Annotated in this window: 53 protein-coding genes (1 of these 53 only partly in view); 32 read left to right on the top strand and 21 right to left on the bottom strand. The window is 66.0% G+C overall.

What is annotated here, in order from left to right; all coding sequences use genetic code 11:
* Positions 1–363: the beginning of a valine--tRNA ligase gene (locus tag HGR_RS13205; RefSeq protein WP_006298782.1), read on the bottom strand. It extends 2,640 nt beyond the left edge of the window; 363 of the gene's 3,003 nt are visible here — the first part of the coding sequence; it begins with the start codon at positions 361–363; its stop codon lies beyond the left edge, outside the window.
* A gap of 236 nt (positions 364–599) precedes the next feature.
* On the opposite strand from HGR_RS13205, the gene HGR_RS13200 reads away from it, so the two are divergent.
* The 7 genes from HGR_RS13200 (at position 600) to queF (ending at position 7,971) form a co-directional block, all read left to right on the top strand.
* The gene (locus HGR_RS13200; RefSeq protein ID WP_006298781.1) at positions 600–2,336 is read left to right on the top strand and encodes a SulP family inorganic anion transporter; all 1,737 of its coding nucleotides are present in this window, start codon (positions 600–602) and stop codon (positions 2,334–2,336) included.
* 65 nt (positions 2,337–2,401) lie between these two features.
* Positions 2,402–3,454 carry a glycosyltransferase family 2 protein gene (locus tag HGR_RS13195; RefSeq protein WP_006298780.1) on the top strand — a complete coding sequence of 351 codons (1,053 nt, stop codon included), beginning with the start codon at positions 2,402–2,404 and terminating at the stop codon, positions 3,452–3,454.
* On the top strand, positions 3,451–4,314 hold the full coding sequence (locus HGR_RS13190; RefSeq protein ID WP_006298779.1) for a ChbG/HpnK family deacetylase: 864 nt from the start codon (positions 3,451–3,453) through the stop codon (positions 4,312–4,314). Before HGR_RS13195 ends, HGR_RS13190 begins: the two co-directional genes overlap by 4 nt.
* Positions 4,311–5,843 (top strand): DUF6056 family protein, encoded by a 1,533-nt coding sequence (locus tag HGR_RS13185; protein WP_006298778.1) that lies wholly within the window; start codon positions 4,311–4,313, stop codon positions 5,841–5,843. Before HGR_RS13190 ends, HGR_RS13185 begins: the two co-directional genes overlap by 4 nt.
* On the top strand, positions 5,843–6,265 hold the full coding sequence (locus tag HGR_RS13180) for a GtrA family protein (RefSeq protein WP_006298777.1): 423 nt from the start codon (positions 5,843–5,845) through the stop codon (positions 6,263–6,265). Before HGR_RS13185 ends, HGR_RS13180 begins: the two co-directional genes overlap by 1 nt.
* Before the next feature lie 30 nt (positions 6,266–6,295).
* Positions 6,296–7,087, top strand: a complete 792-nt coding sequence (yaaA, locus tag HGR_RS13175) for a peroxide stress protein YaaA (RefSeq protein WP_006298776.1) — start codon at positions 6,296–6,298, stop codon at positions 7,085–7,087.
* An 11-nt stretch (positions 7,088–7,098) separates the two neighbouring features.
* Positions 7,099–7,971, top strand: a complete 873-nt coding sequence (queF, locus tag HGR_RS13170) for an NADPH-dependent 7-cyano-7-deazaguanine reductase QueF (protein ID WP_039853563.1) — start codon at positions 7,099–7,101, stop codon at positions 7,969–7,971.
* A 144-nt stretch (positions 7,972–8,115) separates the two neighbouring features.
* Here the strand turns inward: queF and HGR_RS13165 are convergent, their stop codons facing one another.
* The 3 genes from HGR_RS13165 to HGR_RS13155 form a co-directional block, all read right to left on the bottom strand.
* Positions 8,116–8,532 (bottom strand): transcriptional regulator, encoded by a 417-nt coding sequence (locus HGR_RS13165; protein WP_006298774.1) that lies wholly within the window; start codon positions 8,530–8,532, stop codon positions 8,116–8,118.
* A gap of 127 nt (positions 8,533–8,659) precedes the next feature.
* A complete protein-coding gene (locus HGR_RS13160) occupies positions 8,660–9,592 on the bottom strand; it encodes an aldose 1-epimerase (protein ID WP_006298773.1) in 933 nt (310 codons plus the stop codon).
* 133 nt (positions 9,593–9,725) lie between these two features.
* Positions 9,726–10,679 carry an SMP-30/gluconolactonase/LRE family protein gene (locus tag HGR_RS13155; RefSeq protein WP_039853546.1) on the bottom strand — a complete coding sequence of 318 codons (954 nt, stop codon included), beginning with the start codon at positions 10,677–10,679 and terminating at the stop codon, positions 9,726–9,728.
* Between the two features lie 133 nt (positions 10,680–10,812).
* Here HGR_RS13155 and HGR_RS13150 point away from each other — a divergent pair, with 133 nt between their 5' ends.
* Positions 10,813–11,607 (top strand): SDR family NAD(P)-dependent oxidoreductase, encoded by a 795-nt coding sequence (locus HGR_RS13150; protein WP_006298771.1) that lies wholly within the window; start codon positions 10,813–10,815, stop codon positions 11,605–11,607.
* 136 nt (positions 11,608–11,743) lie between these two features.
* Here HGR_RS13150 and HGR_RS13145 read toward each other — a convergent pair whose 3' ends face one another.
* Positions 11,744–12,706 (bottom strand): LysR substrate-binding domain-containing protein, encoded by a 963-nt coding sequence (locus tag HGR_RS13145; RefSeq protein ID WP_006298770.1) that lies wholly within the window; start codon positions 12,704–12,706, stop codon positions 11,744–11,746.
* Between the two features lie 114 nt (positions 12,707–12,820).
* Between HGR_RS13145 and HGR_RS13140 the strand changes: the two genes are divergently transcribed.
* The 14 genes from HGR_RS13140 (at position 12,821) to HGR_RS13075 (ending at position 29,684) form a co-directional block, all read left to right on the top strand.
* A complete protein-coding gene (locus HGR_RS13140; protein ID WP_006298769.1) occupies positions 12,821–14,272 on the top strand; it encodes an aldehyde dehydrogenase family protein in 1,452 nt (483 codons plus the stop codon).
* Positions 14,273–14,310: 38 nt separating this feature from the next.
* Entirely contained in the window at positions 14,311–15,276 is a 966-nt protein-coding gene (locus HGR_RS13135; protein WP_006298768.1) for an ABC transporter substrate-binding protein, read from the top strand.
* A 154-nt stretch (positions 15,277–15,430) separates the two neighbouring features.
* Positions 15,431–16,510, top strand: coding sequence for a multiple monosaccharide ABC transporter substrate-binding protein (gene chvE / locus HGR_RS13130; RefSeq protein WP_006298767.1), 1,080 nt, complete (start codon positions 15,431–15,433; stop codon positions 16,508–16,510).
* 33 nt (positions 16,511–16,543) lie between these two features.
* Positions 16,544–18,058, top strand: a complete 1,515-nt coding sequence (mmsA, locus tag HGR_RS13125; protein ID WP_006298766.1) for a multiple monosaccharide ABC transporter ATP-binding protein — start codon at positions 16,544–16,546, stop codon at positions 18,056–18,058.
* A gap of 2 nt (positions 18,059–18,060) precedes the next feature.
* A complete protein-coding gene (gene mmsB, locus HGR_RS13120) occupies positions 18,061–19,305 on the top strand; it encodes a multiple monosaccharide ABC transporter permease (RefSeq protein ID WP_006298765.1) in 1,245 nt (414 codons plus the stop codon).
* A gap of 13 nt (positions 19,306–19,318) precedes the next feature.
* Positions 19,319–20,860: a sugar ABC transporter ATP-binding protein gene (locus HGR_RS13115; RefSeq protein ID WP_039853545.1), complete on the top strand. Its 1,542-nt coding sequence runs from the start codon at positions 19,319–19,321 to the stop codon at positions 20,858–20,860.
* A complete protein-coding gene (locus tag HGR_RS13110) occupies positions 20,857–21,933 on the top strand; it encodes an ABC transporter permease (protein ID WP_006298763.1) in 1,077 nt (358 codons plus the stop codon). The genes HGR_RS13115 and HGR_RS13110 overlap by 4 nt, the downstream gene beginning before the upstream one ends.
* Before the next feature lie 128 nt (positions 21,934–22,061).
* Positions 22,062–23,021 carry a galactofuranose ABC transporter, permease protein YjfF gene (gene yjfF / locus HGR_RS13105; protein WP_050797469.1) on the top strand — a complete coding sequence of 320 codons (960 nt, stop codon included), beginning with the start codon at positions 22,062–22,064 and terminating at the stop codon, positions 23,019–23,021.
* 24 nt (positions 23,022–23,045) lie between these two features.
* Entirely contained in the window at positions 23,046–24,782 is a 1,737-nt protein-coding gene (locus HGR_RS13100) for an IlvD/Edd family dehydratase (RefSeq protein WP_006298761.1), read from the top strand.
* Between the two features lie 163 nt (positions 24,783–24,945).
* Positions 24,946–25,878 carry a dihydrodipicolinate synthase family protein gene (locus HGR_RS13095; protein ID WP_006298760.1) on the top strand — a complete coding sequence of 311 codons (933 nt, stop codon included), beginning with the start codon at positions 24,946–24,948 and terminating at the stop codon, positions 25,876–25,878.
* Positions 25,879–25,884: 6 nt separating this feature from the next.
* On the top strand, positions 25,885–27,009 hold the full coding sequence (locus HGR_RS13090; protein WP_006298759.1) for a 2-dehydro-3-deoxygalactonokinase: 1,125 nt from the start codon (positions 25,885–25,887) through the stop codon (positions 27,007–27,009).
* Entirely contained in the window at positions 27,006–27,659 is a 654-nt protein-coding gene (locus HGR_RS13085) for a 2-dehydro-3-deoxy-6-phosphogalactonate aldolase (protein ID WP_006298758.1), read from the top strand. The genes HGR_RS13090 and HGR_RS13085 overlap by 4 nt, the downstream gene beginning before the upstream one ends.
* Complete coding sequence (gene dgoD / locus HGR_RS13080) at positions 27,656–28,804, top strand: galactonate dehydratase (protein ID WP_006298757.1); 1,149 nt, start codon at positions 27,656–27,658, stop codon at positions 28,802–28,804. Before HGR_RS13085 ends, dgoD begins: the two co-directional genes overlap by 4 nt.
* Before the next feature lie 325 nt (positions 28,805–29,129).
* Positions 29,130–29,684: a hypothetical protein gene (locus HGR_RS13075; RefSeq protein ID WP_006298756.1), complete on the top strand. Its 555-nt coding sequence runs from the start codon at positions 29,130–29,132 to the stop codon at positions 29,682–29,684.
* 254 nt (positions 29,685–29,938) lie between these two features.
* On the opposite strand, the gene HGR_RS13070 is transcribed toward HGR_RS13075, so the two are convergent.
* The 11 genes from HGR_RS13070 to argH form a co-directional block, all read right to left on the bottom strand.
* Positions 29,939–31,519, bottom strand: a complete 1,581-nt coding sequence (locus HGR_RS13070) for a methyl-accepting chemotaxis protein (RefSeq protein ID WP_006298755.1) — start codon at positions 31,517–31,519, stop codon at positions 29,939–29,941.
* 156 nt (positions 31,520–31,675) lie between these two features.
* Positions 31,676–32,785 carry a DNA polymerase IV gene (dinB, locus tag HGR_RS13065; protein WP_138922530.1) on the bottom strand — a complete coding sequence of 370 codons (1,110 nt, stop codon included), beginning with the start codon at positions 32,783–32,785 and terminating at the stop codon, positions 31,676–31,678.
* Positions 32,786–32,905: 120 nt separating this feature from the next.
* On the bottom strand, positions 32,906–34,060 hold the full coding sequence (locus HGR_RS13060) for an alpha-hydroxy acid oxidase (protein WP_006298753.1): 1,155 nt from the start codon (positions 34,058–34,060) through the stop codon (positions 32,906–32,908).
* A gap of 172 nt (positions 34,061–34,232) precedes the next feature.
* Entirely contained in the window at positions 34,233–34,682 is a 450-nt protein-coding gene (locus HGR_RS13055) for a VOC family protein (protein ID WP_006298752.1), read from the bottom strand.
* A gap of 30 nt (positions 34,683–34,712) precedes the next feature.
* Entirely contained in the window at positions 34,713–34,976 is a 264-nt protein-coding gene (locus HGR_RS13050; RefSeq protein WP_006298751.1) for a Txe/YoeB family addiction module toxin, read from the bottom strand.
* Positions 34,973–35,215, bottom strand: a complete 243-nt coding sequence (locus HGR_RS13045) for a type II toxin-antitoxin system Phd/YefM family antitoxin (RefSeq protein ID WP_006298750.1) — start codon at positions 35,213–35,215, stop codon at positions 34,973–34,975. Before HGR_RS13045 ends, HGR_RS13050 begins: the two co-directional genes overlap by 4 nt.
* A 73-nt stretch (positions 35,216–35,288) precedes the next feature.
* On the bottom strand, positions 35,289–35,813 hold the full coding sequence (locus HGR_RS13040) for a hemerythrin domain-containing protein (protein WP_081463543.1): 525 nt from the start codon (positions 35,811–35,813) through the stop codon (positions 35,289–35,291).
* A 128-nt stretch (positions 35,814–35,941) separates the two neighbouring features.
* Positions 35,942–37,618, bottom strand: coding sequence for an ABC transporter permease (locus tag HGR_RS13035; RefSeq protein ID WP_006298748.1), 1,677 nt, complete (start codon positions 37,616–37,618; stop codon positions 35,942–35,944).
* Between the two features lie 4 nt (positions 37,619–37,622).
* Positions 37,623–38,618 carry an ABC transporter substrate-binding protein gene (locus tag HGR_RS13030; protein WP_006298747.1) on the bottom strand — a complete coding sequence of 332 codons (996 nt, stop codon included), beginning with the start codon at positions 38,616–38,618 and terminating at the stop codon, positions 37,623–37,625.
* Positions 38,619–38,671: 53 nt separating this feature from the next.
* Entirely contained in the window at positions 38,672–39,799 is a 1,128-nt protein-coding gene (locus tag HGR_RS13025) for an ABC transporter ATP-binding protein (protein ID WP_006298746.1), read from the bottom strand.
* Between the two features lie 159 nt (positions 39,800–39,958).
* The gene (gene argH, locus HGR_RS13020) at positions 39,959–41,416 is read right to left on the bottom strand and encodes an argininosuccinate lyase (RefSeq protein WP_006298744.1); all 1,458 of its coding nucleotides are present in this window, start codon (positions 41,414–41,416) and stop codon (positions 39,959–39,961) included.
* A 47-nt stretch (positions 41,417–41,463) separates the two neighbouring features.
* Between argH and HGR_RS13015 the strand changes: the two genes are divergently transcribed.
* A complete protein-coding gene (locus HGR_RS13015; protein WP_006298742.1) occupies positions 41,464–42,210 on the top strand; it encodes a TerC family protein in 747 nt (248 codons plus the stop codon).
* Between the two features lie 50 nt (positions 42,211–42,260).
* Here the strand turns inward: HGR_RS13015 and HGR_RS13010 are convergent, their stop codons facing one another.
* Genes HGR_RS13010 through HGR_RS13000 form a run of 3 tightly spaced genes read right to left on the bottom strand, consistent with a single transcriptional unit; the run spans position 42,261 to position 46,276 of the window.
* Entirely contained in the window at positions 42,261–43,034 is a 774-nt protein-coding gene (locus HGR_RS13010; protein ID WP_237701419.1) for an outer membrane lipoprotein carrier protein LolA, read from the bottom strand.
* A gap of 2 nt (positions 43,035–43,036) precedes the next feature.
* On the bottom strand, positions 43,037–45,538 hold the full coding sequence (locus HGR_RS13005; protein WP_006298739.1) for a DNA translocase FtsK: 2,502 nt from the start codon (positions 45,536–45,538) through the stop codon (positions 43,037–43,039).
* A gap of 57 nt (positions 45,539–45,595) precedes the next feature.
* Positions 45,596–46,276 carry a Crp/Fnr family transcriptional regulator gene (locus HGR_RS13000; protein WP_006298738.1) on the bottom strand — a complete coding sequence of 227 codons (681 nt, stop codon included), beginning with the start codon at positions 46,274–46,276 and terminating at the stop codon, positions 45,596–45,598.
* A gap of 245 nt (positions 46,277–46,521) precedes the next feature.
* On the opposite strand from HGR_RS13000, the gene trxB reads away from it, so the two are divergent.
* The 5 genes from trxB to HGR_RS12975 all read left to right on the top strand — a co-directional run bounded on the left by trxB (position 46,522) and on the right by HGR_RS12975 (position 50,277).
* Positions 46,522–47,481: a thioredoxin-disulfide reductase gene (gene trxB, locus HGR_RS12995; RefSeq protein ID WP_006298737.1), complete on the top strand. Its 960-nt coding sequence runs from the start codon at positions 46,522–46,524 to the stop codon at positions 47,479–47,481.
* Between the two features lie 469 nt (positions 47,482–47,950).
* Positions 47,951–48,184 (top strand): 50S ribosomal protein L28, encoded by a 234-nt coding sequence (gene rpmB, locus HGR_RS12990; protein ID WP_006298736.1) that lies wholly within the window; start codon positions 47,951–47,953, stop codon positions 48,182–48,184.
* Between the two features lie 15 nt (positions 48,185–48,199).
* Positions 48,200–48,370, top strand: coding sequence for a 50S ribosomal protein L33 (rpmG, locus tag HGR_RS12985; RefSeq protein ID WP_006298735.1), 171 nt, complete (start codon positions 48,200–48,202; stop codon positions 48,368–48,370).
* Between the two features lie 232 nt (positions 48,371–48,602).
* The gene (locus HGR_RS12980) at positions 48,603–48,941 is read left to right on the top strand and encodes a hypothetical protein (protein ID WP_006298734.1); all 339 of its coding nucleotides are present in this window, start codon (positions 48,603–48,605) and stop codon (positions 48,939–48,941) included.
* Positions 48,942–48,954: 13 nt separating this feature from the next.
* Positions 48,955–50,277, top strand: coding sequence for a DUF2325 domain-containing protein (locus HGR_RS12975; protein WP_006298733.1), 1,323 nt, complete (start codon positions 48,955–48,957; stop codon positions 50,275–50,277).
* A gap of 9 nt (positions 50,278–50,286) precedes the next feature.
* On the opposite strand, the gene murB is transcribed toward HGR_RS12975, so the two are convergent.
* Positions 50,287–51,363 carry a UDP-N-acetylmuramate dehydrogenase gene (murB, locus tag HGR_RS12970; RefSeq protein ID WP_006298732.1) on the bottom strand — a complete coding sequence of 359 codons (1,077 nt, stop codon included), beginning with the start codon at positions 51,361–51,363 and terminating at the stop codon, positions 50,287–50,289.
* Positions 51,364–51,421: 58 nt separating this feature from the next.
* On the opposite strand from murB, the gene HGR_RS12965 reads away from it, so the two are divergent.
* Together HGR_RS12965 and HGR_RS12960 are read left to right on the top strand one after the other, a co-directional pair.
* Positions 51,422–51,907: a YajQ family cyclic di-GMP-binding protein gene (locus HGR_RS12965; RefSeq protein WP_006298731.1), complete on the top strand. Its 486-nt coding sequence runs from the start codon at positions 51,422–51,424 to the stop codon at positions 51,905–51,907.
* Between the two features lie 51 nt (positions 51,908–51,958).
* A complete protein-coding gene (locus tag HGR_RS12960) occupies positions 51,959–52,918 on the top strand; it encodes an HD-GYP domain-containing protein (RefSeq protein ID WP_006298730.1) in 960 nt (319 codons plus the stop codon).
* 75 nt (positions 52,919–52,993) lie between these two features.
* On the opposite strand, the gene plsY is transcribed toward HGR_RS12960, so the two are convergent.
* The gene (gene plsY, locus HGR_RS12955) at positions 52,994–53,635 is read right to left on the bottom strand and encodes a glycerol-3-phosphate 1-O-acyltransferase PlsY (protein WP_039853549.1); all 642 of its coding nucleotides are present in this window, start codon (positions 53,633–53,635) and stop codon (positions 52,994–52,996) included.
* Between the two features lie 101 nt (positions 53,636–53,736).
* Here plsY and HGR_RS12950 point away from each other — a divergent pair, with 101 nt between their 5' ends.
* Entirely contained in the window at positions 53,737–54,393 is a 657-nt protein-coding gene (locus HGR_RS12950; RefSeq protein ID WP_006298728.1) for a YitT family protein, read from the top strand.
* Positions 54,394–54,469: 76 nt separating this feature from the next.
* The gene (locus tag HGR_RS12945; protein ID WP_006298727.1) at positions 54,470–55,882 is read left to right on the top strand and encodes a coniferyl aldehyde dehydrogenase; all 1,413 of its coding nucleotides are present in this window, start codon (positions 54,470–54,472) and stop codon (positions 55,880–55,882) included.
* The last annotated feature ends 164 nt before the right edge of the window (positions 55,883–56,046 follow it).

Below are 56,046 nucleotides of genomic sequence, written 5' to 3'. Positions count from 1 at the left end.
GTCATGGCGGCTGACCTTCTGCTCCTGCAGCTGGCGTTCCACCACGATCTGGGTGGCGATGCCCGCATGGTCCGTGCCCGGCACCCACAGGGTGTTATGGCCGCGCATGCGGTGGTAGCGCGTCAACGAGTCCATGATGGTCTGGTTGAAGGCATGGCCCATGTGCAGCGTGCCCGTGACGTTGGGCGGCGGCAGTTGGATGGCGAAGGAAGGGGCGTTGACCTGGGGCTGGCCCGTGCCACGGACACCCGCCTTGCCGTAGCCGCGCTTTTCCCACTCGGGGCCCCAATGCGCTTCCAGCGCGGCGGGTTCAAAGGACTTGGACAGACTGGCAAGGCCGGGTTGCTGGAGGGCTTCGGTCATGGTGAAGACGCCGTGAGACGGACAAACGTGGCAAGAAGGGGAAAGACGCGGCGAGGCCAAGCGGAAGTCCGCGCTGGAACGGACGCTTTCGGCGCTGAAGGTGCGACCGCGTAATCCAGGGATTTTAGGACAAGCCCCCCAGCCCTCCCGCCGACCCAGCAGGGCCAGGACTGGCGCCGCGAATCCGGGCGCTGCCTGTGTCGGTGCGAATTCGGGAATTTGAAATAATCCCGGCCATGCTCTCCCCCTCCGCGCACTGGCGCGCGCGCCTGCCGGTACTCCTCCCCTTTCTGAATTGGCCGCGCCTCACGGGCGCGCTCCTGCGCGGCGAAGCGCTGGCCGGGTTGACCGTGGGGCTGATGTTGATTCCGCAAAGCGTGGCCTACGCCACGCTGGCGGGCATGCCGCCCGTGACGGGCATCTACGCCGCCATCCTGCCGGCCATCGTCGCCGTGCTGTTCAGTTCCTCGACTCGCCTGGCCGTCGGCCCCACGGCGCTCACCGGCCTGCTGGTCGGCGCTGGGCTGGCGGGCGCCGTGCCCGGCCTGCAGCCAGGATCGGCGCCATGGGTGCAGTTGGCCATCTGGCTGGCGCTGCTGTCGGGCCTGCTGCAGCTGCTGCTGGGCTTCATGCGCTTCGGCTGGCTGCTCAACGTGGTCAACGCGCCGGTGCTGACGGCGTTCACCCAGGCCGCGGCCCTGCTCATCATCGGTTCGCAGGTGCGCGCCTTGCTGGGCCTGGGCGCCGCGGCCGAGGGATCGGCGAGTTGGTTCGACCTTCTCACCGGCGGACCGCAGGCCCTGTTGGGCGCGATCGACGGGCGAGCACTGGCCTTTGGTGCGAGCACCCTGGCCTGGCTGCTGCTGGCCCGGCGCTGGCGCCCCGGCTTTCCGGCGGTGCTGGTGGCCGTGCTGGCCACGGCCGGACTGTCCTACCTCTCCCATTACGAGGCCTTGGGTGGTGCCGTGGTGGGCGCCCTGCCCGCAGGCCTGCCCTCGCTCGTCCTGCCAGGCTGGCCGGGCTGGGAGTTGCTGGGTGCGCTGTTGCTGCCTACCCTGGTGATTACCCTGATCAGCTTCCTGGAAACCGCGTCCAGTGCCAAGGTGGACCACGAGCGCGGCGGCACGCGCTGGGACCAGGACCAGGACCTCATCGGCCAAGGCCTGGGCAAGATCGCCGCCGGCTTCTCGGGCGCCTTCCCGGTCAGCAGCTCTTTCTCGCGCTCCGCGCTCAATCTCTACGCTGGCGCGCGCACCGGCTGGGCCACCGTGTTCAGCGCGGTGGTCGTGCTGCTGGCCTTGCTGTTCTTTGTCCCGGTGTTGCACCACGTGCCGCTGGCCGTCCTGGCGGCCATCGTCGTGACCGCGGTGCTCGGGCTGATCAAGCCCCGCGAGTTCGCGCGCCTGTGGCGCGTGGCCCGGGCAGAGGCGGTGATCGCCGCGCTCACCTTCGTCGTGACCCTGCTGGCCGCGCCCCAGCTTTACTGGGGCGTGTTGACGGGCGTCGTGCTCTCGCTGGGCCACTTCCTCTACACGCGGCTGCACCCGCGCATCATCGAAGTGGGGCTGCACCCCGACGGCAGCCTGCGTGATCGCCATCTCTGGCATCTGCCGCCGCTGGCCCCCCACACCAGCGGCTTGCGCATGGACGCCGCCCTGGATTTCGCCAGCGCGGCGGAATTCGAGCGGGCCATCGTCGAGCACCTGAACACACACCCTGACACCCGCCACCTGGTCGTGTTCGCGCAGTCCATCAACCGCCTGGACGCGACGGGTGCGGAGACTTTCCTGAAGATCGCTCAGCATTTGCATGAACAGCGGGTGGTGCTGCACATCAGCGGCATGAAACTGCCCGTGGAGCAAACCCTGGCGCGCGCGGGCTGGCGGGCGAAAACGCCCGCGCACCGGCTCTACCGCACGGACGCGGAAGCGCTGGCGGCCTTGGCCTTGCTGCGCGAGGAAGCCGCGCCCTGAGCAGCCATGCGGGTAAGCGGCCTTCGGCTACACTCCCGCCCCAATTCCAATAACCAGGTTCGCGCATGGCGCAGGCCCCCCAAACCTCTCTCGCTTTCCCGGTCGCTCGCCCGGAGCGCAGCGTCCTGTCTTGCGTGGTTCCCGCTTACAACGAGGCGGGCCACCTGGCCGCGTTCATCGACGACTTGGCCCAGGCCCTGAAGCCCCTGTGCGAGTCGTATGAAATCATCGTCGTGAACGATGGCAGCACGGACGCCACGGAGAGCGTCATGGCGTCCCTGCTGCCCCGGCCTGGCCTGCGCTACCTCTCGCTGGCGCGCAACTTCGGCAAGGAAGTGGCCCTGACGGCGGGCATCGAACATGCCCGAGGCGACGCGGTGATCCTGATCGATGCGGACTACCAGCACCCGCTGAGCATGCTGCCCGAGATGGTGCGTCTGTGGCGCGAGGGCTATGACATGGTGTATGGCGTGATGGCCAGCCGGGAGAAGGAAAGCCTGCTGCGCCGCTGGGGCGTGGGCGCCTTCTACGGCCTGATGGAACTCAGCTCCTCCATTCACATGCCGCGCCATGCGGGCGACTTTCGCCTGCTGGACCGTCAGGTGGCTGACGCGTTGCGCCAGCTGCCCGAACGCAACCGCTTCATGAAGGGGCTGTACGCCTGGGTGGGCTACCGCAGCATCGGGCTGCCCTTCACGCCCGCGGAGCGCGCCTCGGGCCACTCCAGCTTCAACCTGCACCGGCTGGCGCAATTGGCGGTCAACGGCGTCATGGCCTTCACGACCCTGCCGCTGCGCATTTGGAGCGGCATCGGCGCGGTGATCTCGCTGGTAGCGTTCTGTTATGGCCTCTACATCGTCTTGGAGCACCTGATCTGGGGCAGCGATGTACGCGGCTGGCCAACGCTGGCGGCGGGGCTGATGTTCTTCTCGGGCATCCAGCTGATCTCCATCGGCATCGTCGGTCAGTACCTGAGCCAGGTGTACGACGAGGTCAAGCGACGCCCCTTGTACCTGCTGGCGCGGGACGTGGATGGCGGCGTGGCCCCTCATGCAGGCCCACATTCGGGCCCAGATGCAAGCCGCCAAGCTGAAGCGAAAGAAAGCCGGGGCCCATGATCCCCATCGCCGTCTGCGCCGATGACTATGCGCAGAACACCGCCATCAGCGCGGGCATTCTGGATTTGCTGGACAAAAAAGCGCTGAGCGCGGCCAGCTGTTTCAGCACGGCGCCGTCCTGGCGCGAGCAGGCTGCGCCTGCCCTGCGTGAACGCTTGGAACAGCGCGTTGACACGCCCCTGCGGGCGGATGTGGGTTTGCATTTCAACCTGACCGAAGGCTTCGGCGGTGCCGCGGCGGCGTCCTTGAATGGACTGATCCTGCGCAGCCTGTCGGGTGACTTGAAGCGCCCGAGCCTGCAGACGATGATCCAAACCGCCTTGCAACGGCAGCTCGACGCTTTTGAGCAAGGCTTGGGCCGCGCGCCGGATTTCATCGACGGGCACCAGCATGTGCACCAGCTTCGCGGCGTGCGCGAAGTGATGTTGAAAGTGCTGGCACGGCGCTATGCCCCAGAGGGCACGGCGGGCCTGCGCGGCCCCAGACCTTGGATACGCAACACCACCCGCGCCAATGGCCGTTGGCACGGCAAGGCCCAGGTGCTGGAACTGCTGGGCGGGCGGGCCCTGTCCAAGGAGCTGTCGCGCCTGGGCTGGCCCAGCAACCATGGCTTTGCCGGCGTCTATGGCTTTGACCAGCCCGACTACGGCGCCTGTTTCGCGCAGTGGCTGAAAGCCGCGCAGCCAGGCATGCTCATCATGTGCCACCCGGCCAGCGCAACGCCGGCCAAGCATGCAGATCCAGACCCAATCGCCGCCCAGCGGCCGGTGGAATATCGTTATTTCAACTCGTCGGCCTATCCTGAAGCGCTGCGCGCGGCGGGTGTGCAGCTGCAAAGACTGACGGCCTTGCTGCCATGAGCCCCCTGCCCCCGCCTGCTCGACTGATCGACGACCGCAAGACCTGGGTGCCCCTGTTGATGGCGCTGCTGGCCTGCTTCGCGCTGATGCTGCCGCTGCAGCTGTTCACGCCCATGCACTCGGACGACTACGCCTACACGCACAAGGGCATCACTTGGGCCGCGACGTGGAAGCACTACACGAGTTGGAGCGGTCGGCTGGTGGCGGATTTTCTGTCCAGCGCCGTGCTGATCGCACGCAGCCACGCCTTGGCGGCCACCGTCAACACCTTGGCCTTCGTTGCACTGATCGGCTTGCTGTGGTGGCTGCCACGCTTTGAACTGTCCAGGAGCACCTCGTTCGCTTCAGCGCGCGCACGACGCGCGCGGCCCTGGAAGTCGGTTCACAGCTTCGCCCTGCTGTTCTTGCTCTATTGGCTGGGCAACCCTGCGTTGGGCGAAATCAACTTCTGGCTTGTCGGGTCGGCCAACTATGTGTGGACGAATGTGCTGCACTTGCTGTTCCTCGGCCTGTTCATGCGCGAGGCACTGGAAGCGCCGACTAACCCGCACACCCGCCCAGGCTGGTCCGCGCGCTCCGTCCTGACCTTGATGCTCGCGCCGATCGCGGGCTGCACCAACGAAAACACCAGCCTGACTAGCCTGCTGTTGATGGGTCTGGTGGGGCTGTATGTCCTCTTCGTGCGTGACGGCGGGCGCTGGCGGGTCTGGCACGGCAAGCTGCTGGCCCTGGGCCTCGCCTTCGCGCTGGGCGTTGCGGCCCTGCTGTTGGCCCCGGGCAATGCGGTCCGTCAGAAAATCTACATTCTGTGGAACAAGCTGGGTTGGGACGAGCGCTTCCTGCTGCACTTCACGGAGCGCGTGCCCCTGGCCCTGCACCATCTGGGCCTGGTGCTGCTGGCCGCCTTGGTGCTGCTGCTGATCGCGCAACGACTCAGGACGGCAGCGGCGCGACCGCAAGTGGTCATGGGCGGGCTCTTCATACTGGCCGCGGTCGTTTCACTGGCCATCATGGTCGCCTCGCCTGTGCTGCCGCAGCGCTCGCTCGCGGGCACGCTGGTGTACCTGCTGCTGGCCATCAGCGCCCTCCTGCTCGCTTGGGAACGGCGGGAGGATGATGACAGTGCGCGGCGCGTTCGCCCGGGCCTGAATGCCTGCACGGCCGCCTTGGCCTTGGTCTTTGCGCTGTCTTACGGGCTGATGCTGCGCGCCTATCACCAGGTGGCCGAGCAGAATGCCGTGCGCCAGCAGATCATCCACGAAGGCATGGCGCGGGGCGACGTTTACATCTTCATTCCCAAATACCATTGGCTGCCCTTGTTGCGCGATGAGTCCGAGCCCTTCTCCGAGTTCTTCAACGACGAGATGATGAGCTGGTTCGAGGGCACCTGGTCCCCCATCCGGCAATTTGACGTGTCCGGTCCGTACCGCACGATCGAGCAAGCGCGGGCCATGCTCACCCCCGAGGAGCAAGCCGAGCAACAGGCCATGGAAGTCTGGGGCCGGGAGATCCGGAAAAGGCCGCGTTGATGGGACGCTTGCGCCGCTTCGCGCGGCTTGCCCAGCAGCTGTCTTTGTTCGTCGCCGTGGGCACGGGCGCGGCGCTCACCCACTGGGGCGTGACGGTGCTGCTGGTCTCGCAGTTCGCCTGGGCACCCGCCCTGGCCAATGGGGCAGGGTGGTTGGTCGCATTCATGGTGTCTTTCGCGGGCCATCACTTCCTGACCTTCCGCGCCTCCCAAGCCCCTTGGAGCGTGGCGGCGCGCCGCCTCTTCCTGATCTCGGCCAGCAATTTTGTCCTCAACGAAATCGTCTACGTCGCGCTGCTGCACAGCACCGAACTGCCTTACGACGGTTTGCTGGCGGGCATCCTGATCGCGCAGGCCGTGCTGACCTTCATCGCCAGCCGCTACTGGGCGTTCCGATCCTCGTCCCACCTGGACACGCCCTGAAACGTCCTGCGCCATCCGCATAATCCGCCCATGCTGTTTCTGCTTTCTCCCGCCAAATCCCTGGACTTCGACAGCCCCGTCGGCAAAGACCTGCCTCACAGCCAGCCTCTGTTCACGCAGCAGGCCGCCGCGCTGATCCAAGTGCTGCGCGGCTACTCACCCCAGCAGATCGCCGGTCTGATGGACCTGAGCGACGCGCTGTCGCAGCTCAACGTGGCCCGTTACGCGGCCTGGACACCGAAGTTCACCGCCAAGAACTCGCGCCAGGCCGTGCTGGCCTTCAACGGCGACGTGTACGAAGGGCTGGACGCGAAGACGCTGCCGCCCGAAACCCTGGATTGGATGCAAGAGCATGTCTGCATCCTCAGCGGTCTCTATGGCGTGCTGCGTCCGCTGGACTGGATGCAACCTTACCGCCTCGAAATGGGCACGGCCCTGCCCACGGAAAAAGACGGCAAAGCCTACAAGAACCTCTACCAGTTCTGGGGCAGCACGATGGCCGACTACCTGAACCAGCGCCTGGAAGGCCAAAAGAACCCCATCGTCGTCAACTTGGCCTCGCAGGAGTACTTCAAGTCCGTGGACCGCAAGGTGCTGCAGGCCCGCGTGATCGAGTGCGTGTTCGAGGACTACAAGGGCGGCATCTACAAGGTGATCAGCTTCAACGCCAAGCGCGCGCGCGGCTTGATGGCCCGTTATGCGGCCAGCAAGCGCGTCACCACGCCCAAGCAGCTGGAAAAGTTCAAGGTGGATGGTTATGGTTTCGACGCCGCGGCGTCCGAGCCGGACCGCCTGGTGTTCCGCCGCAGAGTCCAGGACTGAGCCCCATGGCCATGAACCCGCCCGCCCCCACGCCCGAAGATTCCCAGCTGGGCAAGGCTTCGGCCTACAAGGACCAGTACGACCCCAGCCTGCTCTTCCCGCTGCCGCGTGCGGCCAAGCGCGAGGAAATCGGCATCCCCCAGGTCAAGAAAGGCAGCGTCCTTCCCTTCCTGGGCGCCGACCTCTGGACGGCCTACGAGCTGAGCTGGCTCAACGCGCGCGGCAAGCCGCAAGTGGCCATTGCCCACGTCACCGTGCCCTGTGAGACACCCAACATCGTGGAGAGCAAGTCCTTCAAGCTCTACCTCAACAGTTTCAACAACACCAAGTTCGCCGACGCCGACGAGGTGAAGGTGCGGCTGCGCATGGACCTGAGCGAAGCCGTCTGGCGCGGCTCGGGCAAGTCCGGCTTCGTGGGGCTGCGCCTGCTCACGCCCGAGCAGTTCGACCAGGAGCCCATCCACGAACTCGATGGCCTGAGCCTCGACCGCCTCGACGTGGAATGCACCCAGTACCAGCCCGCACCCGAGCTGTTGAGCGCCGCCTTCGACGAACAACCAGTCACCGAGACCCTGACCAGCGGCCTGCTCAAGAGCAACTGCCTGGTGACCGGGCAGCCGGACTGGGGCAGCGTGCAAATCAGCTACAGCGGCCCGCAGATCGACCAGGCCGGCCTGCTGCAGTACCTGGTGAGCTTTCGCCAGCACAACGAGTTCCACGAGCAGTGCGTGGAACGCATCTACATGGACCTGATGCGCCGCTGCAAACCCACCAAGCTGACGGTCTACGCGCGCTACACGCGCCGCGGCGGACTGGACATCAACCCCTGGCGCAGCAGCCACCCCCAGACCCAGCCAGCGAACGTGCGCACGGCGCGTCAGTGAACGCGGGCTCGCATCGGGCTCTCACGCGAGGGACCGGCACGGGGGCGCGGCCGCGTGGCTCGGGCCTGTTCACATGAATTACCCTAGAGCTAATTGCCCGAGTGCGAACTACCCAAGTGCGAATTACCCAAGTGCTAACGGGCCCTAGCGCTTTCCATGTTCCCCGCCGCTTTTGCCAGACAAGGCGGCAAAGGCGCGGATGATGTCGCCCACCAGCTTGCGTTGCGGCGGCGGCAGGTTCAGAAAGGCCTCGAAGGTTTCGCGCTCCGTGTAACCCACGCCCTCTTCCCAGCGCCGTTCCCGGGCTTGCAAGCGCGCTTGTGATTGAACGCCGAAACGCAGGACGCTGGGCTCGACCCGCAACAGTTCGGCGAGCACCACCAGTTTGTCCTGGGCCGGAATCGCCTCGCCCTTCAACCAGCGCGACACGGCCTGAAAGGTCACTGAGCGTCCCCAGTAGCGGCTGTTGAACAAGTTCAACAGCACGCTGGGCCGGGGGTCCAGCCCCGCCGCCTCCATGGCCTCGCGCAGGCGCCGGGCGAAATCGAGCTTGTTGTCCATGCCCTGAAACTAAATTTCGATGGCATGGGAAATGCACTAGCTGTTGAATTGAAAATTCAATTAGAAGTTTGATCCGCGTTGTGGCGTCCCGGTTGAACCCGGTGGGGGCGGCGTCTCGATGCGGTGCTCAGCCCCGGGCCAGCGCGGCAAAACGCCAGCTCACGCGCATCACCAGGGTCTCGCCCGAGCTCAACACGCGCAGACCCGGACGCCCCGGCAGGTGGAAGGCGTCGATGGGCTGGGTGATGGGCTCGAAACAAAAAGCCGGTCCTTGCGGCGGGCGATAGATCAGGCAGTAATGGTTTGCCGAGCCACCGTCGGCATCGAAGTCGGGCATCTGGGCCGTCAAGGCGAGGCCGTGCTCCGGCCACTCGATCCTGGCCTGACCGCCCCAGCCCGTGTAGCCGTTGTCGATCAACGTCCCATGGGCCGAAATGCCTTGATTCAAATCCCAGCCCTCGGGGAACTGCGCCGTGTGCCCCACGGGCAAGGGGTCCTGCCCGCTGAGCCAAACACCCTGCACGGGCGCCGTGATGCGCGTCTTGGGCGTGCGCGGGAACCACGGGTGCAAGCCGATGCCGTAGGGCAAGGGCGCTGCGCCCCGGTGGCGCAAGCGCACCTCCTGGTCCAGACCGCCGTCCACCAGGCGGAAGGTCTGCACGGCCTCGTAGTCGTAGGGGTTGCCCTGGAAGCCGCGTGAATGCAGGGTCATCTCCAGGGTGTCGGGCGCGGGTTGGCTCAGGGCCCAAGGCTGGAGCCAGCCGTCGCCATGGATCGGGTAAGGCTCGCCCGCGCGGTTGGGCTGCATGGGGTGGAAACGGCCTGCGTGTTCAAAGCCGCCGCCACTGATGCGATTGGACCAAGGCACCATGGCAAAGGAGGCCAGCTGGTACAGATCCGGGGTGCGGACGTCCCAGGGCCGCCAGAGGTCGAGTCGGCCCTGCGGGGCCGAGGGCTGGTCGATCTGCCACGCGGCGACGCTGCCGCCGAGGCTGGGGACCAAGCCGAGATGCTGCCCGGCGTGACGCAGCCAGACGATGGGATGGGCGGTGTTACTCATGCAGGCACTTTCATCAAGAAATGGGAAGAAGGAAGGAGGTCAGGTCTGGTCTGGTCGAGTGAGGACCAGTCAGGTCAATGAGAAACATCTTGGCGGCGTGCGCCTTGAACGAACGCGCCCGCCGCGCGCGCAACTACCCGCCGTAGAGGTGCGCGGGCAGCCCCGGACTGTCCACCTCCACCGCGAACAGTCCGCCCGCCAGGGGTTCGGCCGCCAGCTGCGCCGCTCCCATGCCGACCCGGGCCGTGGAGATGAAGAGGGTGCGCAGGTCCGGGCCGCCGAAGGCGCAGTTGGTGACTTGGCCCGTGGGCAAGGTGACGCGGGCCAGTTCTTCGGTGGTCTGCGGGTCATGGCAACTCACGCGGGCGCCGCCCCAGTGCGCGATCCAGAGACGGCCCAGCGCGTCCGTGGTCATGCCGTCGGGCAGGCCCTCCCCCTCGTCGAATTGCTTCCACAGGACTTTGTTGGACAGCGTGCCCGTGACGGGGTCGCTGTCGTAGCGGTAAACGCGGCCTTGCACCGTGTCATTGAAGTACAGGTGACGGCGGCGGCCGACATCGCCCCCGGCCCAGGTCGGCCCATTGGTCACGGCGAAGCCGTCTTCGTGGCGCGTGCAGCGGCCGTCCGGGTCCAGACGGTAGAGCGCGCCGCTGGGCGCCTCGCAGGCAAAGTCCATGGACCCGGCCCAGAAACGGCCTTGGGCGTCACATTTGCCATCGTTGAAGCGGTTGCCCGTGCGTTCGGGTTCGGGCTGGTGCAGGTAGCGCGGCTCACCACCGCTGGCGGGATCGAACAAGGCATAGCCCCTGCGCAAGGTCACCACCAGGCCGGGGGCGCGGGCGCGCTCGGCCAGGGCGGAGATTTCCTCGGCGAAGGTCCAGCGGGTTTGCGTCCCGCTGCGGGGGTCCCAGCGGTGCAGTTGGCGCGACAAGATGTCCACCCAGTACAGCACCTGCTCCCGCACCGACCAGAGCAGCCCTTCGCCGAGTTCGGCGCCCGCCGCCTGAACGCAACGCAGCTCGCCGATCACGGGGGCCACGGACTCAGGCCGCCAGGGCGCGGCAGTGGGAATTTCCTGGGCAGGCATGCAGGTCTCCATCTTTGTTTTATCGCCCGTTCCGGCAGGGCTCCGGTACAAGCCTCTTGACACAGGCCATCTTATCAACGCACATTAATATACGTAATCTATTTTTTTACTATTTATTGATACTTTTATTGATATGTCATCCAGCATCACGACCCCATCGACCTCCCAGTTTTCGCGGTTCCCCAGCCTGAAAGACCGCGCCGTCTTCATCACGGGCGGCGGCAGCGGCATCGGCGCGGCCATCGTGAGCGCCTTCGCCGAACAAGGCGCGCGCGTGGCCTTCGTGGACGTGGCCCGTGACGCCAGCGAGAAGCTGGCCCAGCAAGTGGCCGATGCCGGCCACGCCCGCCCCTGGTGGCGGGTCTGCGACGTGCGCGATGTGAAGGCGCTGCAATCGGCCATCCAAGACGCCGCGAAGGAATTGGGGGATTTCTCGGCGCTCGTCAACAACGTGGCCAACGACGACCGCCACACGCTCGAGTCCGTCACGCCGGAGTACTACGACGAGCGCATGGCCATCAACGAACGCCCGGCCTTCTTCGCCATCCAGGCGGTGGTGCCGGGCATGCGGCGGCTGGGCGCGGGCTCGGTGATCAACCTGGGCTCCACGGGCTGGCAAGGCAAGGGCGGTGCCTACCCCTGCTACGCCATCGCCAAGTCCTCGGTGAACGGCCTGACGCGCGGTCTGGCCAAGCCCTTGGGGCGCGACCGCATCCGCATCAACACCGTCTCGCCCGGCTGGGTCATGACCGAGCGCCAGATCAAGCTCTGGCTGGACGCGGAGGGCGAGCAGGAAATCCAGCGCAACCAGTGCCTGCCCGACAAACTGCAGCCGCACGACATCGCGCGCATGGTGCTGTTCCTGGCCTCGGACGACGCGGCCATGTGCACGGCCCAGGAATTCAAAGTGGACGCGGGCTGGGTCTGATTCGGATCAACCCCCTGAGGCGCTGCGCGCCTTCCCCCTTCTCTCGAATTGCTGCGCAATTCGGGAAAGGGGACACCGCCAGCGCGGCGGGGCGGCCCTTGCGCGGCGGGGCGGCCCTTGCGCGGCGGTTCTGGCCCTAGTCACCGGCGTCCAGACGGCGCCCGTACTGCGCCTGACTGGTCTGCTTGATGGCCTTCATCATCACCTTGGCGGCGGGCGAGAGCAGGCGGTCGGTGCGGGTGATGATGCCGAAGTCGTCCATGTGGCAGGGCAGGTCGATGGGCAGCACCGACATGATCCCGTGCGCTGCGTAGTACTGCGCCACGTCGACCGCCAGCACGGCCACCATGTCGCTCTGCTGCAGCATGCGGGTGATGAAAAGCAGCGACGAGGTCTCGACGATGTTGAGCGGCGGCGCCAGCCCGTCCTGCTGGAACATCAGATCAAAACGGTGCCGCAACACGCTGCCCGTGGGCGGAAGGATCCAGCCCGCCGACACCACGTCGCGCAAGGTCAGCCCACTCATGCCCAACAGGGCATGGCCCGGCCGCGCCACGGCGCAGACCTGCTCACCCGTGAGGGGCTCGTAACGCAGATGCGCCTTGTCGTGCTCGGCGAACAAGCGGCCCACCAGGATGTCCAGCCGGCCCTGCTCCAGGCGCTCCAGCAGCACCGGGCTGGTCTCGATGTCCAGCGACACCCGCAGGCTGGGATGCTCCTGCTTGACCAGGGCCACCGCGGAGGGCAATACGCGCAGGCCCGGCGAAGTGATGGCGCCAACCCCCACTTGGCCGAAATGCCCGGTCTTGAGCGCGCTCAGTTCGTCGTGCGCCTGGTTCAGACTCGCCAGGGCCATGCGGGCGTGCCGGATCATGGTTTCCCCGTACCAGGTGGGCCGCATGCCGCGCGGCAGGCGCTCGAACAGCGGCACCTCCAGCACGTCCTCCAGATCCTTGAGCAGCTTGGACGCCGCGGGCTGGGTCATGCTGAGCACCTGCGCGGCCCGGTGGATATTGCCCTCCTCAGCCAAGGCCACGAGCAACAGCAGTTGGCGGGTCTTGAGGCGAGCGCGGATGAACCAATGGTTGTAGGTGCTCATCTGGTTTTCCAGAATGCAGATAGTGATATCTATTTTGCACAAAAAACTATTGGATTGATATTAAAAACATCCATAGACTTCGCTTTCACATTCAGTAGACGGCCCGACCCCCACATGAAACGCGGTGACTCCCAGCCCACACCCCGACACTACATCAACGGGCGCTGGGTCAGTGGCAGCACCACGGGCACGAGCATCAACCCCTCGGACACGCGGGAGGTGGTGGCCGAATACGCACGGGCCGACCGCAACCAGGCCGAAGAAGCCATCCGGGCCGCCGCCGACGCCCTGCCATCCTGGAGCCTGAGCACCCCCCAACGCCGCGCCGATGCCCTGGACCAGATCGGCAGCGAAATCTTGGCGCGCAAGGACGAACTGGGCACCCTGTTGGCGCGCGAGGAAGGCAAAACCCTGCCCGAAGCGGTGGGCGAGGTCGCCCGGGCCGGACAAATCTTCAAGTTCTTCGCGGGCGAGGCGCTGCGCGTGCCGGGGGACACCATCGCCTCGGTGCGACCCGGCGTGCAGGTGGACGTGACCCGCGAACCCGTGGGCGTGGTCGGCCTGATCACGCCTTGGAACTTTCCCTTCGCCATTCCCGCCTGGAAGATCGCGCCGGCCTTGGCCTACGGCAACACCGTGGTGTTCAAGCCGGCCGAGCTGGTGCCTGCCTGTGGCTGGGCCTTGACCGACATCGTGAGCCGCTGCGGACTGCCCGCGGGGGTCTTCAACCTGGTGATGGGCAGCGGCCGCGAAGTCGGCCAGACCCTGGTGGACCACCCCCTGGTCAACGCGCTGAGCTTCACCGGCTCGGTGCCGACGGGCGAGCGCATCCTGCAGGCGGCCAGCGCGCGGCGCGCCAAGGCTCAGCTGGAAATGGGCGGCAAGAACCCGCTGGTGGTGTTGGCCGACGCCGATCTGGAGCAGGCCGTGGACTGCGCGCTGCAAGGCGCGTATTTCTCCACGGGCCAACGCTGCACCGCGTCCAGTCGCTTGATCGTGGAGGCCAAGGTGCACGACGCCTTCGTGGCCCGGCTGCGCCAGCGCCTGGTGGACCTCAAGGTCGGCCACGCGCTGGAGCGCGGCATCGAAATGGGCCCCGTGGTCGACAAGAACCAGCTCGACCAGGATCTGGCCTACATCGAGATCGCGCGCAACGAGGGCGCGGAACACGTCTGGGGCGGTGAACGCCTGCAGCGCGCGACGCCCGGCCATTACATGAGCCCCGCCCTCTTCCTGGCGCGGCCCGAGCACCGCATTGCGCGCGAGGAAGTGTTTGGCCCCGTGGCCTGCGTGCTGCGCGCGGACGACTACGACCACGCCCTGGCCCTGGCCAACGACACCCCCTTCGGGCTGTGCGCGGGCCTGTGCACCACCTCGCTCAAGCACGCCATGCACTTCAAGCGGCACGCGGACGTGGGCATGACGATGGTCAACTTGCCCACCGCGGGCGTGGATTTCCACGTGCCCTTTGGTGGCCGCAAGGCCTCCAGCCACGGGGCACGCGAGCAGGGTCGCTACGCTGTCGAGTTTTTCACCACGGTCAAAACCGGCTACATGCTGGCTTGATCTTTTTTTCTCACTTCAACAACCAGGAGACAAAAACCATGAGATTCAACCGCCGCATCCTCACCCTCGCCTTGGCCTGCGCGCCACTGGCCGCCCTGCCCACGGGCGCCTGGGCACAGCAGAAACCGCTCGTCATGGGCTTCAGCCAGGTGGGCGCCGAGAGCGAATGGCGCACGGCCAACTCCGAGTCCATCAAATCGGCCGCGAAGGAAGCGGGGATCGAACTCAAGTTCTCCGACGCCCAGCAGAAGCAGGAAAACCAGATCAAGGCCATCCGCTCCTTCATCGCGCAGAAGGTGGACGTCATCGCCTTTTCGCCCGTGGTCGAGTCGGGCTGGGAGCCGGTGCTGCGTGAAGCCAAGGCCGCCAAGATCCCGGTGATCCTGACCGACCGCGCGGTCAACGTGAAGGACACCTCGCTGTACGTGACCTTCATCGGCTCCGACTTCGTGGAAGAAGGCCGCAAGGCGGGCCGCTGGCTGGTCGAGAAGATGAAGAACGAAAAGGGCGAGGTCAACATCGTCGAACTGCAAGGCACCGTGGGCTCGGCGCCCGCGATCGACCGCAAGAAGGGCTTCGAGGAAATCATCAAGGCCGATCCGAAGTTCAAGATCATCCGTTCGCAAACCGGTGACTTCACGCGCGCCAAGGGCAAGGAAGTCATGGAAGCCTTCCTGAAGGCCGAGGGCAAGAAGATCAACGTGCTCTACGCGCACAACGACGACATGGCCATCGGCGCGATCCAGGCCATCGAAGAAGCGGGCCTGAAGCCGGCCAAGGACATCACCATCATCTCCATCGACGCCGTGAAGGGCGCCTTCGAGGCCATGATCGCCGGCAAGCTCAACGTGAGCGTGGAATGCAGCCCGTTGCTGGGCCCGCAGCTGATGGCCGCGGCCAAGGACGTCAAGGCGGGCAAGCCCATCCAGAAGCGCATCGTGACCGAGGAAGGCATCTTCCCGATGGAAATCGCCGCCCGCGAATTTCCCAAGCGCAAGTACTGATCGGCAAGTACTGATCGAGCGATCGGCTGATCGCTCACGGACTTGACCGGCGGCCGTCGGCACCCGCCAGCGGCTGTCCATATCGACAGACAGAGGCCGACTCGCGTCATCCGACGCGACGCGGCCACGAACGAACAACAAGCAGGAGACCCCCATGAAACGAAACACTCTTCAGGCCCTGGTGGCCACACTGGCCTTGGGCACCTTGGGCGCCCTCGGCCTCGCGCACACCGCGTCCGCGCAGGACAAGGGCAGCATAGGCATCTCGATGCCGACCAAGTCCTCGTCGCGCTGGATCGCCGACGGCGACAACATGGTCAAGGTGCTGAAGGCACGCGGCTACCGCACGGAACTGCAGTACGCCGAGGACGATATCCCGAACCAGCTGGCCCAGATCGAGAACATGATCACCAAGGGTGTGAAGGTGCTGGTGATCGCCTCCATCGACGGCACCACGCTGTCGCGCGTGCTGCAAAACGCCGCCGACAAGGGCATCAAGGTCATCGCCTACGACCGTCTGATCAAAGGCTCGAAGAACGTGGACTACTACGCCACCTTCGACAACTTCCAAGTCGGCGTGCTGCAAGCCACCTCCATCGTGGACAAGCTGGGCCTGAAGCAGGGCAAGGGTCCGTTCAACATCGAACTCTTCGGCGGCTCGCCGGACGACAACAACGCCTACTTCTTCTACGACGGCGCCATGAGCGTGCTGCAGCCCTACATCGACAGCGGCAAGCTGGTGGTGCGCAGCAAGCAGACCGGCATGAACAAGGTGGGCACGCTGCGCTGGGACGGCGCGGTGGCGCAGGCCCGCATGGACAACCTGCTCTCCGCCTTCTATGGCAAGGACAAGGTCCACGCCGTGCTGTCACCCTACGACGGTCTGTCCATCGGCATCCTGTCCTCGCTCAAGGGCGTGGGCTACTGCACGGCGCAGCAACCCTGCCCGGTGGTCAGCGGCCAGGACGCGGAGATTCCGTCGGTCAAGTCCATCCTGCGGGGCGAGCAGCATTCCACCGTGTTCAAGGACACGCGTGAGCTGGCCAAGGTCGCCGCAAACATGGTGGATGCGGTGCTGTCGGGCAAGAGCCCCGAGATCAACGACACCAAGACCTACAACAACGGCGTGAAGGTGGTCCCGTCCTACCTGCTCAAGCCGGTGGCGGTGGATGCCTCCAACTGGAAGCAGGTGCTGGTCGGCAGCGGTTACTACACCGAAGCCCAGCTCAAGTAAGCCCGCCCACCTGATCGACGGAGCGTTTGCCTCATGCTGCTCGAGATGCGGGACATCCGCAAGACCTTCACGGGCGTGGTCGCCCTGGACCGGGTGAACCTGCGGGTCCAGGCCGGCGAGATCCATGCCATCGTTGGCGAAAACGGCGCTGGCAAGTCCACGCTGATGAAGGTGCTCTCGGGCATCTACCCTCACGGCAGCTACGACGGGGCGATCCGCTTCGACGGTCAGGAGCGCCACTTTGAAGGCATCCGCGACAGCGAACGCCTGGGGATCATCATCATCCACCAGGAGCTGGCGCTGGTGCCCCTGCTCTCCATCGCCGAGAACATCTTCCTCGGCAAGGAGACGGCGCGTCACGGTGTGATCGACTGGATGGCCGCGCACGGCAAGACGCAGGCGCTGCTGAAGAAGGTGGGCCTGCGCGAGTCCTCGGACGCGCTGGTCGGTCAGCTGGGCATCGGCAAGCAGCAGCTGGTCGAAATCGCCAAGGCGCTGTCGCGCGAGGTGAAGCTGCTGATCCTGGACGAACCGACCGCCAGCCTGAACGAGGAAGACAGCCAAGCCCTGCTCGACCTGCTGCTGGAACTCAAGGCGCAGGGCATCACCTGCATCTTGATTTCGCACAAGCTCAACGAAATCGCCCGCGTGGCCGACGCCATCACCGTGCTGCGCGACGGCAGCACCGTGGAGACGCTGGACTGCCGCGCTGGCCCGGTCAGCGAAGACCGCGTGATCCAAGCCATGGTCGGCCGCAAGATGGAAGACCGCTACCCACGCCGCCAGCCCCGCATCGGCGAAACGGCTTTCGAAGTGCGTGACTGGCACGTGCACCATCCTGAACGGGGCGACGCCTTCATCAAGGGCGTCAACCTGCAGGTGAAGCGCGGCGAGATCGTGGGCATCGCCGGGCTGATGGGCGCCGGTCGCACCGAATTGGCCATGAGCATTTTCGGCCGCTCCTGGGGCCAGCGCATCAGCGGCCAGGTCCTGCTCAATGGCCAGCCCATCGACGTGAGCACGGTGGGCAAGGCCATCCGTCACGGCCTGGCCTACCTCACCGAGGACCGCAAGGGCTACGGCCTGGTGCTCGATGAAGACATTTGCTTCAACGTCCCGCTGGCTCGCCTCGAAGGTGTCTCCCGCGCGGCGGTGATCGACGACGCCCGCGAGCATCAGATCGCGCAGGACTACCGCGAACGGCTGCGCATCCGCTGCGCGGGCGTGGACCAGAAGACGGTCCACCTCTCGGGTGGCAACCAACAGAAGGTAGTGCTGAGCAAGTGGCTCTTCACCAACCCCGAGGTGCTCATCCTCGACGAGCCCACGCGCGGCATCGACGTGGGCGCCAAGTACGAAATCTATACCCTCATCGCGCAACTGGCCCAGGAGGGCAAGTGCGTGATCGTGATCTCCTCGGAGCTTCCCGAGCTGCTGGGCATCTCGGACCGGATCTACGTGATGGACGAAGGGCGCTTCGTCGCCGAGATGCCCACGGCCGAAGCCTCCCAGGAAAAGATCATGCGAGCCATTGTGAAAACCGCCTGACCATGTCCCAGTCTTCCGCCACCCTCCCGCCCTCCCCGAGCCAGACTCAGGCCCAGCCCCTGCCCGCGCACACGCACACGCCTGCGGGCCGCTCCACGCTGCATCACTTGAAGCAAAATTTCCGCGAGTACGGCATGCTGATCATGCTGATCGCGATCATGGCTTTCTTCCAGGTCGTGACCGAGGGCACGCTGATGCAGCCCTTGAACCTCACCAACCTGCTGCTGCAAAACAGCTACATCGTCATCATGGCGCTGGGCATGCTGCTGGTCATCGTGGCGGGCCACATCGACCTTTCGGTCGGCTCGGTCTGCGGCTTCATCGGCGCGCTGGCGGCCGTGCTGATGGTGCAATTCGATTGGCACTTCCTGCCCGCGACCCTGGTCTGCCTGCTGTGCGGCGGCCTGATCGGCGCCCTCCAGGGCTGGTTCGTGGCTTACTCGCGCATTCCCTCCTTCATCGTCACGCTGGCGGGCATGCTGGTCTTCAAGGGCCTGGCCCTGGCGCTGCTGGCGGGCCAATCGGTGGGGCCGTTCCCCGATGCCTTCCAGATGCTCAGCTCGGGCTTCATCCCCGACCTCTTCAACGCGGAAACGCTGCGCCTGACGTCCCTGCTGCTGGGCGTGGCCGCCGCCGCCGCCTTGACCCTGGCCGTGCTGCGCTCGCGCGCCAAGCGCCTGCGCCATGGCATGCAGGTCGAGCCCGCGGCCTTGTTCAGCCTCAAGACGGCCGTGTTCGCCGCCCTGCTGATTTACTTCAGCTACCTGCTGGCGTCCTACAAGGGCCTGCCCAATGTGCTGGTCGTGATGGCCGTGCTGATCGTGCTGTTCGACTTCGTCACCAGCCGCACCACCGTGGGCCGACGCCTCTACGCGATGGGCGGCAACGAGAAGGCGGCCAAGCTTTCCGGCATCAAGACCGAGCGCCTGGCCTTCTACGCCTTCGTCAACATGGGTGTGCTGGCCGCCCTGGCCGGCCTGGTGTTCGCCGCGCGCCTGAACACGGCCACGCCCAAGGCAGGCCTGGGCTTCGAGCTGGACGTGATCGCCGCCTGCTTCATCGGCGGGGCCTCGGCCTCGGGCGGGGTGGGCAAGGTGCTGGGCGCGGTGATCGGCGCCTTCGTCATGGGCGTGATGAACAACGGCATGTCCATCCTGGGCATCGGCATCGACTACCAGCAGGTCATCAAGGGCGTGGTGTTGCTGGCGGCGGTGCTGGTCGATGTCTACGGCAAGAACAAGGCCTGAAGTCTGGAACACCATGAGCAGCCCATCCCTAACGCCCGTGCTGCAGCTCACGGGCATCCACAAGCAGTTCGCGGGCATCCCGGTGCTGCGCGACGTACAACTGCGCCTTTACCCTGGTGAGATCCACGCCCTGATGGGCCAGAACGGCGCGGGCAAATCCACGCTGATCAAGGTGCTCACCGGCGCGATCCCGCCCAGCGGCGGGCAGATGCGGCTGGCGGGATCTGAGTCAGCCGGCGAACCGATCTCCGCTTGGCCCGAATCGCCCCTGGCCGCGCAACGCCTGGGCATCAGCACCGTCTACCAGGAGGTCAACCTCTGCCCCAACCTCTCGGTGGCGGAGAACATCTACGCCGGTCGCTACCCGCGCAAGGGCTTGCTCCAAGGCCGGCGCATCGACTGGGCGGCGGTGAACCAACGCGCCCGCGAACTCGTCGCGCGCGTCGGCCTGGACATCGACGTGACGCGCCTGCTGTCGGACTACCCGGTGGCGGTGCAGCAGCTGGTGTCCATCGCCCGCGCGCTGAGCATCGAGTCGCGCGTGCTGATCCTGGACGAGCCCACGTCCAGCCTGGACGACGACGAAGTGCGCAAGCTCTTCGACGTGCTGCGCCGCTTGCGTGACGAGGGCCTGTCCATCGTGTTCGTCACGCACTTCCTGAACCAGGTGTACGCCATTTCGGACCGCATCACCGTGCTGCGCAACGGCAGCTGGGTGGGCGAGTGGCCGGTGGCGGACCTGCCCGCGCCCGCCCTGATCGCGGCCATGCTGGGCCGTGAACTGGCGGCGTCCTCCACCCAGCGGCAGGCGGAACCCGCCTTCGACGCGAACCAGCCCGCCTTGCTGGAGGTGGAAGGCTTGGGCCAGGGCGGCCAGCTGCAGCCCATGGACCTGCGCCTGCGCGCGGGCGAGGTGGTCGGGCTGGCTGGGCTGCTGGGCGCCGGCCGCACCGAGCTGGCCCGTCTGCTGTTCGGGCTGGAGTTGCCGGACCGGGGCGTGTTGCGCGTCGATGGGCAAGTGATGGCCTTCTCGAACCCCATGGACGCGATCCGCCAGGGCTTGGCCCTGTGCCCCGAGGAACGCAAGACCGATGGCATCGTGGCCGACTTGTCGGTGCGCGAGAACATCGCGCTGGCCTTGCAGGCCCGCCAGGGCATGGGCCGTTTTCTCTCGCGGGCCGAACAAAGCGCGCTGGCGCAGCGCTACGTCGAGCTGCTGGGCATCAAGACCGCGAGCGTGGAAACGCCCATCGGTCTGCTGTCGGGCGGCAATCAACAGAAGGCCATCCTGGCCCGCTGGCTCGCCACCGAACCCCGTCTGCTGATCCTCGATGAACCCACGCGCGGCATCGACGTGGCCGCCAAGCGAGAGATCATGGACCAGATCCTGCGCCTGGCGCAGGCGGGCATGGCCGTGCTCTTCATCTCGTCCGAAATGAGCGAGGTGGTGCGTGTCGCGCACCGCATCGTGGTGCTGCGCGACCGCCACAAGGTCGGTGAACTGCCCGCGGGAAGCAGCGAGGACGCCGTCTACGAAATGATTGCCGCAGGATGAACCGCCCTCTCCAAAGCGCCTCGGGCGCCCCTACTCAAATCGCCTCGGTCTGGACCGCCGCGCTGCGGCACCGCTTGGCCTGGCCTGTGCTGACCCTGTTGCTGCTGCTCGCGGTGAACACAGCGTTCAACGACAGCTTCCTTCACATCGAGTGGCGCGACGGTCATCTGTACGGCAGCCTGATCGATATCCTCAACCGCGCCGCGCCCCTGGTGCTTGTCTCCCTGGGCATGACCATGGTGATCGCCACCCGCGGCATCGACATCTCGGTCGGCGCCGTGGTGGCCATCGCCGCCGCCGTGGCGGCCTGGATGATCGGCGGCTCGGTCGCGGGCGATGAAAGCCGCTTCCCCCTGCCCCTGGCCCTGCTGGGCGCGGTGGGCGTGGCCGCCCTGTGCGGCCTGTGGAACGGCGTGCTGGTGGCGCGCATCGGCATGCAGCCCATCATCGCCACACTGATCCTGATGGTGGCGGGCCGCGGCATCGCGCAGCTGATCACCGACGGGCAGATCATCACCATTTACTACAAGCCCTATTTCTTCCTGGGTGGCGGGTATCTGGCGGGCCTGCCCTTCTCGCTCTTCGTGGTGGCGGCGATCTTCGTGCTGCTCTACCTGGCCGTCACGCGCACGGCGCTGGGCCTGTTCATTCAGGCCGTGGGCATCAATCCGTCCGCGGCGCGCGTGGCGGGCGTGCGCTCGGGGCGCCTGGTTCTGGGAGCCTACGTGTTCTGCGGCGTGTGCGCGGGCATCGCCGGGCTGCTGATCAGCTCCAACGTCAAAAGCGCCGATGGCAACAACGCCGGGCAATTGCTGGAGCTGGACGCCATCCTGGCCGTGACCCTGGGCGGCACCTCGCTGCTGGGCGGGCGCTTCAGCCTGGTGGGCAGCGTGATCGGCGCGCTGATCATCCAGACGCTGACCTACGCGATCTACTCCCTGGGGGTGCCGCCCGAGATCAATCTGGTGGTCAAGGCCGGTGTCGTGTTCGTCGTGATGCTCCTGCAGTCGCCGGAGTTCCGCGCCGAACTGGGCGTGCTCGTGCGCCGTGGCGTGTCCAAGGAGGCCTGGTGATGCGCGCCACGTCTACGTCCACGGCTTCGTCCACCACCTCGTCGCTCTCTTCGCCGTCGCCGCTGCGGGCGGGCTCCGCCGAGGCGGCCCCGCCGGTGGACCGTCCCTCCTCTTCCCTGTTCTCGGGCATGAACGCCAAATACCTGCCGCTCGCGGCCACCATGACCTTGTTCGTGCTCATGGCCTCCTTGGGGTCGATGCTCTACCCCGGCTTCTTCTCCGTCCAGGTGTTCTTGAACCTGCTGATCGACAACGCCTTCTTGATCATCGTCGCGATTGGCATGACCTTCGTGATCCTGTCCGGCGGCATCGACCTGTCGGTGGGCTCCGTGGTGGCGCTGAGCACCATGGTGCTGGCGACCCTGGTCGAGCACCATGGCTGGAGCCCGCTGGCGGCGATTCCCTTGGTGCTGCTGATGGGCGCGGCCTTTGGTGCGTTCATGGGCTTCCTGATCCAACGCTACCGGCTGCAACCCTTCGTGGTGACGCTAGCGGGCATGTTCCTGGCCCGGGGCCTGTGCTACTTGATCAGCATTGACTCGATCACCATCACCCACGAAGGCTATTCCGAGCTGGCCCAGTGGCGTCTGCAACTGGGTGAAACGGCGTCCATCTCGCTGGGCGCGCTGATCGCCGTTGGCCTGCTGCTGGTCGCCATCTTCGTGGCCCACTGGACGCCCTTCGGCCGCGCGGTCTACGCCGTGGGCGGCAATGAGCAGTCCGCGGTGCTGATGGGCTTGCCGGTGCGCCGCACCCTGGTGGGGGCCTACCTGCTCTCGGGCTTCTGCTCGGCGCTGGGCGGCGTGGTCTTCACCTTCTACATGCTCTCCGGCTACGGCCTGCACGCCACCGGCATGGAGCTGGACGCGATCGCGGCCGTCGTCATCGGCGGCACCCTGCTGACCGGCGGCGTGGGCTACGTGGCGGGCACGCTGTTCGGCGTGCTGACGCTGGGCATCATCCAGACGCTGATTTCCTTCGACGGCACGCTCAGTTCCTGGTGGACCCGCATCGTCGTCGGTGTGCTGCTGCTCATCTTCTGCCTGCTGCAACGCGTGTTGGCGCGCCGGCCGGCCTCATCTGTCTGAATCACCTCCTCCTCTCTTTCCATCATGACCACCCCCACGAAAAAGAAACTCCGTTCCACCGAATGGTTCGGCACCGCCGACAAGAACGGCTTCATGTACCGCAGCTGGATGAAGAACCAGGGCATCCCGGACCATGAGTTCGATGGCCGCCCCGTCATCGGCATCTGCAACACCTGGTCCGAGTTGACGCCCTGCAACGCGCATTTCCGCAAGATCGCGGAGCACGTCAAGCGCGGCATCTACGAGGCCGGCGGCTTTCCGGTGGAGTTCCCGGTGTTCTCCAACGGCGAATCGAATCTGCGCCCCACGGCCATGCTCACGCGCAACCTGGCCAGCATGGACGTGGAAGAAGCCATCCGCGGCAACCCCATCGACGCGGTGGTGCTGCTGGTGGGATGCGACAAGACCACGCCCGCGCTGCTGATGGGCGCGGCCAGCTGCGACGTGCCCGCCATCGTGGTGACCGGTGGCCCCATGCTCAACGGCAAGCTCGACGGCAAGGACATCGGCTCGGGCACCGCCGTGTGGCGCTTGCATGAATCGTTGAAGGCGGGCGAGATCAACGAACACCAGTTCTTCGCGGCCGAGGCCGGCATGTCGCGCTCCGCGGGCACCTGCAACACCATGGGCACGGCCTCCACCATGGCCTGCATGGCCGAGGCGCTGGGCACCTCGCTGCCGCACAACGCGGCGATTCCCGCCGTGGACGCACGCCGCTACGTGCTGGCCCACATGTCGGGCCGCCGCATCGTGGAGATGGTGCACGAGGACCTGCGCCTGTCCAAGATCCTCACGCGCGAGGCCTTCGAGAACGCCATCCGCACCAACGCCGCCATCGGCGGCTCGACGAATGCCGTGATCCACCTCAAGGCCATCGCGGGTCGCATCGGCGTGCAACTGGAGCTGGAGGACTGGACGCGCATCGGCCGCGGCACGCCCACCTTGGTGGACCTGCAGCCCTCGGGGCGTTTCCTGATGGAAGAGTTCTATTACGCCGGTGGCCTGCCCGCCGTGCTGCGCCGCCTGGGCGAGAACCAGCTGCTGCCGCACCCGAACGCGCTCACCGTCAATGGCAAGAGCCTCTGGGACAACGTGCGCGAGGCCCCCCAGTACAACGACGAAGTGATCCGCCCGATCAACAAGCCCCTGATCGCCGACGGGGGCATCTGCATCCTGCGCGGCAACCTCGCGCCGCGCGGCGCGGTGCTCAAGCCCTCCGCCGCCTCGCCCGAACTACTCAAGCACCGCGGCCGCGCCGTGGTGTTTGAGAACCTCGAGCACTACAAGGAACGCATCGTCGACGAAAACCTGGACATCGACGCCAGCTGCGTGATGGTGATGAAGAACTGCGGCCCGCGCGGTTACCCCGGCATGGCCGAAGTGGGCAATATGGGCTTGCCCCCGAAGCTGCTGCGCCAAGGCGTGAAGGACATGGTGCGCATCTCCGACGCCCGCATGAGCGGCACGGCTTACGGCACGGTGGTGCTGCACGTGGCGCCCGAAGCCGCCGCGGGCGGCCCGCTGGCCGCCGTGCGCGACGGTGACTTCATCGAACTCGATTGCGAGCAGGGCCGCTTGCACCTGGACATCAGCGAGGCCGAACTGGCCCAGCGCATGCAGGCGCTGAAGAACGCCGACATGGGCGGACGCGGCGGCTACCAGCGCCTGTACGTGGACCACGTGTTGCAGGCCGACGAAGGCTGCGACTTCGACTTCCTGGTCGGCTGCCGCGGCTCTGCGGTGCCGCGCCACTCTCATTGATATGCCCCCCTGTGCCGCTTCGCGTCATCCCCCCCGGGGGGGACGCTCCCAGTGGCCCGGCAAAGCCGGCTCCACGGGAGCCCTGGATGGCATTCGGCGCTCCGGGTGGACCGGAACATGCGACGCCAAGTTCGCGCTCTACTTTTGATTCACTGATCTGACCATGACCTCTTCCGCTCGCGCCCCGCGCTACCAAGGCATCTTTCCCGTGGTGCCCACGACCTTCCATGAGAACGGTGAACTCGACCTCGAAAGCCAGAAGCGCTGTCTCGATTTCATGATCGACGCGGGCGTGGATGGCCTGTGCATCCTGGCCAATTTCTCGGAACAGTTCTCGCTGTCGGATGCCGAGCGCGAGATTTTGACCCGCACATCGCTCGAACACGTGGCCGGGCGCGTGCCCGTGATCGTCACCACCACCCACTACGGCACCGGCGTCTGCGCGGCCCGCAGCCGCGCCGCGCAGGACCTGGGCGCGGCCATGGTGATGATCATGCCGCCCTACCACGGCGCCACCTTCCGCGTGCCCGAGGCGCAGATCCACGAGTTCTACGCCCGGGTCTCCGACGCCATCGACATTCCCATCATGGTGCAGGACGCGCCCGCCAGCGGCACGGTGCTGTCGGCCCCCTTCCTCGCGCGCATGGCGCAAGAGATCGAGCACCTGGCCTACTTCAAGATCGAGGTGCCGGGCGCCGCCAACAAGCTGCGCGAGCTGATCCGCCTGGGCGGCGCGGCCATCGAAGGCCCCTGGGACGGCGAGGAAGCCATCACCCTGCTGGCCGACCTGGACGCGGGCGCCACCGGTGCCATGACCGGCGGTGGCTTTCCCGACGGCATCCGCCCCATCATCGTCGCCCACCGCGAAGGCAAGGCCGACTTGGCTTTCGAGCTGTACCAGCGCTGGCTGCCCCTGATCAATCACGAGAACCGCCAAGGCGGCATCCTCACCGCCAAGGCCTTGATGAAGGCCGGCGGCGTGATCGCCTGCGAGGCGGGCCGCCACCCCTTCCCGCCCATGCACCCCGAGGTGCGTCGCGGCCTGCTGGACATCGCGCGCCGGCTCGACCCCCTCGTGCTGCGCTGGGCGCGCTGAGCGGTCATGTCACACCACGACACCTCACGCACCGCTGGCCTGATCGGGCTGGACTGGGGCACCACATCCCTGCGCGCCTACCGCATGGACGCCGCGGGCCGGGTGCTGGAAACGCGCCAGCGCCCCTGGGGCATCATGCGCCTGCCCCAAGTCAGCGAGGGCCTTGCCTCACCCGGGGCAGGTTTCGAGCTGGCCTTCACCGAGACCTGCGGTGACTGGCTCGACGCCGCGCCCAACTTGCCCGTGATCGCCTGCGGCATGGTGGGCAGCGCGCAAGGCTGGAAGGAAGCCGCCTACCTGGACGTGCCGCTGCCGCTGACGCAGATCGGCACACGCTTGACCGTCATCGAACGCCAAGGTCCGACCTGGCGCACCCCGGTGCACGTGGTGCCCGGCTTGATCCAACGCCAGGGCCTGCCCAATGTGATGCGCGGCGAGGAAACCCAGGTGCTGGGCGCGGTGGCGGGACTGGGCGAGACGTGGACGGAGGGCGAACTGCTCGTGGGCCTGCCCGGCACGCACTCGAAATGGGTGAGCGTGAACCTCGGATCAGCACCGGGCCATGCAGGCCAAGGAGGCCTAGAAGACCCAGCAGCGCAAGGAAACGAAGGAAACCAAGGAGGCAACGGGGCGAGCGTGAGCCGCTTCGAGACCTTCATGACCGGCGAGGTCTATGCGGCCTTGCGCGAACACACGATCCTGGGCCGCACCATGAGCGCGGCCCCCACGCCGCCGGACTGGGCAGCCTTTGAACGCGGGCTGCACGTGGCCGACGAGCCCGAGGGCGCGGCCGGTCCGCTGTCCACGATGTTCAGCACCCGCACCCTGGGCCTGACCGGCGCGCTGCCCCCAACCGCCCAGGGAGATTACCTGTCGGGCTTGCTGATCGGTCACGAGGTCGCCGCGCTGGCGGGGCTGCTGCGCGCGCGGGCAGCACGGTCACCCCAATCCGCAAGGCCGCGCATCCTGCTCTGCGGCGAACCCGATTTGTGCCATCGCTACACCCTGGCCCTGCAAAGGCACGGCCTGCCCGAACCAGCTCGGGCCGAACACGCCACCGAACGCGGCCTCTGGCGGCTGGCCCTCGCGGCCGGCTTGGTGCAGGCCGCCCCTGCGCACACCACACCATGAGTCATCCTGATATTTCCAACATCCTGGCCCAGTGCGGCCTCGTCGCCATCCTGCGCGGGCTGCGGCCCGACGAGGCCGTGGACATCGGTCGCGGTCTCTACAAAGCGGGCTTTCGCCTCATTGAAGTGCCGCTGAATTCGCCCGATCCGCTGGAGAGCATCCGCCAGCTGCGCAATGGCCTGCCCCACGACTGCTGGGTCGGCGCGGGCACGGTGATCGACCCCGCCGACTGCGCGCGCATCCGCCAGGCTGGCGGCGAGTTCATCGTCATGCCCCACAGCGACCCCGCCGTGATCCGGGCCGCGAAGACGGCTGGGCTCGCCTGCTGCCCCGGCGTGGCCACGCTGACCGAGGCCTATGCGGCCTTGGCCGCGGGGGCAGACGCGCTCAAGCTCTTTCCCGCCGAGCAGCTCGGCCCCAAGGCCTTGCAGGCCTGGCGCAGCGTGCTGCGCCCACCCGTGGCCCTGCTGCCCGTGGGCGGCATCACGCCCTCGCACCTGGCGCCTTACGTGCAGGCGGGTGCCAGCGGCTTCGGCCTGGGCTCGGCCTTGTACAAACCCGGCTTCGATGCGGCGGAAGTCGCCCGGCGCGCGCGCGACTTCGTCGCGGCTTGGCGCGAAGCACGCAGCGACCAAGGAGCACGGGCATGAAGATCACCAAGCTCAGCACCTTCATCGTTCCGCCGCGCTGGTGCTTCCTGAAGATCGAGACCGACGCCGGCATCGTCGGCTGGGGCGAACCCGTGGTCGAGGGCCGCGCCCATTCCGTGGCCGCCGTGGTGGAGGAACTCTCTGACTACCTCATCGGCAAGGACCCGCGCAACATCGAGGACCACTGGACGGTGCTCTACCGTGGCGGTTTCTACCGGGGCGGCGCCCTGCACATGAGCGCGCTGGCCGGCATCGACCAGGCGCTGTGGGACATCAAGGGCAAGCACCTGGGCGTGCCGGTGTCGCAGCTGCTGGGCGGCAATGTGCGCGACAAGATCCGCGTCTATTCCTGGATCGGCGGCGACCGCCCGGCCGACACCGCTGCGGCGGCCCAGCGCGCCGTTGAGCGCGGCTTCACGGCCGTCAAGATGAACGGCACGGAGGAACTGCAGTACATCGACAGCCACGACAAGGTCGACAAATGCCTGGAGAACGTGGCCGCCGTTCGCGAGGCGGTGGGGCCGCTGGTGGGTATCGGCGTGGACTTCCACGGGCGCGTGCACAAGCCCATGGCCAAGGTGCTCATCAAGGAGCTGGCGCCTTACAAGCTGATGTTCATCGAAGAGCCCGTGCTCAGCGAACATTACGAAGCGCTGAAGGAACTGGCGCCCCTGAGCGCCACACCCATCGCCCTGGGCGAGCGCCTGTACTCACGCTGGGACTTCAAGCGCATCCTGTCCGAAGGCTATGTGGACATCATCCAGCCCGACCCCTCGCACGCGGGCGGCATCACCGAGACGCGCAAGATCGCGATGATGGCCGAGGCCTACGACGTGGCCCTGGCCCTGCACTGCCCGCTGGGGCCGATCGCGCTGGCCACCTGCCTGCAACTCGACGCCGGCTGCTACAACGCCTTCATCCAGGAACAGAGCCTGGGCATCCACTACAACGCCAGCAACGACCTGCTGGACTACGTCGTCAACCGCGAAGCCTTCGCCTACGAGAACGGCATGGTCACCATCCCGCAAGGCCCGGGCCTCGGCATCGAGATCAACGAGGACTACGTGAAGGAACGCGCGGCCGTCGGCCACCGCTGGCGCAACCCGGTCTGGCGGCACGCGGACGGCAGTTTTGCGGAGTGGTGAGGTGGGGCGCGGTCCCCGGGCGCTAGTACATGCGATCAAAGTTGAAAGCAATCCTGACAGAAGGCCCGACTAGATCTCAGAGGCTGCTCAGCAGCGGTTGCTGTACTTCAACCGCCTGACCGAACCACGCGGGTGCCGCATAGCCTTTGCATGGCCAACCCAGCGAATGAAGAAGCGCCCCCAGTAGACGTACACCTGCTTGGTGCTAAGGCAAACTACTACCGGCAACTCGCCAGTCAGACCTCCATGGTGGTGGCCTGACTTAAACCAACCGGCCTCCACGAAAGCCTGGGCGGTTCAGCCGTTCACCTTCACGTTATGCCCCATGAATGAAAAATCACAACGCTTCGACCTAGAGTCCGAAAGCGCTCTGAAGCAGCTTGCAGGAGCGGAGATTCATACCCTTTTGAGCGAGAGCTGCGATATCGCCATTGGTGAGTCGCTACTTGAGGTGATGTCGGTCTCCATCCCTATTTTTGGGGGCAGGAGTTTCATAGTTATTGAAAGCGACTGGGCCGATACGCCCAAGGATTGGTTGGACTATCACCTCCTATCTGTTCGGGTGGCAAAGGCGCCGCGTGGCATCTACTACAACCACAACGCTCCGAAGGGCGGCGTCAACTACAGGAGTGATCATCTGAGCATTCGCCTCGGTGCAGTCGCACGGGTATCAAGCATTCAGATTCTTGAGGCCTTCGAACAAGGTGCTTCCGAGTCCGTCGTCTATGACGCAGGCCTTATAGTGACACGATCAGACGGCCTAAGGTTTGCAATCGTGCGTGCTCAGTCCATTCGTGGTTCGCTGAACGTTGCTCATGCGCCCCGGGATATCGAGCAGCTCACCCAAGGCTTAGCGGTCAGGTGGACGTATGCGGCATAAATATTCACTCAAGCGGACAGATCAATCGACCTCCTTCCAACTCCAACACACGAGCGTGTTGATCCAAAGGCGGTATTCAGCCCGAAACTGTCATCCTTTTGGCAAAGAGTCTGGCGATCACGGTCGCCGCCAGACTTGGCTACCCATGTAGCGCGCGGTTTCAGCTCGAAACAGGCCATTGCCCCTCATACCGCACCTTGAGCCGTCAACCAGCGCGCGCGCTGGCGTCAAGGCCCGGATGCTGCAGATGCCGCCTACAGGCGGAACACCTGCACCGCGTGCGCCAGCGTGTCGGCGCCGGACTTCAGGCCCGCCGAGGCGGTGGCGGATTCTTCCGCCAGCGCGGCGTTCTGCTGCGTGAGTTCGTCCAGGCGGTTGATGGCGTCGTTGACCTGGGCCACGCCCAGGGTCTGCTCGTGCGCGGCGGTGCTGATTTGGTTGATCAGCGCGCCCACCTCGCGCACGGCGGCGACCACGTCCGCGATGGTCTGGTTGGCGTGCTGCATGCGCTGCGCGCCGTTGCCGATCTGGGCCGAGGACTGGGCGATCAAGTCGCGGATTTGCTTGGCCGCGGCACCGCTGCGCTGGGCCAGCGCGCGCACCTCGCTGGCCACGACGGCGAAGCCCTTGCCCGCGTCGCCCGCGCGCGCGGCTTCGACGGCGGCGTTGAGCGCCAGCAGATTGGTTTGAAAGGCGATGCCCTCGATGGTGTTGACGATGTCGCCCATCTTGCTGGCCGAGCGCTGGATTTCGCTCATCAGCTCGCTCAACTCCTGCACGGACGCGCCGCCCTGGGTCGCGACCCGGGTGCTGCGCTCGCTGTGGCCCAGCACCTCGGAGGCTATCTGCGCGGTGTTCTTGATGGTGCCGGAGATTTCCTCCATCGACGACGCCGTCTGCTCCAGGCTGCTGGCCTGGGATTCGGCGCGCAAGGCCAGGTTCTTGCTGCCATCGGCAATCTCGCTCGCGGCATGGTTGAAGCTGGCGGCCTGCCGGTTCACGTCCCCGATCACGGCGCGCAGGTTGATCTGCACCTGGCGCAGATTGCCCAAGGTGCGCGCCATGTCGCTGTAGGGGCTCGGGTCCAGCTCGGTCTTGAGGTTGCAGGCAGCCAGGTCGCGGGTGAAGCGCTCCACTTGCCGCATCGGATGCACGAGGAATTTCTGGAACCAGGCCAGCATGATGCCGGTGCCCAGCAACAGACTCGACAACTGCACCCCGCCCGTGAGACCCACCCCCCAGCCCAGCCAGGCACCCAGCCCCCAGGGCAGCATGCCCAGAACGATCACCATCAGCAAGGCCGCAGCCAAGCGCAGGGACAGACTGCGTTCGAACCAGTCCACCGTCAAGCCGCTGACCAAACCCTTGAACCCGTGCCAGCGGACATGGCCGTGCTCCAGATGGAAGCTGGGCCGCCCCGCCTGGGTCTCTTCGTTGAGGCGTTGGTAGAGCGCGGCCGTGGCCTCGATCTCGGCGCGGGAGGGTTTGGTGCGCACCGAGAGGTACCCGATGGGCTTGCCGTCTTCCATGATGGGCGTGACGTTGGCGCGCACCCAGTAGTAGCGCCCATCCTTGCGGCGGTTCTTGACCAGGCCCGTCCAGGGACGGCCGCGCCCGATGGTGCGCCACAGGTCGCGGAAGCCCTCTGCAGGCATGTCCGGGTGACGCACGATGTTGTGGTTCTCGCCGATCAACTCCTCGGCGGAGTAACCGCTGGTCTCGAAGAAGGCGGCGTTGCCATGCACGATGTGGCCGCGCGTGTCGGTCATGGACACGAGCATCACGTGGGCCGGATAGTCGTATTCCTGATCGATGACGGGCAGATTGACGCGCACGTGGACTCCTTGTTGTTGCTGAAACGGTGACTGCTTATCGCTCACGCATTCTCGCTTGGGCGATGCGCAATTTTCTTCTCAGGAATCGATGCTAATGAGGAAATGCCTTGCCGTAAAACCACTTCAGGTCTTGGCGCACGCGGGCTTTGATCCACGTCAAACTTTGCGCAAGCCCCCCACACGCACGCCAAGCAAGCGAAAGCGGCGCTGCAGGTCCACGCGTTTGAGGCACAGCCCTGCGGCGTGGCGGATGGCCTGCGCGTCGGCGGTGTGAAAGTCCAGCGTCTGGTCGCGCGTGACGCTCTTGAAGTCCGCGTAGCGCAGCTTGACGCCGATGGTGCGCCCCTCGTAGCCCTTGCGCTGCAGGTCGGCGGCCACGCGCTCGCACAGGCTGGTGAAGATGGCGGCCAGCTCGGCCTTGTCGCGCACGGCGTGCAGGTCGCGCTCGAACGTGGTTTCGCGGCTCACGGAGACCGGCTCGCTTTCGGTCACCACCGGGCGTTCATCACGCCCCCAGGCGGCTTCATGCAGCCAGGCGCCATAGCTGCGGCCAAAGCGTTCGACCAGTTCACCCTTGGAGCGCGCCGCGAGTTCACCGATGGTGCTGATGCTCAGGGCCTGCAGCTTCTCGTCCGTCTTGGGACCGATGCCGTTGATCTTGCGGCAAGGCAACGGCCAGATTTTTTCTTGCAGGTCGCTTACCTGCACGATGGAGATGCCCTTGGGCTTGTTGAACTCGCTCGCCATCTTGGCCAGCAGCTTGTTGGGCGCGACGCCGATGGAGCAGGTCAGGCCGGTCGCCTCGAAAATGCTTTTCTGGATGAGACGGGCCAAGGTACGCCCGCTCTCGCGCTGGCCTCCCGGCACTTCGGTGAAGTCGATGTACACCTCGTCCACGCCACGGTCTTCCATCACGGGGGCGATCTCCAGGATCACTTCCTTGAAGCGGCGCGAGTAGCGGCGGTACTCGTCGAAGTCCACCGGCAGCAAGATGGCCTGCGGGCAGAGCTTGGCGGCCTTCATCAGGCCCATGGCCGAGCCCACGCCGAATTGACGCGCGGGGTAGGTGGCGGTGGTGATGACGCCGCGCCCCGTGTAGTCCTTCAACAGCGGGAAGGCTTCGATGGGAATTTCTGCCAGCGGCAAGCCCTCGTGCTGTTTCAGCAGCGCGTCGTCGGTGCGCCGGCGCGAACCGCCGATGACCACGGGCAGGCCCTGGAGCTGCGGGTAACGCAACAACTCCACCGAGGCGTAGAAGGCGTCCATGTCCAGGTGGGCGATGCGCCTGGACGTCGCGGGTGCGGACGTGGATCGCGCCGGGAGCGGCGCGTCGTCCTCCTCATCGAACAGACTGGGCTCGGGCACCTGCACCGTCGCGCTCAGGCCTCAGGCCACAGGATAGGTCCCCGGCACCAGGATGCTGCGGTCCACGCCTTGCAGATGGCGGTGGCCGCAGAAGGCCATGGTCGTGTCCAGTTCCTTGTGCAGCATCTGCAAGGCCTTGGTGACACCGGCCTCGCCCATCGCGCCCAGGCCGTAGACCATGGCGCGGCCAATCATGGTGCCCTTGGCGCCCAGAGCCCAGGCGCGCAGCACGTCCTGGCCGGAGCGGATGCCGCCGTCCATCCACACTTCGATCTTCGAGCCGACCTCGCTCACGATGGCCGGCAGCGCGGCGATGGAAGACGGCGCACCGTCGAGCTGGCGCCCGCCATGGTTGCTGACCACGATGGCGTCGGCCCCGCTGGCCACGGCCAATCGGGCGTCTTCCGCGTCCATGATGCCTTTGAGGATGAGCTTGCCGCCCCACTGTTCCTTGACCCAGGCGACATCGGCCCAGGACAAGCGCGGGTCGAACTGCTCATTGGTCCAGACCGCCAGCGACTTCATGTCGCTCACGGCTTGCACATGGCCCACGAGGTTGCGGAAGGTGTGGCGGCGCGTACCGGCCATGCCCAGGCACCAGCGCGGCTTGGTCGCCAGGTTGAGGATGTTTTTCAGCGTGGGGCGCGGCGGCGCGGTCAAGCCGTTCTTCAAGTCCTTGTGGCGCTGGCCGATGACTTGCAGGTCCAACGTGAGCACCAGGGCCGAGCACTTGGCGTCCTTCGCGCGCTGGATCATGCGCTTCATCGCCTCGCGGTCGCGCATCATGTAGAGCTGGAACCAGAAGGGCGCGCTGGTGTGCTCGGCGATGTCCTCGATGGAGCAGATGCTCATGGTCGAGAGCGTGAAGGGGATGCCGAACTTCTCGGCCGCGCGCGCGGCGTGGATCTCACCGTCGGCGTGCTGCATGCCCGTCAGCCCGACCGGGGCGATGGCCACGGGCATCTTGGCGTCGATGCCGATCATCTTCACCGCCGTGCTGCGGCCTTCCATGTTCACCGCCACGCGCTGGCGGAACTTGATGGACTGGAAATCCGCTTCGTTGGCGCGGTAGGTGCTCTCGGTCCAGGAACCGCTGTCCGCGTAGTCGTAGAACATGCGCGGCACGCGCTTCTCGGCCAGGCGGCGGAGGTCTTCGAGGTTCGTGATGACAGGCATGGAAATTTCGAGGTGATCGACGAAGCGGGCATTATGTCCGCAGCGCCCAGACTGGATGGCTCCCGGGCCAAGAGGCAAAGGCCTCCCGCGTACGGGACAGGGCCAGCGTCAGCGTCAGCGTCAGCGTGGCAAGGTGCGCGCCACGATCACCCCACGCTGCACCGGCCTGCGCTCAGTTCGCGCGTGGCACGGTGCCCGTCACATCCAGCCGCGCGGTCTGGCCCCGGCAGACCGCGGCCAGCTTGTTGCCGTCCGGGTCGCGCACATAGGCCGCGTAGAAATCGTCGTTGTACTGAGGCCGCAGACCCGGCGCGCCCTCGGACAGGCCCCCGTGGGCCAAGGCCGCTGCATGGAAGGCATCCACCTGAGACCAGGAAGCCGCCTTGAACGCGACCATGGTGCCATTGCCCGCGCTGGGCGGCTGGCCGTTGTAGGGCTGGCACAGCCACAGCGCCACTTCCTGCTGGCCCTGGTCTTCGTAAGTGCCCCAGCCCACCCAGCCGTCCCAGTCTTCCTCGCCCGGTGTTGCGCAGCGCTTCAAGCCCAAGGGGCCGAGCACGGCGTCATAAAAACGGGCGGAGCGTTTCAGGTCCGATGCGCCGAGGCAGACGTAGGTGAACATGGTCGAGATCTCCAGACTTGAACGCCCGGCTCATTCGTAGTGGGTCCACATCCTGAGCACGCGCACGGCGCGCTCCTTGGGGAGCACTTCGTACACCAGGCGATGCTGGATGTTGATGCGTCGGGAGTACGCCCCCGCCAAGTCGCCCACCAGCTTTTCGTATGGTGGCGGATTCTGAAACGGGTCCTGGGCGAGTAGAGCCAGCAGCTCCTGGGCTTTGGGTTTCAAGCCCGCCGCGGCGAGCTTCTTGGCGTCTTTCTGTGCGTGCCTGGCAAAAACAACTTGCCAACTCACCAGTTCAATTCCTTGGCGCTCTTGTCCAGGGGCTCGGCCATGCCTTGCTTGATCGATTCGCGCATGCCGGGCACAGCCAGCAGATACAGCGTCTCCTGTATGGCTTGCCAATCTTCCGCCGACACCAACACCGCGCCTTGGCGCTTGCCCGCGATGTGGATGGGTTGGTGCGACTCGGCTGCTTGATCAATCAGACGGTACAGATTGGCGCGCGCCTCGCTGGCGGTGAAAGTGGTCATGGGGAATCTCCGATGCGATCAGATGGTACGTATTTGCGTACGCAACGTCAATGGAATTCCCCTGCACGTCAACTCAAGCGCAGGACTCGCCCGGTGCGTGGTGGGTGCAGGCCAGCGTCGCCTCATCGCTGCCCTTCGGCGGCCCCGCGTGAAAGGCCTCCTCGCTGGTGTCGTAGCCCTTCTCCTGCAGAAAGGCCACCAGGCCCGCGTCCATCGAATTGGCGTGACCGGGGAACCATTCAACCAAGGCTTCGATCATGCTGCCGATGTACTCGGTCTCTCCGGCGAGGGCACGGCGTTCCACTTCCTTCATCACGTCCAGCACGTTCTTGTGCTGGCTGAAGTGGCAGTAGTCGGGGGCGATGCCACACGCGAGCATCCAGCGCTCTTCTTGACCGAAATGCTCGACGGTGTGCGCGACCAGTTGCTGGTAGACGATCAGCTTGTCCGCGGGCGCGGCCGCGGAGGTGGCATTGACCAAGTCCACGAATTCCTGGTGCGTGTGGTCGGTGCGGGCGTCGCCCGTCAAGAGTTCGTCAGACCATGCGAGTCCGGACGGCGCGGCGGTTGAAGCCTGGGGGGAAGCGGAAGTGTTCATGGCATGAAACTGTGAATGTCATGGCGCCGCGCGTTGGCGCGACGCTAGGCGCCATTGTGCCTCCACCGCCAAGACTGCCGCAGGGAGCGGGAATCGCCCTGAAACGAGGGCCAGGACGCGGCAGAACCTCAGGCCACCGCCGCGTCGCGCCGCGCCCGCCCGTGCAGCCCATGGGCCAGCACCACCAGCGCGCAGGTGGCAGCGATGGCGATGAGGCTCATGGCCATGCCCTGGCCGACCGAGCCTTGGTCGAACTGGCGCCAGATGAAGAGCGAGACCGTCTGCATGCCAGTCGGCGTGAGCAGCAGCGAGGCCACGAGTTCGCGCGAAGCGATGGCGAACACCAGCAACATGGCCGCGGTCATGCTGGGCGCCAGCAGCGGCAGCACGATGCGACGCAGGGTCGCGCCGAAGCCCGCGCCATGGACAAAGGCACTGGCCTCCAAATTGCGGCCAATCTGCCGCAGCGCGGCATGGGCATATCGCACCGGATAGGGCAACAGCAGGCAGGCGTAAGCCAGCAGCAGGATGGGCCAACTGCCATAGGGCGTGACCGGTAGCCAGGGCTGGTTCCACGCCAGGATCAGGCCCACCGCGACCACGATGCCGGGCATGGCGTTGGGCAGGACGCTGAGCGCATCCAAGGCAACTGAAGCGCGCGAAGGCACACGCAGCACGGTGTAGGCCAGCAAGGCACCGAACAGACCCGTGAGCAGCGAGGCACCGGCGGCCAGCGCAAAGCTGGTGCTCAAGGCAGCGAGCGCGGCCGAGCCCTGCGCGAAGAGCGCGTGGAAATGTCGCAACGAAAGATTGTCCCAGGCCAGCCCACCCGAGAGCGTGGCCGTGAAGGCCGTGGCTCCAATGGCGAACAGCGGTGCCATGGTGGCCAGCGCGGCGACCAGACCAAAAAGCAGCAGCACCGGCGCCTGCCACCGGCCCAGCGGACGGGGCCCACGCGCCACCGGCTTGCCCGTCTGGGTTTCGTAATCGCGCCCCGCCGTGAGCCATCGCTGTGCGATGTAAGCCAAGAGAGCCAGGGCCATCAGCATGACCGACAACACAGCGGCACCGGGCAGATCGATCGGCCAACTGCTGAAACGCTGCTCGATGCCCGTGACCAGCACGAAGAAACCGACATTCGAAGCCAGCACGGCGGGCGTGCCGTATTCCTCGATGGCGGCGGCGAACACCAACAGCAAACTGGCGGCGAGCGCAGGCAAGGCCAGTGGCAAGGTGACGCGGACGAAGGCCCGCCACGCGCTGGCGCCGAAGATCTGCGCCACATCCCCCAGGCGCGACCCGCTGGCGGCGACGGCGCGCGACACCGCGAAATACACGGCCGGAAACAGGTTGAGCGCCATCACCAGCACCACGCCAGTGAAAGAAAAGAGCACATCACCCTGGTGACGACCACTGAGCTGCTGCAGAAAGCCTGCTGGTTGCAGCAACAGAATCCAGCCCATGGCGGCGATGTAGGGCGGGATCATGAAAGGCACGAGGAACAGCAAGTCCCACAGCCGCGCCAACGGTAGATCGAACAACCCGCGCAGCACACCCAGCGGCACGCCCAGCAAGGCGCTGGCCACCACCACCGCCAGGCCCAGTCGCAGCGTGTTGCCGATCAGCGTGACGATGGCGGGATCGCTCAGAGTGAGGCCGAGGTGGGCCAAGGGCCGGCCGAAGGAACCCAGCGCCAGGTCGGGAAAGACCGCCTGTAGGACGATCGCCAGCAAGGGCACCGCGACCAGGACAGTCAATCCACAGAGCGTGACGCCCAGCAGCGTGCGGTGGGGCAGCGTGGACACGAGGTCAGCGTCGCGCGAACAGCTCGGTGAAACGCTCCAGCAGGGCCTGGCGGCCGGCACGCTCCTGGGCGTCAGCCGGCGGCAAGGCCTTGAAACTGTCCAGGCCCGGGCGCTGCGCGGCCACGTCGCTGCGCGCAGGTATCAGGTAGACCCGAGCAACGGCGGTCTGGCCAGCGTCGGACAGCACGTAGTCGATGAACTTGCGCGCGTCGGCCTGAGCCTTGGACGACTTGAGGATCATCATCGGTCGCGCCGCCACCACGGTGCCGCTGGACGGAAAGATGATGTCCACCTTCTCGCCCTTGGCTTGTGCACCGTAAGTGACGTAATCCACCGCGCCGAACACGGCCGCCTTGGCGCCCTGCAGCACGGGATTGAGCGCCTGCGCGTTGGCGCCCGAAATATTCATGCCCTTGGCCTTGAGTTCGCCGAAGAGCTTCCAGGCATCGGCGCCATGCGCGGCCTGAAGCCCCGACAGCAATTCCAGCGCGGTGCCCGACTGCGCGGGGTTGGGCATGTTGACCTTGCCGCGGAAGGCTTCGCCGGCCAGATCACTCCAGTCCTGCGGACGCGGCGTGCCGCTGCCGGGGTTCCAGGCGATGGCCAGCGCCGAGAGGCCCTGGGCCACGTAGCTCGGGCCCTTGTAAAGCGCCGGCACCTTGGCGGCATTCGGACTCTGGTAAGTCAACAGCCACCCGCGCTGGTGCAGGTCGAGCGCGCTGTCCCAGGACGCGGAAATCACCACGTCGGCGCGCGGGTTGGCTGCCTCGGCTTCCAAACGCGCCATGACCTTGCCGGTGTCGGCCTGAAACACGTCGACCTTGACGCCAGTGGCGCGTTCATAACCTTCGGCCAGGTTGCGGATGAGTTCGTCGGGGCCGGCGGAGTAGACCGTCAGGGCCTGGGCACCGGTGGTGACCAGGGCCAGTGCGCCGATGGCGGCTGCGACGGCGCGACGGATGAAACGGGCATTCCAATTGCCGATGCTCAGATCAGTCATAGTTTGTGCGAATGAGTGAAGTGGAGTGGAGTGGAGAAAAAGCAGATGACGATTCAGCCCCGTGCTGGGGCCGCATCGAACCAGCGCAGTTGGCGCGGCGCGATGTGCAGCCCCACGGTGCTGTCCGCCTGCAAACGCTCGCGCAGCAAGGTGTGCAGCGACACGCCTCCCGGCAGGCGCAGTTCGGTCGCGAAACCGCCACTGCGGTAGTGCTGGGCGGTCACGGTGGCGTGCAAGGCGGCACCGTCCAGCGCCCCGGGAGTGACGGCATGGCCAGGAATCAAGACCTGGCCCTGACGCGGGCGGTGCGCCGCGTCGTCGCTGTCGGCTCCGTCTTCCGCCATGCCGGGCACCAGTGCCAGCAGCTCGTGCGCCAGCAAGGCGCCATCGGCCAGATGCACACCCGCGGCGACGCGACGCGCCGGCAGGAGCGCACCCAGTTTGAGGAACTGGGCCACGGTGGAACTGGCCGGCGCGCTCCACAAGGTCGCTGGGGTGGCCAGTTGCAGCAATCGGCCTTGCGCCATCACCGCCACTTCGTCAGCCACCGTGCAGGCCTCTTCGTGGTCGTGCGTCACGTAAACCGCCGTGGCGCCGACCTCGCGCAGCAGGCGCGTGATGTCGAGGCACAGACTGTCACGCAGGTCCCGGTCGAGGTTGGACAGGGGTTCGTCAAACAGGAGCAAACGGGGCCGAGCGACGATGGCGCGCGCCAGGGCCACGCGCTGCTGCTGACCACCCGACAGCTGAGCCGGTGACCGGCCAGCCATCGCCCCCAGACCGACACGCTCCAGTGACTCTTGCGCGCGCCGACGCACCTCGGGCGCCGACAGGCCCCGCATTTGCAATGGAAAGGCCACGTTGGCCAGCACACTCATGTGCGGCCACAGCGCATAGTCCTGGAACACCATGCCGAGTTCGCGCTTCTGAGGCGGCTCCATGACGCCGTCGCCGGCCATGGTGCGGCCGCCGAACAGAATGCGCCCCCCGCTGGGCCGGTCAAGCCCGGCCAGCAGTTTCAACAATGTGGTCTTGCCGCAACCCGAGGGGCCCAAGAGCGCGAGCACACCGCCTGGCTCAAGCGTGATGCTGAAGTCCTGTAGCGCGTACTGATCGCCATGGCGTCGTTCCAGGTGCTCCACGGTCACCGCGACACCCGCGGCGCTGGGATTCGGTTTCATGGACGCCCATGCTAGGCAGCAGACATGTCATTTCAATGACAGCGCCGTGAAGCGCCGCCCGCGATATGACAAGCATCGATGGCGGGAACGTGCCCTCCAACCGACACCAGAGCAGCGGTCCGGAGCCCGCGCGTTCGGGCTTACCCGGGCGCAGACAGGTCAGCTTGCGAGCCGCGCGCGGTGCCGCGCGATCTGCTGGCGCACCTGCGCGGGCGCGGTGCCGCCGACGGTGTTGCGCGCGTTGAGCGAGCCGCGCAGGCTCAGCACCTCGTACACGTCTTTCTCGATGCTCTTGTTGAATTGCAGCAGCACCGTCAGGGGCAGTTCGGACAGATCACAGCTGTGGCTGACGGCGGCCTTGACCGCATGGGCCACGGTTTCGTGCGCGTCGCGGAAAGGCAGGCCTTTCTTGACCAGGTAGTCGGCCAGATCGGTCGCCGTCGCGTAGCCCTTGAGCGCGGCCTGTTCCATGGCCGGCGCGTTGACCGTGATGCCGCCTTCGAGTTTGCCGGTGGCGGGGTTGACCTGGCCGCCGACCATCTCGCTGAAGATGCGCAGCGTGTCCTTCAAGGTGTCCACCGTGTCGAACAGCGGCTCCTTGTCTTCCTGGTTGTCCTTGTTGTAGGCCAGGGGCTGACCCTTCATCAGGGTGATCAGGCCCATCAGGTGGCCGACCACGCGCCCAGTCTTGCCACGCGCGAGCTCGGGCACGTCCGGGTTCTTCTTCTGCGGCATGATGGAACTGCCGGTGGTGAAGCGGTCCGCGATTTTGATGAAGCCAAAGTTCTGGCTCATCCACAGAATCAGTTCTTCGCTCAGGCGGCTGACATGCACCATGACGAGCGAGGCGGCGGCGCTGAATTCGATGGCGAAGTCGCGATCACTCACGGCGTCCAGGCTGTTCTGGCAGATGCAGGCCTGGCCTTGTTCATCCACCATGCCCAGCGTTTTCGCCACGCGCTCGCGGTCCAGCGGGTAGGTGGTGCCAGCCAGCGCGGCGCTGCCCAGGGGCAAGCGGTTGACGCGCTTGCGCACGTCGGCCATGCGCTCGGCGTCACGCGCGAACATCTCCACGTAGGCCAGCAAATGGTGGGCGAAGCTCACGGGCTGGGCGACCTGCAAATGGGTGAAGCCCGGCAAGATGGTGTCCACGTTCTGCTCGGCCACGCTCAGCAAGGCTTTTTGCAAGTCAGACAGCAGGCCGGTGATCAGGTCGATCTCGCCGCGCAACCACAGGCGCACGTCGGTCGCCACCTGGTCGTTGCGGCTGCGGCCCGTGTGCAGTCGCTTGCCGGCGTCGCCGACCAATTGCGTCAGGCGTGCCTCGATGTTGAGGTGCACGTCCTCCAGGTCAAGCTGCCACTCGAACTGGCCGCCCTCGATTTCGGCGCGGATCTGGGCCATGCCCTTCTGGATGGCAGCCAGATCGTCGGCGCCGATGATCTTTTGCGCCGCCAGCATGTCGGCGTGGGCCAGGCTGCCGGTGATGTCGGCCTGCCACAGGCGCTGGTCGAAGAACACGCTGGCCGTGTAGCGCTTGACCAGCTCGCTCATGGGTTCGGAGAACAGGGCCGACCAGGCCTCGGATTTTTTGTCGAGTTGATTGGGGGTGGACATAATTGGATGGATTCTATCGACCCACCAGCCAATACAAGGAGACAACCATGCTGGAACTCTTGACCGATCCTCAGGCCTGGATCGCCTTCGCCACGCTGACCGCGCTGGAGCTGGTGCTGGGCATCGACAACGTGATCTTCATCTCCATCCTGGTGGACAAACTGCCCGCCGCGCAACGCGCGCTGGCCCGTCGCCTGGGCCTGTTCATGGCCATGTTCATGCGCATCGGCCTGCTGCTGGTGCTGTCGTGGATCATCGGCCTGGTGGCGCCCCTGTTCACCGTGCTGGGCCAGGAGGTCTCGGGGCGAGACCTGATCCTCATCTTGGGCGGCCTGTTCCTGATCTGGAAAAGCACGGGCGAGATTCACCACGCGATGGAAGGCGGGGAAGAATCGTCCGGGAGCAAGGCCCGCGCCACGTTCACCGCGGTGATCCTGCAAATCATGGTGGTGGACCTGGTGTTCTCGTTGGACTCCATCATCACCGCCGTGGGCATGGTGGACGAGGTCGCGGTCATGATCGCGGCCGTGGTGGCCTCGGTGGCGCTGATGATGGTGTTCGCGGGCGCCATCGGCAACTTCGTGTCCGAGCACCCGACCGTCAAGATGCTGGCCCTGTCCTTCCTGGTCGTGGTCGGCGTGGTGCTGATCGCCGAAGGCTTCGACCACCACGTGCCCAAGGGCTACATCTACTTCGCGATGGCCTTCTCGTTGGTCGTGGAAATGCTCAACATCCGGGTGCGCAAGCGCCTGGGTACTCCCGCAGGCGGAACCGGCGGCGCGGGTGGCCATTGAACCGCGCCGCGCACGAACTTGACCTGACTTGACCTGCCGTGCATCCGGCTTCAAGGCCGGATGATGTCTGCACCAGCCGGCGGCGTGAAGCGGAAGGTGTCAGCCGGCAGGTTCGCATTGACCTGCATGCGGCTGAAGGTCAGCAGGGAACGCTGGCCGAAGCTGTCCAGGATTTCGAAGGCGCCCAATTCCACCTGGGTTGGCGACACGGCACGCAGGCCGACGCGCAGTTGCTGGGTCTGGCCCTCACGCGCCTTGGGCGTGGCGCGCACCCAGAGCAGGCCATCGCGCGCGCCGTCGTTGGCCAACTCGTAGCTGGCCTGCAAGGTGCGCAGGTCCGAGGCGCCAGCGATCAGGGCGGCCGGCGTGTCGTCCAGCGCGCCGGCCTGGGAACGGACGGTGACCTGGTTCAAGTCTTCGTCATGGAGCCACAGCGTCTTGCCGTCGGCCACGATGGTCTGCGACAAGGGCGCGGCATACACGAAGCGGAAGCGCCCTGGGCGCTGGAAGGCGAAACTGCCGTTGGAACTGCGCGTGCGGGCCACACGGGTGCTGCCTTCGCTGGCGCGCGGGGGCAGGGTCACGACCTGGGTGAAATCCGAGCGACCACTGCGCGTGGTTTGCAAGAACACGGACAGCGCACTCAGGCCGTCGAGCGGTTTGCCGTCCTGCGCTTGGACCGGGCCAGGAGCGAACCACAGCAGCAGCAAGCTCAGCAGGATGAGCGCGACCGTGCGAGCGACAGCGCCGCAGCGAAAGACGAGCGCGCCATGCGCCGCCGGAAAATAGGAATGCGGCTTCATCACCGACAGGGATGGGTTCATCTTCACTCCGAACGCGCGGGCACCAGGATGTCGCGCTGTCCATTGGTGTTCATGGGACTGACGAGGCCGGCATTTTCCATGTCCTCGACCAGGCGGGCCGCGCGGTTGTAGCCGATCTTCAGGTGGCGCTGCACCAGAGAGATGCTGGCTTTGCGGTTCTTGAGCACGATCTCCACGGCCTGGTCGTACATCGGGTCTTTCTCGCCCCCCGCGCCGCCAGTTCCGCCCCCGAGCAAGTCACCGCCCTCCTCGCCGTCGACCGTGCCGCCTTCGAGCACGCCTTCGATGTAGTCCGGCTCGCCCTGGGTCTTGAGGTAGCTGACCACGCGGTGCACTTCCTCGTCGCTGACGAAGGCGCCGTGCACGCGGATCGGCAGTCCCGTGCCGCTGGGCATGTACAGCATGTCGCCCATGCCCAGCAAGGCCTCGGCGCCCATTTGGTCGAGGATGGTGCGGCTGTCGATCTTGCTGCTGACCTGGAAGGCGATGCGCGTCGGGATGTTGGCCTTGATCAGGCCGGTGATCACGTCCACGCTGGGGCGCTGCGTGGCGAGAATGAGGTGTATGCCCGCGGCGCGTGCCTTCTGGGCCAGGCGGGCGATCAGCTCCTCGATCTTCTTGCCCACCACCATCATCAGGTCGGCCAGTTCGTCGATGACCACCACGATGTGCGGCAGGCGCTGCAAGGGCTCCGGGCTATCGGGCGTGAGGCTGAAGGGGTTGTAGATGAAGGCTTCCTTCGCGGCCGCCTCGTCGATCTTCGCGTTGTAGCCCGCGAGATTGCGCACGCCCAATTTGCTCATCAGGCGGTAGCGCTTCTCCATCTCGGCCACGCACCAGTTCAGGCCGTGCGCGGCCTGCCGCATGTCCGTGACCACGGGGGCCAGCAGGTGCGGGATGCCCTCGTAGACGCTCATCTCCAGCATCTTGGGGTCGATCATCAGCAGGCGCACGTCCTTGGCCTCGGCCTTGTAGAGCAGGCTCAGGATCATGGCGTTGATGCCGACGGACTTGCCGGAACCCGTGGTGCCCGCCACCAGCACGTGCGGCATCTTGGCCAGGTCAGCCACCACGGGGAGGCCCACGATGTCCTTGCCCAGACCGATGGTCAGCAGGCTCTTGGCATCGTTGTAGACCTGCGAACCCAGGATTTCCGACAGGCGGATGCTCTGCCGCTTGGCGTTGGGCAGTTCCAGCGCCATGTAGTTCTTGCCGGGGATGGTCTCGATCACGCGGATGGACACCAGCGAAAGCGAACGCGCGAGGTCCTTGGCCAGGTTGACGATCTGGGAGCCCTTGACGCCGGTGGCGGGGTCGATCTCGTAGCGCGTGATCACCGGGCCGGGCTGCGCGGTCACCACGCGCACCTGCACACCGAAGTCGCCGAGTTTCTTTTCGATCAGGCGGCTGGTCATCTCCAGCGTTTCGGGCGAGACGGTCTCTTGGCGGCCTTGCGCGCTCGCACTGTCCAGCAGGTCCACCTGGGGCAGCTTGGTGTCCGGCATGTCGGCGAACAGGTTCTTCTGCCGCTCCTTGACCACCCGCGCGCTGGGCTTCACAGCCGGCGGCACGGGGGCGTCGAACTGGGGTTCCAGGCGCGGCGCGGCGGGTCGCACTGGCGCGGCAGCGCTCAAGGAAGCGCCGATCGCCGAAGGCAGGTCGTCCGCTTCGTCGTCGACTTGAGCTTCTGCGGCCTGGGCTTGGCGCGCCGCCAAGGCGCGGGCAGCGTCCTCTTGTTCGCGCTCACGCGCGGCCTGCGCGCCCAGGGCACGGTCCTGAGCGCGCTCACGGCGCGCGCGCCGCGCGTCCAGCAGCATTTGCACGAAAGCGCCCAGGCGTTCCGCCGTCAGCCCCCAAGAAAAACGGAAGACCCAGGCCACGGCCAGCACCCACAGACCAATGGCCAGCAGGGCCGAACCGGTCGGGCCCAGCCAGCGCGCGGCCAGCGGCCCCATCCAGTAGCCCAGGACGCCGCCCGCGTGGCCGGGCAGGTGCGGCTCGTAGCTGTAGAAACGCGACCACTCCAGGGAGGTGCTGGCCAGCATCAGCAAGGCCAGGCCGGTCCAAAAACCCCAACGTCCGGCGACGAACAGTTCAGCCTTCAGCGTCCAGCCGGTGGACGACGGCGCCGGGGCTTCGGGGGATGGCGGCTCCCAGGCAGCGGCGGAGCCCGCATCCAGCCGGGGCGAGCGCAAGGCCCGCGCCAGCGTGGAGAACCAGCTGCGCACCGCGGCGGCCCAGCACCACCAGACCGAGAAACCGAACAGGTAATAGCTCGCATCAGCCACCCACGCCCCCAGCAGCCCCCCCTGGTTGCGCACCGAGCCCGTGCCACTGCCCGAGGTGGACCAGGCCGGGTCGCCCAAACTGTGCGTGCCCAGCGCCATGCCCCAGTACACCAGCAGCACCAGGCCCAGGAACAGCATCAGTTCGCCCGCGTAACGGCTACGCAGGGTGGCCAGGGCCGTGGGGCCGGGATTCAGCGTGTCGGATCGATCAGTCATGCAAACAAAAAAGCAAACGGCCGGCAAGCCGGCCCGGAAGACGCCCCGGTGCCAAGGTCAATGGCGCGGCGTGGCGCGGCGCTCTTTCACGTAGAGCGCGCCGCCTTCGAGCGGGATCACGAAACCCTGCTCCTCGAAATCCTTCATCACCCGGCTCACCATCTCGCGCGAGGCCCCCACCATTTGGGCCAGATCCTGGCGCGAGAAGCGCACGCGGATGATCATGTCCCCGGCGGGCGCGGCCTTGGCCATGTCGAGCAGCACATTGGCCACCCTGCCATAGACACTCATCAGTGCCAGCGTTCCGATCTTGCGGTCGGCCTGGCGCAAGCGCCGCACCAGACCCCGCATGATGCCGTGCGCGATGGCGGCGCTCTCGCCCAGCAAGCGGATGAAGGCGGCCTGGTCCAAGGCAAGCACATCGAGTTCCGCCTCCGCGTCCACCGAGGCCGAATGCGCCTCGCCGTCGATCAGGCTCATCTCACCAAAATAGTCACCCGTTTGCAGCGAAGCGAGGATCACCTCGCGGCGCCGGCTGCCACTGCTCATCAGCACGCGGGCGCGCCCGGAGAGGATCACGAACAGCGCACCGGTTTTCTGACCTTGGGTGACGACACGGTCGCCCCGTTTGTAGCGCCGCTTGGACACGGAATCCGCCAGGGCCTGCAACTGCGTTTCGCTCAACAGGGAAAACAACGACACCCTGCGCAACAGATCCAGATTGCTCAACATCGACATGGGTACTACTCGTTTTTCTGCTCACTCGCCAACCTAGCGTGTTTCGCGAGCATAGACTGACAAGCAGCGATGTCTTGCAAGGATTCTTACAATGACATCTCTGTTGCATCGCGACACGAAATCCATGCGCCGGGCTGAATGGATCATCAGTCTACCTCGCCCCGCCGGCCTGCCGGGGCACCGCCCTTTCAGCCCACCGAGCTCATTGACCCCCAGCTTGCCCGATCCACTTCAAGAGTCCTCACATGACCGCCACTGCCTCCCGTCACGCCCAGGTTCTGATTCTCGGCTCCGGCCCCGCCGGCTACACCGCCGCCGTCTACGCGGCGCGCGCCAACCTTAAGCCCCTCCTGATCACGGGCATGGCCCAAGGCGGCCAGCTGATGACCACCACCGAAGTCGACAACTGGCCCGGCGCGGTGGACGGCATCCAAGGCCCCGAGTTGATGCAGAAGCTGCTGGAACACTCCGAGCGCTTCAAGACCGAGGTCGTGTTCGACCACATCCACAAGGTTGACCTCAGCAAACGCCCGTTCACGCTCTGGGGCGACAGCGGCGCCTACACCTGCGACGCCTTGATCATCGCCACGGGCGCCTCAGCCAAGTACCTGGGCCTGCCGTCGGAATCCGCATTCATGGGCCGCGGTGTCTCGGCCTGCGCCACCTGTGACGGATTCTTCTACCGCGAGCAGATCTGCTGCGTGGTGGGCGGCGGCAACACGGCGGTGGAAGAGGCCCTGTACCTCTCGAACATCGCCAGCAAGGTCTACCTGATCCACCGCCGCGACAAGTTCCGCGCCGAACCCATCCTCGTGGACAAGGTGATGGAGCGGGTGAAGGAAGGCAAGATCGTGCTCAAGACATTCCGCACGCTGGAGGAAGTGCTGGGCGACGCCAGCGGGGTGACGGGCATCCGCCTCAAGAGCACGGTGGATGGCAGCACCGAGGATCTGGAGCTCAAGGGCTGCTTCATCGCCATCGGGCATTCGCCGAACACGGAGATCTTCCAGGGCCAGGTGGATTTGAAGGACGGCTACATCGTCACGCGTTCGGGCCTGCAAGGCTTCGCCACCATGACCAGCGTGCCGGGCGTCTTCGCGGCGGGCGATGTGCAGGACCATGTCTACCGCCAAGCCATCACAAGTGCAGGCACGGGGTGCATGGCGGCGCTGGATGCGCAGCGTTTCCTGGAGCAGCAGGAGTAAAGCGACTCTGCGTCTGCGGCCTCGTTGCTCGTTGCGCTTCACGGCGCGGATCGCGGGCGGGGCGGGCCGTCCGCCTCATGAGATTTGCTGCGCAAATCAAAATCGGCGGCGCGACCCGCCCCGCCCACGATCCGCTTGAGCCTACGGCATCGTTCCCTTCCAGGCCCGCCCGAAACACCTACCCTCTGGCCGGCACCCGGTGCGGCGGGCTTGGGGAAACCGACGATTTTGATTTGCGCGGCAAATCTCATGAGGAGGGGGTCCCCAAGCCCGCCACGCCGGGTGCCAGCAACGGACGCGCCTGCGCCCTACCACCCAAACCCATCCCACGCCAGCAATGTCGCCAAATTGGCTATAATCGTCGGCTTTGCTGGGTCCCCAGCATTCGATGGGCCACCGCCACCCTACTTGGCGAGGTGAGACCCCCACTGCTCAGGTGGCGGTCGTATGAAGAAAGCGAAGTGTCCACATGGCACGCGTCTGTGAAGTGACGGGCAAGAAGCCCATGGTCGGGAACAACATTTCCCACGCCAACAACAAAACCAAGCGCCGGTTCCTGCCGAACCTGCAATACCGCCGTTTCTGGGTCGAGAGCGAAAACCGTTGGGTGCGCCTGCGCGTTTCCAGCGCCGCCCTGCGACTGATCGACAAGAACGGCATCGACTCCGTGCTCGCTGACCTGCGTGCGCGCGGCCAAGCCTAATCAAGGAGAAGCACCATGGCCACCAAAGGCGGACGCGAAAAGATCAAGCTGGAATCCACGGCCGGCACCGGTCACTTCTACACGACCAGCAAGAACAAGAAGACCATGCCCGAGAAGATGTCGATCATGAAGTTCGACCCCAAGGCTCGCAAGCATGTGGAATACAAGGAAATCAAGCTGAAGTAATTCAGCCACTGGTTTCCCGCCAGGCCCGCCCACCGTTCCGGTGCGCGGGCTTTTCTCTTTGCTTTTGCTCAAAAACAGCGCCTCGGTGCGTGCAGGTCCCCATCCTCGACGGCTAGGTGTCTCGCCCGTTTGTCTCCTTGATCGACCTTGGTCGATCCCCCGTGAGCGGCATGGTCATTCATTGTATTGAGAATAATTCTCAATACAATGAAGACAACTTCTGGAGACCCTCATGTCCTGTGCCGCCGATGATGACCTGGCCCAGCCCTGCCTCGAAGCCCTGGTGGCTGGCACGGTGGCCCTGATGAGTTGCTGGGCCGCGCCGAATGACAACGCGCCCACTTCCGCGCGACAGCAGCGCACGGCCATGGCGCGCAAGATCGTCTGCAACCTCTATCTGCTCAAGAACCATCCGCACGCCAGTCCGGGACTGCGCCACGTGATGGCCATGGCGCACGAGCGCTGGATCGTTGTCAGCGATGCAAGCAGCGACGCCTCCGTCGTCACGCAGCCGGATCCCGCCCTGGCCGATCCCTTGGGTCTGCTGCCCGTCAGCACCTTGATGCACTGAGAGGAACCATCCGATGTGCGACACCCGTAGCGCGCCGCCCGTGGTGGCCCTGCCGCAAGCGTCCCAGCCCGTCATCGGTGGGGTCTCGTCCGCCAACACTGCCGTGCCCGTAGCCGCAGGCTCGCGCCGCCGCCGTCTTTGGGAACTCGAAGGTCACGCCTTCTGCCCCATCATCGGGGTCTGCCTGCCCTTGCCCTTGCTGCGCAGGTTGACGGCCAAGGCGCTGGGCACGGTCCCCGCGCACAGCGACTACGAAGTGCACTGCATGGCCGTCACCGAATGCCGGCGCCGTTCCCCACTGGCCGATGCCGTTCAAAAAGACCTGGACCAGCGTTACGCCCTGGTGATCCGCGCCACCCAGCCCCTCAAATCCACCGAGGCCTTGGCGCGCTGGTGGGACGACTGCCGTGACCGCGCCCACGAAGGACGCGCTGACCTGGCCAGCGCGCTCTGGGCCGCGCTCACGCACCCCAGGTGCGACTACTTGCTGGAACAACGCATCCTTGGTGAAGTGCACATGCTGCAGCACCAGGTCGGCACGGCCACCCGCGCCGACCTCAGCCGGCTGGAAGCGCTGCAGGAGGAAAACGCCATCCTCGCGCGGGAACTGGCCGGTGCGCAGCAGCGCAGCCAGCAGCAGGCGCGTCACTTTGGCGCGCAACTGGAAGCGCAAGAAGCCAGCGCCTTGCGCATGCGTGCCGAATTGATCCAGGCGCAGACGCGGCTGCAACAACTGCAGGAGGCCAACGACAGCCTGCACGCCGCATCGCCTCACCTGCCCGAGCGACAGGCGCTGGCGCAGCGCAATCGAGAACTGCAGGAGGAACTGAGGCAAACCCGCCTGGAACTGCGCGAAACCCGGGAACACCGGGAGCAAGAGCGGGAACGCGCGGACCGGGCCGAGCACGCACTCGCGCTCGCGCTCGCGGCCGGGGTGGATCAGCCAGCCAAGACGGGGAGCCTGGGCGAAACCACACGCAGCGAGGCGCACCTCCCAACACGGCTCGAGGGCTGCGCGGTGCTGTGCGTAGGAGGCAGACAAGCCAGCGTGCCGGTGTACCGCGAGTTGATCGAGCACCGCGGCGCGCGTTTCCTGCACCACGACGGCGGCACGGAAGACAACAGCAGTCAACTCGACGCCACCCTGGCGGCCGCCGACTTGGTGATCTGCCAGAGCGGCTGCATCAGCCACAACGCCTACTGGCGCGTGAAGGACCATTGCAAGCGCACCGGCAAGCGTTGCGTCTTCGTCGACCAGCCCAGCCGCAGCGCGCTGGAACGGGCGCTGGGCGACATCGGCTGGGAGATGCCGCCCGAAACCGCCCGGGGCGTTTGAAGTCAGGACTTAGATGACGACCGGCTCCGGCTCCAACCGGATGCCGAAGCGCTCATAGACGCTGGTCTGGATGGCGCGCGCCAGGGTCATGACCTCACCCCCCGTCGCACCGGCCGGAGCCTGGGTGGCCGCCCCGCCCCGGTTCACCAGCACCAGAGCCTGCTTTTCGTACACGCCCGCTTGGCCAATGCTCTTGCCCTTCCAGCCGCAGGCGTCGATCAGCCAGCCCGCGGCGAGCTTGACCGTGCCGTCGGGCATGGGGTAGTGCACGATGTTGGGCTCGCGGGCGATGATGTCCGCGCACTGCTCGGGCGTGACAGTCGGGTTCTTGAAGAAGCTGCCCGCGTTGCCGATCACCGCCGGATCGGGCAGCTTGGCGCGGCGGATCTCGCAGACCCAGTCAAAAACCTGGCGCGGCGTGGGTGCGGTGATGCCGGTTTCCGCCTGCTTGCGCTGCAGGTCCAGGTAGCCCAAGTCGGGCCTCCACGCCTTGGGCAGGCGCAAACGCACGCGGGTGATCAGGGCACGGTCTTTCAGTCCCAGGTTGTTGCTGTCCGCACCGGTCCCCGGCGCCCCATGCTTGAACACCGAATCCCGGTAGGCGAAGCCGCACTGCGAGGCATTGAGCGTGAAGGGCCGCCCCGTGTGCAGGTCGATGGCGTCCAGCGAGTCAAAGCGGTCCTGCAATTCCAGGCCGTAGGCACCGATGTTCTGGACCGGGGCCGCGCCCATGGTGCCGGGAATCAGCGCCATGTTTTCCAGCCCGGGCCAGCCCTGGGAGAGCGTCCAATCGACCACCTCGTGCCAGGATTCGCCCGCACCCGCCTCGACAATCCAGGCCTTGTCGTCCTGCGCCACCAGCCGCCGCCCCATGATTTCGACCTTGAGCGTGACGGCCTTGACGTCGCCCGTGAGCACGATGTTGCTGCCGCCGCCCAGCACGAACTTGCGCGCGGGCCCCAACACCGGATCGGCCAGCACCTCGGCCACGTCGGCCTCGCTCTTGACGCGAATCAAGGTCTGCGCCTTGGCGACAATGTGAAAGGTGTTGTAGGGCTCCAGCGGGACGTTGTTCTCGACTAACATAAAGGGCGGCTGTTCGTAAGCCTCTGATTTTCTCACCCCGCTACCCCTCATACGCAATATGCCTTCATTCGACACCATTTGCGAAGCCGACATGGTCAAGGTCAAGAACGGCGTGGACAACGCCGCCAAGGAGATCGGCACCCGTTTTGACTTCAAGGGCACTTCGGCCAGCATCGAGATCAAGGACAAGGAAATCACCTTGATCGGCGACGCGGATTTCCAGATCGAGCAGATCCTGGACGTGCTGCGCGGCAAGTTGACCAAGCAGTCCGTGGACGTGCGCTTCCTCGACATCGGCGAGCTGCAAAAAATCGGCGGCGACAAGGTCAAGAAGATCGTCAAGGTGAAAAACGGCATCGAGTCCGAACTGGCCAAGAAGATCCAGCGCTTGATCAAGGACAGCAAGATCAAGGTGCAGGCCAGCATCCAGGAAGACAAGGTGCGCGTCACCGGTGCCAAGCGCGACGACCTGCAGGCCGCCATCGCTCTGCTGCGCAAGGAGATCAGCGACACCCCGCTGGACTTCAACAATTTCCGCGATTGAGCTGCCCGTGACGCGCAGCCCCTGCCATCCCTCCTGGGCCGCCGTTGCACCATGAGCGTCCAGGACGAAAACGAGTACGAAGACCTGCTCGGGCTGTGGTCCGATCTGGAATCCGGCCTGGGTGTCTTGCTCTCCAACCCGCTGTCGGTGCGGGAGTTTGAACAGCGGGTGGTGCAGTACGACCGCTGGCTGCGCGATTTGCTGCGGCGCGACGCGGACCTGGGCCTGTACCTGCTGTTCCAGCTGGCCACCAATTCCTGGGTCGGCTACAGCGCCTCCCACAGCCTAGTCTGCGCCACCCTCTGCCATTTGCTGGGCACCGAGCTGAGGCTGGACGGCAGCGAGCATGACGCCTTGGTGCACGCCGCGCTGACCATGAACATCGCCATGACCGAGCTGCAGGACCAGCTTGCGCTGCAGACCGAGAAGCCCGGCGCCGAGCAGCAGGAGGCCGTGCGCACCCATGCCCCGCGCGGCGCCCACTTGCTGGCAGACCGCCTGGGCGTGGGCGACCCGCTGTGGGTGGAGATCGTGCGCCGCCATCACGATGAAGACGCGACGCCCCTGCCCCTGCATGCCCTGCCCCCGCTGCGGCGCCTGGTGCGCATCCTGCACGCGGTGGACCGCTATGCGGCGATGATTTCGCCGCGCAAGTCGCGTGCCGGGCGCAGCACCACCGAATCAGTGCGCGCCATCATGAATGGCTCACATGCCACGGCGGACGAGGTCGGACACGCCTTGGTGCGCGCCGTCGGCCTGTGCCCGCCCGGCACCTACGTGCAACTGGAAAACAATGCGCTGGCCTTGGTGGTTCGGCGCAGCGAACGGGCGAATCTGCCCCATGTGGCGGTATTGACCGGACCGGACGGACAAGCCCTGCCACAACCACGACTGCACCAGACCCTGCAAGGCAGCCCGTCCATCAAGTCCGCGCTGGCCACCGCCTTGGTTCGGCTGCGGCCGAATCACCATCAGATCCTGCAACTCGGCGCGCAGGCAAGCTGGCGCTGAAGTCGCCGGCGCCTGGGCAGCTGCCAGACAGCCGTGGACCGTGGCCAGGTTGGCCAGCGGTCGGGCAGCGCGTTGTTATTTCTTCTTTTGACCGAGCTTGCTTTCCTGGCCGCGCGCGAGACGTCCGATGTTCTCGGCATGGCGGTAGATCAGAAGCAAGGACATGGCGCACACCGCGAACAGCACGGGCGGATTCGTGATCCACAGCTCACCATCGCCCATCATGTAATACAGCGGAGCCGCCACCGACGCGATCAGCGCCGACAGGGACGAATACCTCGACACCACGGCCACCAGCACCCAGGTCAGCAGCACCGCCAATCCCAGCGCCCAATGCAGGCCCAGCAGCACACCAGCCGCCGTCGCCACGCCCTTGCCGCCCACAAAGCGGAAGAACACCGGGTAGAGATGTCCCAAGAAGGCCCCCAAGGCGGCGAGCGCCACCGAGCCCTCGCCCAGGCCGTGAGCGGGACCGAACCAAGTCACCAGCGCCACCGGCAACCAGCCCTTGGCCCCGTCCAGCAGCAAGGTCACCACGGCCGCCTTTTTGGAACCGGAGCGCAGCACATTGGTGGCGCCGGGGTTTTTGCTGCCATAGGTGCGCGGATCGTTCAACCCCATCACGCGGCTGACGATGACGGCGAAGGACAAGGAACCGAGCAGGTAGGCGGCCAGAGCCACGAGTGCCGGGAACAGGATGGAAGAGTAAGTAGCCAAGATGCGACGAGCCAACGAAAGAAGGCCGGTATTGTGCCCGAGCCGGCGGCGCCCACCGATCCGGCACGGGCCAGCAAGGAGCCGGATGCCACAATCCGCGCATGACCGATTTTGTTGACTCCACGACTCCAACTGCCACGACCACAGGCACTCGCCCACCCGCCGCACCGCGCCACAGTCTGGCGGAGGACGCCCTGGCCCTGTTGTTCGGCACTTCGCTGATCGCCTTGGCCGTGACCCTGTTCCAGCACGAACGTTTGCTGGGCGGCGGCGTGGCCGGCTTGTCATTTCTGCTGCATTACAGCTTGGACTGGAACTACGGCTTGGTGTTTTTCGTGCTCAATCTGCCGTTCTATGCCTTGGCCTGGCGACGCATGCCGCGCGCTTTCTTGGTCAAGACCATCATCGCGGTGGCCCTGCTGTCCCTGCTGACGGAAATCACCCCGCGCTGCGTCAGCTTCGGCACGGTGCAGCCGCTGTACGCCGCGCTCATCGGCGGCGTGCTGCTTGGCGTGGGCTTTCTCATTTTGTTCCGTCACCAGGCCAGCCTGGGCGGCGTGGGCATCTTGGCGTACTGGCTGCAGGAAACGCGCGGGTGGCGGGCAGGCCAGGTGCAGATGGCCACGGATGGCCTGGTCCTGCTGCTGGCCCTGCTGACCATGCCCTTGCCGCAGGTGGCCCTGTCCGTCATTGGCGCGGTGGTGCTGAACCTCACCCTCATCGTCAACCATCGGGCCGGGCGTTACATGGCTCACTGAGTGGGCCCCATACAGTTAACGGCATTCGCAGACCACGTCCAGAACCCACGTGCTGGACCCACGACAGGAGACCGCCATGACCGCCACCACCGAACTGCTGCAGGCCTCGCTGCGCTTGCAGCGCCAGGCTTATCTCGCCGATCCAGTGCCGGACTACGGCCGCCGCTTGGCCGACCTGGAGCAGTTGGAACGTTTCGTGCGGGACCAGCAGGACGCGATCTGCGCGGCCATCAGCGCGGACTATGGGCACCGCTCGCGCCATGAGACGCTGGTGACGGAAGTGATTCCCACGCTGCACGCCATCCACCACGCGCGCAAGCATCTGCGCCGCTGGATGCGCCCGCAGCGCCGGGGCATCGATCGCCTGGCCTTTGGCCTGGCCAGCAACCGTGTGATCCCCCAGCCCCTGGGCGTGGTGGGGGTGATCGTGCCCTGGAACTTTCCGCTCAACCTGAGTCTGGTGCCCCTCTCGGCCATCTTCGCGGCGGGCAACCGCGCCATGGTGAAGATGAGCGAAAACTCGCGCCATCTGGCCGCGCTGTTGATGCGCGAGCTGCCGCGTTACTTTGCGGCGGACAAGCTGCGGGTTTTCGATGAAACCGGAGGCGTGGGCATCGAGTTTTCCAAGCTGCCCTTCGACCACCTGCTCTTCACCGGTTCGGGCCAGACGGGCAAGGCCGTGATGGCCGCGGCTGCGGCCAACCTTTGCCCCGTCACGCTCGAACTGGGAGGCAAGTCGCCCGCCATCGTGCTGGATGACTTTCCGCTGCGCACGGCGGCCGAGCGACTGCTCTACGTCAAGTACCTGAACGCGGGCCAGATCTGCACCACGGTCGACCACGCCTACGTGCCGCGCGCCAAGGTGGAGGAATTCGTGCGGCTCGCGCGCGAGATCGTCTCGCAACGTTACCCCACTCTGGACACGCCGGACTACACCAGCATCATCGATGCGAAGGCCTACGCGCGGCTGAAGAACGCGATGGAGGAGGCGCAGGCGCGCGGCGCGCAGCTGATCCCGCTCATTCCCGGTCAGACCTTCGACGAAGCAAAGCGCCGCATCGCGCCCCATCTGTTGCTGAACGCCCCCGCCGATTGCGAGTTGATGCAACGCGAAATCTTCGGCCCCATCCTGCCCGTCATCGCGTACGACGACCTGGACACGGAGGTCATCCAGCGCGTGAATGCCGGCCCGCGCCCGCTGGCGCTGTACCCTTTCACGAACGACCGCGCGCTGCAGGAGAAACTTCTGACGCGCATCATGTCCGGCGGTGTGTCCATCAACGATGCGTTGTTCCACGTCGCCCAGGACGAGCTGCCCTTCGGCGGGGTTGGCGCCTCGGGCATGGGGCATTACCACGGCTTCGAGGGCTTTCTCACTTTCTCCAAGTTGCGTCCGGTGTTCACGCAATCGCGGTTCTCCACCGCGGCTTTGTTGGTTCCGCCGTATGGGAAGCTGGTGGATCGGCTGTTGAAGTTCCTGCTGCGGTAATCCATCCAGGCGTTTCTGCTTGGGTGGCGATGCACGGACCGGGCTTGGGGCCGGGGCGCTCATACGGTGCCGGTCGGCTACGCCGACTTCGCATTGGCGCAGGACTGTGAAGCTGCTCCGGCATAACTCACTGCGCGCCTGCGGCGCTCCGTTCAGACAGGATG

Origin of the sequence: Hylemonella gracilis ATCC 19624, assembly GCF_000211835.1 — a bacterium.
Taxonomy (GTDB): Bacteria; Pseudomonadota; Gammaproteobacteria; order Burkholderiales; family Burkholderiaceae_C; genus Hylemonella; species Hylemonella gracilis.
This window is presented reverse-complemented; position numbering and strand designations above follow the sequence as displayed.

What these genes read in the sequence shown, in the direction of transcription:
- HGR_RS13135 (WP_006298768.1), top strand. Translation starts at nt 14,311, where the DNA reads ATGAGATTCAACCGCCGCATCCTCACCCTCGCCTTGGCCTGCGCGCCA.
- HGR_RS12960 (WP_006298730.1), top strand. Translation starts at nt 51,959, where the DNA reads ATGAGCGTCCAGGACGAAAACGAGTACGAAGACCTGCTCGGGCTGTGG.
- HGR_RS13025 (WP_006298746.1), bottom strand. Translation starts at nt 39,799, where the DNA reads ATGAAACCGAATCCCAGCGCCGCGGGTGTCGCGGTGACCGTGGAGCAC.
- rpmB (WP_006298736.1), top strand. Translation starts at nt 47,951, where the DNA reads ATGGCACGCGTCTGTGAAGTGACGGGCAAGAAGCCCATGGTCGGGAAC.
- HGR_RS13000 (WP_006298738.1), bottom strand. Translation starts at nt 46,276, where the DNA reads ATGTCGATGTTGAGCAATCTGGATCTGTTGCGCAGGGTGTCGTTGTTT.
- HGR_RS13085 (WP_006298758.1), top strand. Translation starts at nt 27,006, where the DNA reads ATGAGTCATCCTGATATTTCCAACATCCTGGCCCAGTGCGGCCTCGTC.
- HGR_RS13030 (WP_006298747.1), bottom strand. Translation starts at nt 38,618, where the DNA reads ATGACTGATCTGAGCATCGGCAATTGGAATGCCCGTTTCATCCGTCGC.
- HGR_RS13115 (WP_039853545.1), top strand. Translation starts at nt 19,319, where the DNA reads ATGAGCAGCCCATCCCTAACGCCCGTGCTGCAGCTCACGGGCATCCAC.
- HGR_RS13155 (WP_039853546.1), bottom strand. Translation starts at nt 10,679, where the DNA reads ATGCCTGCCCAGGAAATTCCCACTGCCGCGCCCTGGCGGCCTGAGTCC.
- HGR_RS13200 (WP_006298781.1), top strand. Translation starts at nt 600, where the DNA reads ATGCTCTCCCCCTCCGCGCACTGGCGCGCGCGCCTGCCGGTACTCCTC.
- HGR_RS13045 (WP_006298750.1), bottom strand. Translation starts at nt 35,215, where the DNA reads ATGACCACTTTCACCGCCAGCGAGGCGCGCGCCAATCTGTACCGTCTG.
- mmsA (WP_006298766.1), top strand. Translation starts at nt 16,544, where the DNA reads ATGCTGCTCGAGATGCGGGACATCCGCAAGACCTTCACGGGCGTGGTC.
- HGR_RS13160 (WP_006298773.1), bottom strand. Translation starts at nt 9,592, where the DNA reads ATGAGTAACACCGCCCATCCCATCGTCTGGCTGCGTCACGCCGGGCAG.
- HGR_RS13095 (WP_006298760.1), top strand. Translation starts at nt 24,946, where the DNA reads ATGACCTCTTCCGCTCGCGCCCCGCGCTACCAAGGCATCTTTCCCGTG.
- HGR_RS13090 (WP_006298759.1), top strand. Translation starts at nt 25,885, where the DNA reads ATGTCACACCACGACACCTCACGCACCGCTGGCCTGATCGGGCTGGAC.
- HGR_RS13145 (WP_006298770.1), bottom strand. Translation starts at nt 12,706, where the DNA reads ATGAGCACCTACAACCATTGGTTCATCCGCGCTCGCCTCAAGACCCGC.
- HGR_RS13100 (WP_006298761.1), top strand. Translation starts at nt 23,046, where the DNA reads ATGACCACCCCCACGAAAAAGAAACTCCGTTCCACCGAATGGTTCGGC.
- HGR_RS12950 (WP_006298728.1), top strand. Translation starts at nt 53,737, where the DNA reads ATGACCGATTTTGTTGACTCCACGACTCCAACTGCCACGACCACAGGC.
- yjfF (WP_050797469.1), top strand. Translation starts at nt 22,062, where the DNA reads ATGAACGCCAAATACCTGCCGCTCGCGGCCACCATGACCTTGTTCGTG.
- HGR_RS13140 (WP_006298769.1), top strand. Translation starts at nt 12,821, where the DNA reads ATGAAACGCGGTGACTCCCAGCCCACACCCCGACACTACATCAACGGG.
- trxB (WP_006298737.1), top strand. Translation starts at nt 46,522, where the DNA reads ATGACCGCCACTGCCTCCCGTCACGCCCAGGTTCTGATTCTCGGCTCC.
- HGR_RS13075 (WP_006298756.1), top strand. Translation starts at nt 29,130, where the DNA reads ATGAATGAAAAATCACAACGCTTCGACCTAGAGTCCGAAAGCGCTCTG.
- HGR_RS12980 (WP_006298734.1), top strand. Translation starts at nt 48,603, where the DNA reads ATGTCCTGTGCCGCCGATGATGACCTGGCCCAGCCCTGCCTCGAAGCC.
- queF (WP_039853563.1), top strand. Translation starts at nt 7,099, where the DNA reads ATGAACCCGCCCGCCCCCACGCCCGAAGATTCCCAGCTGGGCAAGGCT.
- HGR_RS13180 (WP_006298777.1), top strand. Translation starts at nt 5,843, where the DNA reads ATGGGACGCTTGCGCCGCTTCGCGCGGCTTGCCCAGCAGCTGTCTTTG.
- HGR_RS13010 (WP_237701419.1), bottom strand. Translation starts at nt 43,034, where the DNA reads ATGAACCCATCCCTGTCGGTGATGAAGCCGCATTCCTATTTTCCGGCG.
- HGR_RS13005 (WP_006298739.1), bottom strand. Translation starts at nt 45,538, where the DNA reads ATGACTGATCGATCCGACACGCTGAATCCCGGCCCCACGGCCCTGGCC.
- HGR_RS13055 (WP_006298752.1), bottom strand. Translation starts at nt 34,682, where the DNA reads ATGTTCACCTACGTCTGCCTCGGCGCATCGGACCTGAAACGCTCCGCC.
- HGR_RS12965 (WP_006298731.1), top strand. Translation starts at nt 51,422, where the DNA reads ATGCCTTCATTCGACACCATTTGCGAAGCCGACATGGTCAAGGTCAAG.
- dgoD (WP_006298757.1), top strand. Translation starts at nt 27,656, where the DNA reads ATGAAGATCACCAAGCTCAGCACCTTCATCGTTCCGCCGCGCTGGTGC.
- yaaA (WP_006298776.1), top strand. Translation starts at nt 6,296, where the DNA reads ATGCTGTTTCTGCTTTCTCCCGCCAAATCCCTGGACTTCGACAGCCCC.
- HGR_RS13110 (WP_006298763.1), top strand. Translation starts at nt 20,857, where the DNA reads ATGAACCGCCCTCTCCAAAGCGCCTCGGGCGCCCCTACTCAAATCGCC.
- rpmG (WP_006298735.1), top strand. Translation starts at nt 48,200, where the DNA reads ATGGCCACCAAAGGCGGACGCGAAAAGATCAAGCTGGAATCCACGGCC.
- HGR_RS12975 (WP_006298733.1), top strand. Translation starts at nt 48,955, where the DNA reads ATGTGCGACACCCGTAGCGCGCCGCCCGTGGTGGCCCTGCCGCAAGCG.
- HGR_RS13185 (WP_006298778.1), top strand. Translation starts at nt 4,311, where the DNA reads ATGAGCCCCCTGCCCCCGCCTGCTCGACTGATCGACGACCGCAAGACC.
- HGR_RS13015 (WP_006298742.1), top strand. Translation starts at nt 41,464, where the DNA reads ATGCTGGAACTCTTGACCGATCCTCAGGCCTGGATCGCCTTCGCCACG.
- HGR_RS12945 (WP_006298727.1), top strand. Translation starts at nt 54,470, where the DNA reads ATGACCGCCACCACCGAACTGCTGCAGGCCTCGCTGCGCTTGCAGCGC.
- HGR_RS13165 (WP_006298774.1), bottom strand. Translation starts at nt 8,532, where the DNA reads ATGGACAACAAGCTCGATTTCGCCCGGCGCCTGCGCGAGGCCATGGAG.
- mmsB (WP_006298765.1), top strand. Translation starts at nt 18,061, where the DNA reads ATGTCCCAGTCTTCCGCCACCCTCCCGCCCTCCCCGAGCCAGACTCAG.
- HGR_RS13040 (WP_081463543.1), bottom strand. Translation starts at nt 35,813, where the DNA reads ATGAACACTTCCGCTTCCCCCCAGGCTTCAACCGCCGCGCCGTCCGGA.
- dinB (WP_138922530.1), bottom strand. Translation starts at nt 32,785, where the DNA reads ATGGACGCCTTCTACGCCTCGGTGGAGTTGTTGCGTTACCCGCAGCTC.
- chvE (WP_006298767.1), top strand. Translation starts at nt 15,431, where the DNA reads ATGAAACGAAACACTCTTCAGGCCCTGGTGGCCACACTGGCCTTGGGC.
- HGR_RS13150 (WP_006298771.1), top strand. Translation starts at nt 10,813, where the DNA reads ATGTCATCCAGCATCACGACCCCATCGACCTCCCAGTTTTCGCGGTTC.
- murB (WP_006298732.1), bottom strand. Translation starts at nt 51,363, where the DNA reads ATGTTAGTCGAGAACAACGTCCCGCTGGAGCCCTACAACACCTTTCAC.
- argH (WP_006298744.1), bottom strand. Translation starts at nt 41,416, where the DNA reads ATGTCCACCCCCAATCAACTCGACAAAAAATCCGAGGCCTGGTCGGCC.
- HGR_RS13195 (WP_006298780.1), top strand. Translation starts at nt 2,402, where the DNA reads ATGGCGCAGGCCCCCCAAACCTCTCTCGCTTTCCCGGTCGCTCGCCCG.
- HGR_RS13060 (WP_006298753.1), bottom strand. Translation starts at nt 34,060, where the DNA reads ATGCCTGTCATCACGAACCTCGAAGACCTCCGCCGCCTGGCCGAGAAG.
- HGR_RS13190 (WP_006298779.1), top strand. Translation starts at nt 3,451, where the DNA reads ATGATCCCCATCGCCGTCTGCGCCGATGACTATGCGCAGAACACCGCC.